Consider the following 51,070-nt stretch of genomic DNA (forward strand, 5'->3'; position numbering starts at 1 on the left):
GCGATTTTACAATCTGGGAGACAAGTATAAAAATAAAGTTGATCATGTGGGTGCCAAAAGTTCTTACGATATGAGCGGACCCCTTATTTTGTAGGTGCGAATATCTAGTGCACATGAAATCTCTGGCCGATTCGCACCTCGGATTTTGTCGGAAAACTACGATAGGAACAAGGCTAATGAAGTGAAAGTAGAGATTTCACGAAAAATGTGCGAAAACAAATGAAGAAAGTATGAAAAAGTAAATGTAAAATTGGATAAATATAGTTGATTTTGCAGTCGCACTCCGTGTGGAGTGCGTGGATTGAAATAAAGGCGGGATGAACGAAATGATCATCAGGCGTCGTCGCACTCCGTGTGGAGTGCGTGGATTGAAATTGTTCGTAGAATTTGCGCTCGAGCACGTTGTCATAGTCGCACTCCGTGTGGAGTGCGTGGATTGAAATACGCCCGAACCCTCCATCTTCGGTGGCTGTCTTGGTCGCACTCCGTGTGGAGTGCGTGGATTGAAATAAGGAAAAGAAAAAAGGAACCAAAAAACGTCGCCGTCGCACTCCGTGTGGAGTGCGTGGATTGAAATAAAAGGACATTACTGATGATGTTAATCGTAGCCTGTCGCACTCCGTGTGGAGTGCGTGGATTGAAATATACATAAATTAGGGTCGCTCACTGTTGGGCGGCGTCGCACTCCGTGTGGAGTGCGTGGATTGAAATAGCAGCGTGGCCAGGTCTCTGTGATCTTGCTCTGTCGCACTCCGTGTGGAGTGCGTGGATTGAAATCAACGTCGGTATGCATGCTCTTTGCCTTTTCGACGTCGCACTCCGTGTGGAGTGCGTGGATTGAAATAGACGATCCGTCTTTAGAAGTAGCAAAAACGCTGGTCGCACTCCGTGTGGAGTGCGTGGATTGAAATACATCCATAAACGTATCGGCAACCCGGCGTCAGAGTCGCACTCCGTGTGGAGTGCGTGGATTGAAATGGGGAAGTCACGTGGAAGGTGGCCAAATGGTGCGTCGCACTCCGTGTGGAGTGCGTGGATTGAAATAATTCAAACGCCCAGCCTTGCATTGACGGCGCTCGTCGCACTCCGTGTGGAGTGCGTGGATTGAAATATGATGTACATTTTCGCGAAGGTATGCCGGAACGTGTCGCACTCCGTGTGGAGTGCGTGGATTGAAATCGCAGTAGATACTGATTTACATCGCTGTATGCCCGCGTCGCACTCCGTGTGGAGTGCGTGGATTGAAATCATGTCAAAGGGGACGACGAGAAGAAGCCGGAGGTCGCACTCCGTGTGGAGTGCGTGGATTGAAATCAGAGAGGCGGCGGGGTCGGTGCAGTAATCTGGGGTCGCACTCTGTGTGGAGTGCGTGGATTGAAATATTCCCGGGGAGAGATTGTTAAACCCATCCACCGTCGCACTCCGTATGGAGTGCGTGGATTGAAATCTATGACCGACGGAAGCACTCGGTCAGTTGTGGGTCGCGCTACGTATGGAATGCGTGCATTGAAATGCCTCCCAGTAACTTCTCCCAACTGTTTAATGCCGCACTCCACACAACCCCTAATCATACCAGCGAGTCACCCGCACCCATTTACGCCAACCGCCCCTCACCCTACACAGTACATAAATTGAAAAATCCCCCACAACCCTACCATTGCCGATTGTCGGTTTTTTAGGTAATCTGTAATAACGTAAGCGCATTCGGCGTTTTGTGTCAGGGCGTCGTGTATGCGCTTGCTTAGGGGAGTGAGAGTATCGGGGGCGATAGACAACGTGTTGAAACCATGGATTCGGGCGTTGAACAATATTAAGATCCGCAAAAAGCTGCTGCTGGCGTATTTTCTGGTGACGCTGCTGCCGGTGCTGCTGGTGGGCGGGTATTTGACGGAGCAGATGCGGAGCATGGCGTTTGATAATGCCATCGAGCAAGCGTCCATCAACGTCGACCGGGTGAAAAAACGGACCGAAGAGGTGATTGGCGTCTCCCAGGATATTGCGTACCGGCTGGCGAACGACGCCCGGCTGAAGCGGCTGGCGGTCGATTACTATGAGCGCGTATACGATGTGGTGGAAGCGTACCGGGACTATCCTGTCATGAGCGAATACGTGCAGCTCTATAAGGAAATATCCAACATTCGCATGTACACCGACAACGACACGCTGCTGAACAACTGGGAGCTGATTAACGTCTCCGACCAGATCAAGCAGAAGGACTGGTATCAGGAGGCGCTGCGCTACAATTATATGTCCAGCTGGTCTTATATTCAGGATGAGCGGGATCACCGGTATTATTTGAGTCTTACACGCAAAATCGAGCTGGAAGGCCGCGAAAAATTCGGCGTGCTGGTGATCAACGTCAACTCCGCCATGCTGCAGGCCATCCTGAATCAGGAGACGTTCGAGACGATGCTGGTCGACGACCAGCATCATATTGTCGCGGCGAACCGGAGCGACCGGATCGGACGCACGCTGGAAGAGATTGAATTCGACACGGCGCTGTTGAACCGGGGCAGCGGAAACTTTGAGGCGGTGATGGACGGGCAGGAGTCGAGGGTGCTGATCGATGAGCTAACGCCGGCATCCAGCCGGAACGGGCTGCGGATTATTTCCGTTTTTTCGGTCGACAGCATTGTTAAGGAACCCAACCGGGTTATCCGGCTTGCGTTGACGGTCATCGCGGTCAGCCTGGTGCTGGCGTTTTTGCTGATTTACAGTTTTTCATCGCTGTTCTCGCGCAGGCTGATGCGGCTCAGCCGCCACTTCAACCGGGTCGGCACCGGCGATTTCGATGCTACACTGCAGATCGACGGCAAAGACGAAATCGGACTGCTCGCCAAGCAGTTCAACTCGATGGTGCGCAGTATCCACGAGCTGATGCTGGAGGTACAGCTGTCGAACGAACAGAACCGGCAGCTGGAGCTTAAGCAAAGCGACATCCGGTTCAAAATGCTGGCGAGCCAGATCAACCCGCATTTTTTGTTCAATTCGCTGGAGGCCATTCGCATGGAAGCCCATATGAAAGGGCAGACCGAAATCGCAAAGGTCGTTCATCTGCTCGGCAAAATGATGCGCGGCAGCCTGGAGGTAGGCCACCACAACATCCCGCTCCGCCAGGAGTTAGAGATGGTCCGCTGCTACCTGGAGATCCAGCAGTTCCGGTACGAGGACCGGCTGCGTTACCGCTTCACGGTGGACCCCGAACTGGAACAGTTCCTGATTCCGCCGCTGATTATTCAGCCGCTGGTGGAAAATGCGGTGGTGCATGGGCTGGACAACAAGGCGGAGGGCGCTTTTGTCACCGTGGACGTTCATCAAGAAGGGGATGCAGCCGTGTTTACGATTACGGATAACGGGGTCGGCATCACGACGGAACGTCTGGAACAGGTGCGGAGCAAGCTGGAATCCGGCGAAGAGCGTCCAGGTGACCGGATTGGCCTGCGGAATGTGCACGACCGCTTGAAGCTGTCATACGGGGAAGACCGCGGTCTGGTGCTGCGGAGCGAACCCGGCGGGGGAACGACAGTCCAGTTCCGGATTCCCCGGGAAGGAGGAGCCTGATGATTCGAGTGTTGATTGTGGATGACGAGCCGAAGCTGCGTGAAGGGCTTCGGTCGCTGATTGACTGGGAGAGCCAGGGCTATACGGTTGTTGCTACGGCGGCTAACGGCTTTGATGCGTTGGAAAAATTTGCGGTACACCAACCGGAGCTAGTGGTCGCGGACATCCGGATGCCGGGTATGGACGGGCTGGAGCTGATCGGCGAGCTGCGCGGCCGCGGTTCGGAGTGTCATGTGCTGATTTTGAGCGGGTACGCCGACTTTGAATACGCCAAGCAGGCAATCCAGTACCGGATCGACGGTTATCTGCTGAAGCCGGTGGATGAAGACGAGATGAATAACCATCTGGTGCAGATTCGCGATAAAATCGAGCAGGAAGGCCGCTTCAGCCAGTGGAGCGAAGAAGAGCCGGCCCGCCGGCGCGAAGCGCTGCTGCGGGACCTGCTGGCTGTGCCCGAGGATCAGCGGGAAGCAGGCCAGTCCCGGCGTGCCGCGGAAGCGCTCGGGCTGAAACAGAGCTGCGAAGTGGTGCTGATCGAGCCGTACCATGCAGGCAGCGGCCGGGAGGGCAGCGCCGAGGCGGGACTAATGGACGCCATGAGTCTTTTGGAACGGCGGTTCACGCAGCTGGACGGATTCGTGTTCGCCCAGGCCCCGTATCTGGGCGTGGTGCTGGAGCGGCCGCTGGCGAGTGAATCCGACTGCGGCCAGCTGTACCGCGAGCTGTCCGGGGCGCTGCACGAAGCCGGAATCGCGTTCAGCGCCGCGGCCGGAGGCGAAGCTCCGGCGGATGAGGCGTACCGGTCGCTGAGCGGTGCCCGGGAGCTGCTGCGCGAGCGGTTTTTCTGGCAGCGGGACAAGCTGCTCAGCCGGGCATTTCCAGCGATGGAACGGCCGGCTGCCCCCGGATCGGAGATGGAGCTGAATGAAGGGGAGGAGCGGCTGCTGCTTGCAGTCGAAGCTGGCAGCGTGGACGCCGTCCGCCCGATGATCTCCCGGATCTCCGGCCTGCTTGTAGCGGAGGGGGCGGACGAGACGCGGGTCCGGGAGGCTTTTGTCCGGATCGTGAGCAGCGTGCTACTCCGGCTGGAGCCGGCCTATCCGGAAGCAAGAAGCTACACAGCGGAGTATGCCGCGCCGATCGGGGAGCTGTACCGCAGCCGCTATTTGTCCGAGCTGGAAGAGCAGGCCGCCGGGTTCTTGGCGGGACTCGCGTCGCGGCTGTATGCCGGCCGGGGCAACGAGGTGCGGAAAATCATCGGCCTGATGCAGCTGCGCTACAACGAGAATTTGAAGCTGGAGACGCTGGCGGAGCTGCTGAATTACAACAGCGCATATCTCGGCAAGCTGTTTAAGACGACGACCGGGGAGTATTTTAACACATATCTCGACAAGGTCCGCATCGAAAAGGCCAAGGAACTGCTGGCCGAAGGGATGAAGGTGTACGAAGTGGCCGAAAAAGTAGGGTATATGAATCCCGATTACTTTAACGCCAAGTTCCGGAAATATGTTGGGGTGTCTCCGACTTCCTTCCGAAAAAACAAATAGAAAACAGTGCGCCGTTATGTGCTTGCGATCGCCCGGGCGCTGATGCATAGCCGCCTAAGCCAAATTGGCATGAAGCGGCAAGTTCAAGCCGCACCAAAACGATAACTAAAGTTTAACGAAACCCCGTTGCAGTAACCGGTAAAGGTTGCCTGTGGCGGGGCTTTTTTTGTCGAAAAAGGGGGGAGGAAATGTCTAATTTTCACCGGATTTTAGATCAAATTTATAGGGTACTGCAATCGCTTACAGCCATTTAGAATTAGGATACAGAAAGGGGGAACGGTTATGAAAGCGGCAACAGCACTAAAGAAACCGGATTCAACCGCACCACACTCCGGAAACAAGCCGGCACGCGGCAGACGTTTTTGGAAGACCTTCAAAAACCAAAAGTACTTATACCTGATGTCGATCCCCTTTGTCATCTGGGCGTTCGTATTCAGTTACCTCCCGCTTTGGGGATGGACGATGGCCTTTCAAAAATACAAACCGGCCCGCGGATTTTTTGAGCAGAAGTGGGTAGGGTTCGAGCATTTCAAAGCTTTGTTCCAGGACGATCAGTTCCTGCTCGCGCTCCGCAACACCCTGGCGATGAGCGGTATGGGCCTGGTAGCGGGGTTCATTTTCCCGATTACGTTTGCCATCCTGCTGAATGAGGTGCGTCTTGGCGTATTTAAACGCTTTGCGCAGACGATCTCGTATCTGCCTCACTTCGTGTCCTGGGTCGTGGCGGCGGGCATTGTAACAAAAATGCTTTCGACCGACAACGGATTAGTTAACGATATCCTGCTGGGCCTCGGTTTTATCGACACGCCCATCCAGTTTATGGCCCAAGGCCATTTGTTCTGGGGAATCGTTACCTTATCGGATGTGTGGAAAGAGACCGGCTGGAACGCCATCATCTATCTGGCCGCGATCGCGGGTATTGGACCCGAGCTGTATGAAGCGGCGCGCGTTGACGGTGCAAGCAGGCTGCGCCAGGTATGGCATATTACGCTGCCCGGTATCCGGCCAACCATCATCGTGCTTTTGATCATGTCGATCGGCAACCTGATGAACATCGGCTTCGAGAAGCAGTTCCTGCTCGGCAATAACCTCGTTACCGATTACTCGCAGGTGCTTGATCTGTACTCGCTGAATTACGGTCTCGGCATGGCACGTTATTCCTTTGGTACCGCGATCAATATTTTTAACTCGATCATCAGTGTAACGCTGTTGTTCACGATCAACGGTATTTTCAAGCGGACCACCAAAGAAAGCCTTCTGTAGGCCGAATCGCCGGCGAACACAGACTGATCTTAAGAGAGGAGGGCGCGATTCATGGGACTCGCCCAAATGTCCAGCCGCAAATCCTGGTCGGACCGGATTTTCGATATCGTGGTACACGTCGTGGTTATCCTTGTTGTACTGATTACGCTGTACCCGTTCCTGAACGTGCTGGCCATATCGTTTAATGATTCCATTGATACCGTACGCGGTGGCCTGACGATTTTCCCGCGTGAGTTTACCTGGGACAACTATGCCAAAATCTTTTCCTTCCCGGGACTGATCACCGGCTTCAAAATTTCGCTGCTGCGGACGATATGCGGAACCCTGCTGGGACTGCTCAGCGCTTCGATGCTGGCTTTTGTAGTCAGCCGCGAGGATTTCCAAGGCCGCAAATTCGTCTCCACTTTCTTAGCTCTGACCATGTATGTATCCGGAGGTATGATTCCTACTTACATGCTGATGAGAGACCTCGGACTAATGAACACCTTTGCCGTGTATGTTCTTCCCGGCATTGTAAGCGCCTTTAACGTGTTTGTTATCCGTTCCTTTATTGACGGCCTGCCGTATGCGCTGCAGGAATCGGCTAAGCTGGACGGAGCAAATGACTTCACAATTTGGTGGCGTGTTATTCTCCCGCTGACCAAGCCGGCTATGGCGACCATCGCCTTGTTCCTGGCCGTCGGACAGTGGAACGCCTGGTTCGATACGTATTTGTACAACGGTTCGGCCGAACACCTGACTACGCTGCAGTTCGAGCTGATGAAGGTTATCCAGAGCACCACTTCGGGCAACAGCGGCGGCGACTACCGCAGCAGTGTTATCGCTTCGGCGACCAATCAGGTGTCACCGGAATCCATCAAAATGGCGATCACCATTGTCGTTACGCTGCCCATCCTGATTGTGTATCCGTTCCTGCAAAAGTATTTCGTAAAAGGCATGACGCTTGGTGCGGTGAAAAGCTAAGGCTGCCGCCGGACGGTCCGCATGAGCCAAGCAGTCCGTCCGGCCAGTGCCTTCCGCGGCCGCACCGCACGAAACAGAGCCGGTAAAAATGCAGTTATTCGCAGTTCGCTGTCTCCAGCGAGACGGCAGTCCCCCGGCGGAGGCCGGGCCCCTTTTTTCGACGATGCTGAGCCTTATGCTGCTGATGATTTTGCAAACGCTTTTAATGTAATTTCTGAAAACAAGCGCAGATACGGCAGCAGTGCGGAGGAAGGTTTATACAGTCGGTATTAACAGGGATTCCTGTGATACGATAGATATTCATGATAACCGAGGAGGGTTTACTACGATGGGGAGCCAAAGAAACATAAAAGCAAAAGCTTCGTCCTGGCTGCTGGCATCCACGATGCTGGTAGGTCTGCTGGCAGGCTGTTCCGGCAACAATAACGGAGGCAATACCGCAAACGGCGGCAACGCCGCCAAGCCGGAAGGCACCAACGCAGCGCAAAAAGGCAGCAATGCCGCATCGGAAGACAACAGCCCAATTACGTTCAGCTTCTTCAGCGCTGACCCGAGCCCGAACTGGACGGGCATGCAGGATGAAGTAGGCAAGGCCCTTACAGAGAAAACAGGCGTAACACTCGACGCGGAATTTGCTGTAGGCGACCCGGTACAAAAGGTAGCCCTGATCGCAGCAAGCGGCGATTACCCCGATCTGATCAGCGCCAAAGCGGACGTATCCAAGCTCGTTGACGTCGGCGCTATGCTTGACCTGACTGATTTGATTGAAGAACATGCCCCGAACATCAAGAAGGTGCTGGGCGAAGACGGGCTGAAGCGTTCCCGCTACAGCGTTGACGATCCGGCGATCTATACCATCCCGACCTATGCGGGTGTGGATAACCAATATTTTGACGCAGGCGGCGGATTTGAGCTTCAGCACCGTGCGGTAAAAGAAGCCGGCTACCCGGAGATCAAGACGGTAAAGGATTTTGAGAACGTCATCAAATCGTATCTTGAAAAACACCCGACAGATGAAAACGGCAACAAAAACATCGGTCTGACGCTGAACGCAGACGACTGGTATATGTATATCACGGTAACGAACCCTGCGTTCCTGACCACCGGTTCGCCTGACGACGGCGAATACGCCGTTGACATCGACACACAGGAAGTAACGTACCACTTCCGCCGCCCGGCGGAAAAAGAATACTTCCGCTGGCTGAACCACATGAACGACATCGGCCTGCTGGATCCGGAAAGCTTCGTGCAAAAGTATGACCAATACAAAGCTAAAATCGCCACCGGCCGCGTCATCGGTCTGATCGACCAAAACTGGGCTTACGGCGACGGCGAAAAAGCGCTGAAATCCGCCGGTAAATACGACCAGGGTTACGGCCACTATCCGGTAACTTTGAGCGAAGAATATAAAGAAACGTCCTTCTGGCCGACAGGCTTCATGGGCGGCTACGGCATCGGCATCAGCGTAGACTGCGAAGATCCGGTCCGCGCCATCAAGTTCCTGGACTTCCTGGCGTCCGATGAAGGCCAAATCCTGACCAACTGGGGTATTGAAGGCAAGCACTACAACGTCGTTGATGGCAAACGCGTTATTCCTGAAGATGTTAACAAACGCAAATGGAACGATTCGACCAACTTCCAAAAAGAAACCGGTCTGAACAACGTAGGCGGTCTGTACACGCTGCTGAGCGCACGTTATGGCGACGGCGTAAAAGATTCCACCGGCAACTACTACACGACGAACTTCCCTGAGCTGATTACTTCGGGCTACAATGACGTCGAAAAAGAAACGCTGGCTGCATACAAGGCAACCACCTGGAAAGACCTGTTCCCGAAAGAAGAGGAGTTCAAGGTTAGACCGTGGGGTACAGCTTCCAACATCCAAATTCCTGGCGACAGCGAAATTGTGGTACTCGACAAAAAGCTGAGAGACATCACCTGGAAACGGATTCCGGAAGCCATCCTGGCAAAACCGGCTGACTTCGATAAAATCTGGGATAACTACATGAAAGAAATCGAAGGCGCAGGTGTGGATAAAGCCGAAGATCTTCGCGAAGAACTGATTAAAGAACGCGTGAAGCTCTGGAACGAATAATCGTTTCCGGCAGGCGGCATGGGTTAACGTACTGGCTGAAAGCATGGGTTAACGTATGACAGTATGAGTTAACGTACTGAATGACAGGATGAGTTAACGTACCAGCTGATAGCATTGGTAACATATCCGGCTGGACAGTATGGGTTAACGCATCCGGCAGACAGCAGGAGTAAAATCATAGGTTAAATGGTTGGAACAGGCGGCGGGAAGCCCGAACGATAAGTGCGGGTTTTCCGCCCGTTTGTTTATAGCGCCCTGTTATTTCGGTTGAGGCAGTGCAGGTTCGTGCGATTATTTTGTCAGGATTGAAGGAAGACGCAACGGAATATTGCAAGCTGCACGCGGCTGGATCGTGATATGATCAGAGCGAATGGCCCTTTCCGAGGCGCGCGGCTGAATGGTCTTCCGGCCGTATGCTGTCGGGCAGACGTGATCATGAACAAGCTCCGGCCAGCGTCCGGAGGCAGAAAGGGGAATAACGGATGACATCAGAGGCAAATGATCGGGAGAGCAGACCAGGGGCAGGGGAGCCACGGCGTCTGTGGTACCGGAAACCCGCGCAGGTTTGGGAGGAAGCGCTTCCGATCGGGAATGGCCGGCTCGGCGGCATGGTGTACGGCGGAGCGGTAGAGGAGCTAATCCAGCTTAACGAGGACACGCTGTGGTCGGGATTTCCCCGCGACACGGCGAACTATGAGGCGCTGCGCCACTTGGGACCGGCCAGGCAGCTTGCGGCCGAAGGACGTTACGCGGAAGCCGAGCGGAAAATTGAAGCGCATCTGCTCGGACGCCGGACTGAATCCTACCAGCCGCTGGGCGACCTGCGCCTGACGCTGGGATTGGACGGCGAGGTACTCGAGTACCGGCGGGAGCTGGATCTGGATACGGCGGTTGCTGGCGTATCCTTCGTATACGGCGGAGTCCGGATTGTGCGCGAGACGTTTGCGAGCGCACCGGATAACGTGATTGTCGTACATATGCGGGCGGAAACGCTGGACTTTGCCGCTGCAGGAGAGGCTGTTTTGCCAGAGCTTGCGATCCGCCTGTCCACACCGCATCCCAGCAAGCTGGAGGGTGCGGATAACAGCGGACTTCTGCTGACAGGGCGGGCGCCGTCGCATGTCGCCGACAATTATGTCGGCGACCATCCGCGTCCGGTGCTGTATGAGCCGGACCGGGGCCTCCGTTTTGCCGTCCGGGTGACGGCGGAGGCGGAAGGCGGCACGCTGGATGCGGCCGGCGAGGCGCTGTTGGTCCGGGGAGCATCGGCTGTGACGCTGCGCCTCTCTGCGGCGACCGACTACGCCGGTTACGGCGTCATGCCGGGCGCTGCCGGAGACGATCCGGCGGACAGCGCCGCGCGTATGCTGGCGGCGTCCGCCCGGCCGTATGCCGAGCTGCGCAGACGGCATACGGAAGACCATGCCGCACTGTTCGGCCGGGTCGAGCTGGCGGTTGATGGCGCTGCGGCGCAAGAACTTCCAACCGATGAGCGGATGGACCGCTACCGGGAAGGTACCGATGATCCCGGGCTTGAAACGCTGCTGTTTCACTACGGGCGGTATCTGATGATTGCCGGTTCCCGGCCGGGGACCCAGGCTCTGAATCTTCAAGGCATCTGGAATCCCCATCTGCAGCCGCCGTGGAACAGCAATTATACGACGAACATCAATACCGAGATGAACTATTGGCCGGCCGAAAGCTGCGGGCTGGGCGAATGCCATGAACCGCTTTTTCAGCTGATTGGCGAACTTGCGGAGTCGGGGGCCCGGACTGCCAAAATTCACTACGGTGCCAGGGGCTGGACAACCCATCATAATACCGATTTGTGGCGGATGACCTCTCCGTCTGACGGGCGCGCCATGTGGGCGTTCTGGCCGATGGGGGGCGTCTGGCTGACACGGCATTTGTGGGAACGCTACGCTTACCGGCCTGACGATGCGTTTCTGAGAGATGAGGCGTATCCGCTGCTGAAGGGAGCGGCTTTGTTCTGCATGGATTGGTTGACCGAACGCCCGGATGGACGTCTAGTTACTGGCTTATCCACTTCACCGGAGAACGTCTTTTTGACAGCGGACGGGACGCCTTGCAGCACGGCTCCAGGATCAACGATGGACATGGAGCTGATCGCGGAGCTGTTTTCGCATTGCATTGAGGCGGCGTCCATTTTGGGGACGGACGAAGGATTTCAGGAGGAGCTGAAGGACCGGCTTGCGCGGCTGGAGCATCCGGGCATTGCGCCGGACGGACGGCTGCGGGAATGGCCGGAGGATTTTGCCGAGCAGGAGCCGGGGCACCGGCATGTCTCGCATTTGTACGGCGTGTATCCGGGCAGCGCCATTACCCGCGAACGCGCGCCTGAGCGGTACGAAGCAGCGGTGCGGTCTTTGCGGGCCCGGCTGGAGCAGGGCGGAGGACATACGGGCTGGAGCGCCGCCTGGCTGCTTAACCTGTTCGCCCGGATGGAAGACAGGGAGGGGGCGCATGGCATCCTACGCCGGATCTTGTCCAAGGCGTCGCTGCCGAACCTGTTCGGCAATCACCCGCCGTTTCAGATCGATGGGAACTTTGGGGCGGCAGCGGGCATCGCGGAAATGCTGCTGCAGAGCCACGAAGGCGGACTGCGGCTGCTGCCTGCCCTGCCTGCGGCTTGGAGCGAGGGAAGGGTGAAAGGGCTGCGGGCGCGCGGAGGCTTTATTGTGGATATGGAGTGGAGCCACGGCAAACTGACGGAGGCGGTCATTACCTCGACGCATGGACGGCCGCTGCGCCTGCTGAATGCAGGCGGCTGGACGCTTGCCGGTCCGGACGGGTCCGCTGTTTCGGCGGCGGACGGGATGGAGACGGCTGCGGGGGCGGTGTATCGGTTGGCCGCGGTGTAGCAACCGCCCCCGGATGGGGTGTGTAATTGATGGCTGTTATGTGCTGTCAACATCGTAGGGTATACACTTGACTGCTGCGTAGAGGCTTCCTGTGGAGTGAACAGTTTTTGTGTGATATGAAAGAGGGTGTCCCAAGGTCGTAAAAATGACCGGGACACCCTCAGTTCCTTGGTTTCTTCTGAAATAGGCTTCTTTTATTACGAGGTTGTCCACAAATTCACTTCCAGGACTTTTTAAAAATTCAAATCCGTACTAGTACGCACACCAAGTAGTCCATTCATAGGTCCACTTCCCGATGTTAAACTAACGTAAAAGTCACCTGTTGACCATGCGCCATTTTTATTCAAAATCTCATTGAATACTTCTCCGGGCTGCACTGAACCGGAGTGTTTTAAAGTGCCAGAAGCACTTCCTTGGTTAATGGATACATATATCGTTGTTGTTCCTGTGTTCTTCAAATAAAATCTTACATAACCATAGTGTGGCTTAATATTAAATACAATTTCCTCATCAGTTCCGGATACTGGGCGATTCACAATTTGTGCATCAGTCGAAAGTGGAGTCTTCATTCCATCTCCAACCCCATTTTGGTTTCCCATACGAATAGTTGTCGAAATGGAGGGGGAAGGATCTGAAATGGTGGCTGCGGTATTATCATAAGCAAATGCTGAGGATGACCAAAAAATAATATTTGGTGCAAACAATGTAGCTATCAGCATACACTCAATAGCAAATTTCATGTTGGAGTTTCCTCCCATTGTTAAATTGTTGCACTATATGGTAGTTGTGCATAGGGAAGTATAACATTTCTTAATAACATTGAATACCTTTTTATTCCAAATAGAGATATATTTTAGCAGCCGAAAATTCGCATATAACGCCCTTCGCAGGCCGTGAGTAACTTTTTGATCAGACGAACTGTTAATGGAAAAGAAAAAAAAGGCGGTCCCGTCATTAATGACTTTGGGACCGCCTCTTTTGCATGCGCTCAATACGTTTTTTGATAGAACAGCTATATAACATCTAACTGCGGCGAATGGGTTGTCCCGGCGGGCGGCGTCATGCACACCCGCCAGGAGAGGAACAGGGAGGGCACTGCACAGAGGCGAGAGTGCGATTAGAAGTGCGATTAGAAATCAGATTAGAAGTCCGAAGTTGCCACTTGAATCGTACCGAAGACAGCGCCGGCCGGGCTAGCCTGCAGTGCGGCATACAGCAGAGCTGTGACGCTCAATGTCAGGCTGTTGAGCGCCGGGATCGTATACGTGATCACCGGAGCATTCACACGCGCGATGACAAGATCGACTGGAAATGCCGAGTTGTTTTGCACCGTAACCGCTGCGTTAATACCGCCCGACAGATTTTCGTAAAACGATTTGCCGACGCCCGGCTGAAGATTAAAGAATTGCTCGGGGAGAAGAATCGCCATAATTACACCCCCTTTGCCGTTTGATAGTACAGGGTATGCTGCAAATCTATGATCCGGCACGCCAAGTGTCATAGGGACGTACACGCAATTTTTACGGCGGTGTATAGGGAGAACTGCAAGCGGGATCATGGCTGATAGACTAAAGTTTAAAGTAGAATTACTAGATTTCTAGGGAACTGCGGAGCGGCAAATAAATACCTGAGACAAGGACTGCAAGGCGGCGGAGTATGAACACATTAACAAGGTTAACGCCGCCTTAACAAATGCGGGAATATTGCGGCAAGGCAGCGATTATAGCTTATAAGACGGGGGTTTACAGCCGATAATTCAGGTAAGAGCAGGCGGCCTGAAAAGGACGCTCCGCTTTTACTTTTACATTCAAGGATGACAGGAACGGCAGATGGAGGACAGCGGATGGGAAGCAAACGGAGGTCATTCTTAAAGGTTATACTCGGAGGGATGCTTGTATTCGCCGCAGTGCCGCCCGCAATATATTGGACGATTGATCATGCTTATGCCGCCTCGGGCGCAGCGGTCAGTTCCGTGGCCGACATACGGGGAAAGCTGGCTCCGGCTATGATGAAACGCAGCACCAAGGTGGTGTTCACCTTTTCCGGCCGGGTTAGCACGCTCAAAAGCAAAATGCGGGACGCGCTGAAGCAGGCGATTGAAAGCGATCCTTACCTGAACTATACCGTCGAAAATTACACTTACACATACCGGGGAACGGCCAACTCCGCCACGGTTACGGTGATGATCAAATACCGGGAAACCGCGCAGCAGACCGAGTGGGTTACCCGGAAGAGCAAGGAGATTTTGGGGAAGATTATCCGGCCCGGCATGACCTCCCATGAAAAAGTAAAGGTGATCCACGACTGGGTTGTGCTCAATTTGAAATACGACCGGACCTTAAGCAGATATACCGCTTATGAGGGGTTGACCACGGGTAGCGCGGTTTGCCAAGGATACTCTTTGCTGACCTACAGGCTGCTGGAAGGCGCGGGAATTAAAAACCTGATCGTGGAAGGAACGGCCCGGTCCGGCGGTGTCTCGCAGTCCCATGCCTGGAATTTGATCCAGCTGGACGGCCGCTGGTATCATCTTGACACCACTTGGGATGACCCGACTCCCGACCGGGCAGGAGAAGTCTCCATTGATTACTACATGCGGACCGATGCGCAGATGCGGCGTGATCACAGCTGGGTCAAATCGTACCCCGGCGCGACGGTATCCTACCAAAAGACGCTTGCTGCGCTGGCCGCCTCAGGCGGCGCAAAAGCGGAAGCCTACAGTTCCCTGTATAAGGCGCTTCGTTACAACCTGCTGGATGAAACGAATATTGTCTCCGATGGCCCGGGCATCCGTTTGGCTGTTGAGCAGGCCATGGGTGCGGGGAAATCGTCGGCCACGATCCGGTACCGCGGCGGAAAAGCAAAGCTGAACCGCGACCTGGACGTGTTGTCCGAACTCGGCATTTCATCGCTGGATTATACGATGGCTCCGTTTGAGAATACAACGGATTTGACGGTTGTACTGAACTGGGGCTAAAGCGGTCCAAAGGGGAGGCGCACGGAAACCGCCGAAACCGCCGAAACCGCCGAAACCGCCGAAGTCGCGGGGTCCCTAACCATACCGAAAAAAACCTCCCGTTTGTCCGGAAGCCTGAGCTTCTGTCGTCAAACGGGAGGTTTTTGTTACAGCTAACTCCTTTCCTTATAGAAGGAAAAGGTAATGGCTACTCCTCATGCGGCGTCAGGTCGCACTCTTTCAGCGGAATCACCCGGCTCTTGCGGAACAGTCCGTAACCGAACCAGATCAGCAGGAACAGCGGCAGGCTGACGTAGGAAACAAGAACGCCGTACCAGTCGACGGAATCGCCGGTAAAGGCACCGAAATTTTGCCCCAGAACAGCGATCAGACAGAGGGCAAACGCAAAAAGCGGTCCAAACGGGAACCATCTGGCACGGTAAGGCAGCTCATCCAGCGAACGGCCTTGAGCTTTAAACGCCCGGCGGAACCGGAAGTGGCAGATGGCGATGCCAAGCCAGTTGATGAAGCCGCACATGCCCGAGGCGTTCAGCAGCCAGTTGTATACCGCGCCGTCGCCGAAAAAGGAAGCCAGGAACGCCAGCATGCCGACGGCGGTGGTGACAAGCAGCGCACCGACCGGAACGCCGCGGCGGTTCAGCTTGCCGAGCGCGCGCGGCGCCATGCCTTCTTTTGCCATCGCAAACAGCACGCGGGTTGAGGCATACATGCCCGAGTTGCCGGCGGACAGCACCGACGTCAGAATAACGGCGTTCATAACGGATGCGGCGATAGCCAGCCCCGCTTTGTTGAAGATGATCGTGAACGGGCTGACGCCGATTTCATCGACGCCGCTGCGCAGCAGATCCGGATTCGTGTAAGGAATCAGCATGCCGATAACGAAAATCGCCAGGATGTAAAAAATCAGAATGCGCCAGAACACCTGTCGGATTGCCCGCGGCACATTGCGGCGCGGGTCCTGGCTTTCGCCTGCGGCAACGCCGATCAGCTCGGTGCCCTGGAACGAAAAGCCTGCGGCCATAAAGACGCCGAGGAAGGCGAAGAACCCGCCATGGAACGAAGAACCGCCAAGCGTAAAGTTCTCAAAACCCGTATTGTGCCCGCCCAGGATGCCGAAGATCATTAGCACGCCGACGACAAGAAAGATAATAACGGTGACGATTTTGATAATGGCGAACCAGTATTCCGACTCGCCGTAGCCGCGTGAAGACAAAACGTTAAGTCCAAACATCAGCAGCAGGAACAGCAAACTCCAAAGCATAGAGGAGCTTTCCGGGAACCAGTACTTGATAATGACGGTGGCCGCTGACAGCTCGGCCGCAATGGTAACCGCCCAGTTGTACCAGAAATTCCAGCCGATGGCGAAGCCGAAGGCGGGGCTGACGAACCGCGTGCCGTAGGTGCTGAAAGAACCGGACACCGGCATGTAGGTGGCAAGTTCCCCCAGACTGGTCATCAAAAAATAAACCATGATGCCTACCGCCGCATACGCAAGCAGCGCTCCGCCCGGACCCGCGCCCGCAATGGCGCCTCCGCTGGCAAGGAAAAGGCCGGTGCCGATGGAACCGCCGAGGGCGATCATCGTCATGTGGCGAGCTTTGAACGTTTTTTTGAGGGCTCCGGAGTCCGGAGCGCCTGGTGCTGCTGGATTATGGCTGTTGCCTGACATTGCTCATGACACTCCTTCAAAAAAAGTTTTGGTTCACAAAACGGGGAGCGCGGAATGCAAAAAAGCCGCGGGATGATCCCGCAGCTTCGCTAAAGCGTGCACAGACCGCCTCATTCTCCCAGAAAAAGATAGCGCAACACATGCTGTAATGACCCTTGCGAGCAGTAAGCCCGGGCAGCATGTGACAGTTCCGTTCCTTATCGGACACGGCCCCAGCGTACGCCGCCCGGTTGGGGCTTCGCGGCGTACACTTCGGCGAACAGGCCTTTCGGCAGGGGATCATCGACGGCTCTCCCAACGTCTACTCCCTGCTTACTCTTCCGGTTCGCGACCTCTACCTCACCTTAGTGGAATGATGAGGCTATCTTGTCTTTTTTCGTTTCTAAACACAACAGAGTTCAGTATAGCGTATGGACACCGGGAAAGGCAATGACAAATAACGGCATGCCTGTGTCAGTTTCTCCGGCGTTCAGACATTTGCTGCCAGACCGTTCCGGCCGCTTCTTCGCCCGATTCGATCCGCTCCAGCGCCATCCGCGCCTGCAGGCCCACTTCGAACTCGGGGTCGTCCACGGCCTTAAGCAGCGCGTCCCGCGCTTCGGCCGTGCCGACCTCGTACAGGAAGCGGGCCGCACGCCAGCGGACGAGCTTGCTGCGGTCGTCCAGCGCCGCCATCATGACGCTTGTTGCTGCAGGGTCGCCGATGTCGGAGAGGGTGTCTCCCGCCGTCCGCCGGACGGCAGGGGCGCTGTCCGACATCGCCTCCATCAGCAGCTCCATCGCTTCCGGCGTCCGGATGTCGCCGAGGTAGACGACGGCCAGCCTGCGGATCTGCAGCTTCGGATCGCGGAGCGCTTCCTTTAAATAAGGAAGCAGCTCGGGCTCCGGCTGCAGGCTCTCCAGCGCGGCGTACCGGATACGCCAGTCGTCGTGGCTCAGCTCGCCCAGCAGCTCCTCGCGGCTGCGGCCGGCGCGCTGCTCGACGAATTCGCCTTCCGCGCCGTGCGCGATCGCCTGCTGCACGAGGGAGGCGAGCCGCTCCGGCGGATAAGCCGCCTCCAGCTCCTGCTCGACCTCGCGCGCGATTTCCGGGGGCTCGCCGTAACGGACGCCATAGTCGGTGAGCTTGCGCTCTTTGATCAAGACGGCGCTGGCGACCTCCGTCACCGCCCGGGTAAAGCGGTCGGACAGCGCGATGCGCTCCTCGCCGCCGCCCGGTGTTTTGACGCGGATCTGCATCGGGATGCCGCGGAACATCTGGACGAACACCTGGGCTTCGCCGTAGTTCGTCCCGGCGTTTTCGTCCGGCAGCGTCCAGTCCGCGCCGGTGCCTTCCCCGCCGAAGCGCGTTTTGACCTCGGCGAGAATATTCGCCCAGTCTGCGCCGCCCCGGCGTTCCAATGCGGCGAAATCAGCGGCGTGGAACACCGCGGTAACGCCGGGAATCGAGAGCATATCCCGCGCCCAGGAAGGGGCGGAGCGCAAATTGTCGGCAGTATAAGTCCGGCGGATACCCGGCTCCAGCGTTTCGTCCAGGTGCAGCTTCATGGTGTTGGGGCTGGGCGTCGGTTCAATAAAGGTAATTTTCATAACGGTATCGTCTCCCCGTATATTGTGATCAAAGTCCTTGCCTTTAATGGCATTTTACCTCATGAATACTGAAAAACACAAAGCGGAGCAGGTGGAGGATAGAAGTCTGGAGCAAGCCGCAGCTGCTCAAGCAAGTGTGATTCGTCAGCAAGCCGCAGCTGCTCAAGCAAGTATGATTCGTCAGTAAGCCGCAGTTGCTGAAGCAAGCGTGATTCGTCAGCAAGCCGCATCGAATCTGCCGCTAGTGAAGCGACTGGGATTACGTATGCGGGCGTCCGTAGACGGCTACGGCCATGCAATACTGAGGCGTGCATCCGCGGACGGATGTAGACATGCTGCACTGCGGTGTGTATCCGCAGACGGCTACGAACACGCCTACCCGTTGCGGCTCGCTCCCTGGCTTGCCCGCAGTCAGTCCACAGAAGGTGTATAATTGGGGACACGCCGGCAGTTTCTTTTTTCGTTTGGCTGGTGTTTGTTTTGGTACTTTCAGGTGAAATATAGGTAAAGAAAAGCTTGGCTCATACCGGCAGGCTTGGCACATCAAGCCTCGGCCCTCAATGCAGCAGCATACGGACAATCCTTGCCGGGCGAAGGAACCTGGATTCGAATAAAGCGGGGGGTTAGATAAAGCCGTTCCGTATAAAACGGTATTCGCATAAAACGGTACTCGAATAAAGCCAAGTTCGAATAAAGCCCGGTTCGATCGATAAAACCCAGTTCAAATAAAGCCTGCCCGTTCTGCGGAACGGTACGCCATGTTCGGCCTTCCGTATTTTTTAGCCTCCAAAAGGAGTGTGATCCAGCATGCCCAAAATCCGATACAACAATATGGACAATGTCAGCACGGACAAAACGCTCAAGGAATTCCGCCAGTGGCGGGAGGAACGGCGCAAGAAACGCAAGGATTACTCCTTCACTGTGCCAAGCGTGCCCCCGAGGCTGTCCTATTTAAAAGAAAACCGGCTTGATACTACTATCACCTGGATCGGCCATGCTACGTTTTTTATCCAATATGAAGGAATGAACATCGTCACCGACCCGGTGTGGGCCCGGCGGATGGGGTTTGAACGCCGTCTTGGCGAGCCCGGCATCCCGCTCCAGGATCTGCCGCCAGTTGATCTTGTACTCGTCTCTCATTCCCACTATGATCACCTGCATTTTGGTTCGCTGCGCAAGCTGTGGCGGGGAGATACCCAACTAATAGTGCCTGCCGGACTGAAGCGAAAAATGCTGCGCAAAGGCTTCCGCAATTGTGTGGAAATGCAGTGGTGGGAGACCATTACGGCGGGGAACATTCAGCTGACCTTCGTTCCGACCCAGCACTGGACGCGCCGGACGCCGTTTGACACAAACACCTCGCATTGGGGAGGGTTCGTGCTGCAGCCGGCCACGCCGGAGGCGCATCCCGGTCCGTCAGAGCATCGTGGCCCAGCGGCGCATCGTGGCCCAACGGCGTATCCCGGTCCGTCAGAGCATCCTGGCCCAGCGGCGTATCCCGCTTCGTCGGAGCAACCCGGTCCGTCAGAGCAACCCGGCCCGCCGGGGCAGCCAATTCCGCCGGGGGAAAGCACGGCGCACAAGCTGCCGCCGAACCTGTATTTTGCCGGCGACAGCGGATATTTCCCGGGCTTCAAAGAGATCGGCGCCCGGTTTCCGATCCACGTGGCGCTGATGCCCATCGGCGCGTACGAGCCGGAATGGTTTATGACCTCCCAGCACGTCAATCCCGAGGAGGCGCTCCAGGCGTTTGTGGATGTCGGCGCCGAAACGATGATTCCGATGCATTACGGCACCTTCCGGCTGGCCGACGATACGGCGCGCGAGGCGCTGGACCGGCTGGAAGCGGACCGGGAGCGTCGGGGGATCGCGCCGGAGCGGATCCGGGTGCTTGGACTCGGCGAAACGTTGGTCATCCACCCGGAGCTGCGCAGGTCCGGACAATGAGGCGGAATAACACGAAAAAGAGAGGGGCGGTGGAATTCCCGCCGCTTTTTCGGCGCGGGCGGGCCTTTTGGGGCGGATTTATGCTATAATGAGCCGAAACCCTATGCGAAAAGGATGGTAATGCAAACATGATCAGTACAAGCGGCGTAACTCTCCGCTACGGAAAACGCGCACTTTTTGAAGATGTAAATATAAAGTTCACCCCCGGCAACTGCTATGGATTGATTGGGGCTAATGGCGCGGGCAAATCCACGTTCCTCAAGATCCTGTCCGGAGAAATCGAACCGAACACGGGCGATGTGCACATCACTCCGGGCGAACGGATGGCCGTGCTGAAGCAAAACCATTTTGAATATGACGAGTACCCGGTGCTGGAGACGGTAATTATGGGTCACACCCGGCTGTACGACATCATGAAGGAGAAGGACGCACTTTACGCTAAAGCCGACTTCAGTGAAGCGGACGGCCTGCGTGCCGGCGAGCTGGAAGGCGAGTTTGCGGAGCTGAACGGCTGGGACGCCGAGCCTGACGCCGCGGCGCTGCTGATCGGTCTGGGCATTCCGCGCGACCTGCATGACAAAAAAATGGCGGAGCTCAGCGGCAACGAAAAAGTCCGCGTCCTGCTGGCGCAGGCGCTGTTTGGACGTCCAAACAATCTGCTGCTTGACGAGCCTACCAACCACTTGGACCTGGAATCGATTCAATGGCTGGAGAATTTCCTGATGGACTATGAAGGCACCGTCATCGTGGTTTCTCACGACCGGCACTTCCTGAACAAAGTATGTACGCATATTGCGGACATCGACTTCGGCAAAATCCAGATGTACGTCGGCAACTACGATTTCTGGTACGAGTCGAGCCAGCTTGCGCTGCAGCTGCAGCGGGAGTCGAACAAAAAGAAAGAAGAGAAGATCAAGGAGCTGCAGGCGTTTATTCAGCGTTTCTCGGCCAATGCCTCGAAATCCAAACAGGCGACGTCCCGGAAGAAGCAGCTGGATAAAATTACGCTCGACGACATCCGTCCGTCCAACCGGAAATATCCATTCCTGAACTTCAAACCCGAGCGCGAAGCCGGCAAGCAATTGCTGACGGTCAGCGGTCTGACGAAGACGATTGAAGGCGAAAAAGTGCTGGATGAAGTCAGCTTTGTGGTGAACAAAGGGGACAAAATCGCTTTTGTAGGGCCAAACGGTCTGCCGAAATCGACGCTGTTTGATGTCATTATGGGCGAAAAGGAAGCGGATGCGGGCGAATATACGTGGGGCGTGACGACCAGCCAGGCGTATTTCCCCAAAGACAACTCCCAGTATTTTGACGGTGTGGAGCTAAACCTGGTGGAATGGCTGCGCCAATATTCGAAGGATCAGGACGAGACGTTCCTGCGCGGCTTCCTGGGCCGCATGCTGTTCTCCGGCGAAGAAGCGCTGAAGAAGGCAAGCGTGCTGTCCGGGGGCGAAAAGGTCCGCTGTATGCTGGCCAAAATGATGCTGAACGGCGCAAACGTGCTGGTGTTCGATGAGCCGACCAACCACTTGGATCTGGAATCGATTACCGCGCTGAACAACGGGCTGATCGACTTTGACGGCACGATTTTGTTCACTTCGCATGACCATCAGTTCATCCAGACCATTGCGAACCGGATCATCGAGATTACGCCAAATGGTGTGATTGACCGCGTAATGTCCTACGATGAGTACCTGGAGAGTGACGAAGTCAAGGAGCTCCGCCAGCGCATGTATCCGGTGGAAGTGTAATCAGGTTCGTCCTCAATAGGCGGACATATAAAAAAACAGGCTGGCCCGGGAAACCCGGCCGGCCTGTTTTTGCATGCTGCTGGCTTAGGAACCGCCTGTGCGGCGGCGCTGATTGTTTGGTTTTTTGTTGTTCTGGGTCTTCAGCGTCTTGACTCCGCCGGGCTGGAAAGCGCCGGGCTTGGAGGAAGCCTGCTGCTTCTTCTGCTCCAGCTTCTGCCGGATTGCGTCGGCGAGATTGATTTTTCCTTTTTCGCTGCTATCGCTCATTTGTGTTTAATCCTCCTTGAAGCGTGTCCTGCCCTCATTTTAATGGTTTTTAAAACCACCTACAAGGGCAAGAATGAATGAAGGCATTCTTTCTTATGGACAACACTGTTGCTCTGGACCCACTGAGTGTGCGTTTGCTAGGATAGGATGACAAAGATTAGCCCATTGCCGGGACAAAGGAGGAGACGGCCGTGACCGATATTTATGAGGATATTCGCAAAGGCGAGCGCGGCGCCTGGGTGAGCATTGCCGCATACCTGGTGCTGTCGGCGTTTAAGCTGTTCAGCGGGTACCTGTTCGGCTCAAGCGCCCTGCTTGCCGACGGATTTAACAACCTGACGGACATCGTGGCTTCGGTAGCGGTGCTGATCGGCTTGCGCATCTCGCAGAAGCCGCCGGATTCGGACCATGCCTACGGGCATTTTCGCGCGGAGACGGTGGCTGCGCTTGTGGCCTCTTTTATTATGGCGATTGTCGGCATTCAGGTCATTGTAGAGGCAGTGCGTTCCATCTTCGAAGGGCCAAAGGAAACGCCGCAGCTGTGGTCGGCCTGGGTGGCGCTGCTGTGCGCGGCGGCCATGATGGGCGTGTATGTGTACAACAAGCGGCTGGCCAAACGGATTAACAACCAGGCGCTTATGGCAGCGGCCAAAGACAATTTTTCCGACTCGCTGGTAAGTATCGGCGCATTTGTCGGCATTATCGGCGCGCAGTTTGGGCTTCCGTGGCTTGATACGGTGGCGGCCGTTGCGGTCGGCGTACTGATTGTCAGAACCGCTTGGGAAATTTTCCGCGACTCGACCTACAGGCTGACAGACGGCTTCGAAGAGAACCGGCTGATGGACCTGCGCAGCACGATTGCCCGGACGCAGGGCGTAGAGGGCATCAAGGATATGAAAGCTAGGGTGCACGGCAATCACGTGCTGGTTGATGTGGTAGTTGAGGTCAATCCCGACCTGACCGTAATGGAAGGGCACCAGATCAGCGACTCCATTGAGGAGCGGATGCGGAAGCTGCATAATATTTTGCATGTCCATGTCCATGTCGAACCTAAGAATTCGCCGGCCCGGTAAGCCGGAATGCCGCACAATTTGTTGATTCCGGGTGCCGGGATAACGAAGCAGCAGCCATAAAAATTGGTTCAATTTGTCTATAAGCTGCTTCCTGAAAAGTGCATTTTATCGAATCACGCAGCGGCTTAATCTGTAAATCAGCTGTGGAATTGACTAAAATCCAGGAGAATTCAAGACCTTAGTCCTGCATCTTTCCATAAAGTGGCACATCGAATTGTGTATTTGGGAGCATGTCCCAATATCCCTTCCAGCCTATAATTGGTAACAGAAGCCAACAAGCGGCGCGCGCTTATTGTCGCTTTCTCATCTTGCTAGGGGGAAGGAACAACATGCCAAAAACCTACATGCCTCTAACACAAAAGATTGTTACTGTATCTCTGGCCGCGGCGCTCTCCATTGGTGCAGCGCTGCCGGCGTATGCAAGCAGCACATCCGCTCAGGCAAGCACGTCTGGGCAGACCGGAGTCATTGAGTCGTCGGTTCGCCTTCGTTCGGGCGCTTCGACGGCATCGGAGACGGTCGGTTATTTGAAACAGGGTGAGCAGGTTGCCATTCTGGAGAAGACGAATGCTTATTGGTACAAAGTCCGCACGGTGTCCGGGCTTGTCGGGTACACCAGCTCTTCGAGCAAGTACATAAGCGTTGCCGCGGCGCCGCAGGGCGGAGGCAGCGTAACGGCGCCGCCGGGCGGGGGGGGCGTCACGGCTCCTCCGGCAAATACGGCAGCCGTAGGTACAGCTGTTATTGAGTCTTCCGTGCGCCTGCGCACAGGCGCTTCGACGGACAGCGAGGTAATCGCTTACCTGGAACCCGGCGATCAAGTGGATGTGCTGGAGAAGACAAATGCTTATTGGTACCAGGTTCGGACAGCCGAAGGGCTGACCGGATATACCAGTTCGTCGGACAAGTACATCCGGCTGACCACGGGCCAGAATCCTGCTCCATCGGCTCCCGCGCCACAGCCGACACCTGCGCCGCAGCCGACGCCTGTACCTCAGCCGGCGCCAGTGCAGCCTGACGTCTCCGCAGCGGGTGTGGAGCAGGTGATTGAAGCCGGCATGAAGTATCTCGGGACGCCTTACGAATACGGTTCGGACCGTCAGACCACCGATACATTCGACTGCTCGGATTTTGTGCGGCAGATGTTCCTCGATGGAGCCGCACTGAAGCTTCCTGCCGACTCTCGCCAGCAGGGAGAATGGGTCCGCACCAACAGCACGGCTGTATATGACGTGGCTTCGCTTAAACGGGGAGACCTCATGTTTTTTATGAGCAGCATTGGAAGCTCTCCATCCGCTTACCAGTCGATCGACAAGTCCAAACAACGAATCACGCATGTGGCGATGTATCTCGGGGAAGGCAAACTGCTGCATACGTATTCGGTGAACTCGGGCGGCGTTAGGATCGATCAGCTGAGCCAGTCTTGGATCAACCGCTTTTTGTATGGCGGCCCGGTACTGCGCTAGACCAGGTTTTATTTGTTGAATTCAAAAATGTGACGGGTAGCAACAACAAGAACAGCGCCCTTATGCGGGTTGACCGCATAAGGGCGCTGTTTGCATGTACGGGATGAATAATGTCTTACGGAGTTACAACGTTGGCCGTTACAGGCACCTTGATCCAGGCTTTGCCCAGCCAAGTGTACACTTCTCTCCATTCGTTGCCGGATACGTCGGTGATGACTTGACCGGTTGTGTCAACGGTTTGCGGATCCAGCCAGCCTACAGCAGGTCCGGTTGTGGAGAAGTGGAACGGCGTGATGCGGGTCAGGATGATCATCGGTGTAGCCGGTTTAATATCTTCTGGTGTAATTACCGGAGTCGGGGAAACGTATGTAGCGGTCGTAGCTGTCGTTGGAGCTGCAGTACCGGTTACCACGGTTTCTGCGGATGCCGTTGCGGCCATTGTAGCCATCAAACCAGCGGCTACTGCAATGCTTGCAAATTTCTTCTTCATGGACAAATTCCTCCTGTTATTGTGGTTTGGGTTCTGATTATGTGTATTCTTGGTTGCTTGCTAATATCCTAGTAACCCTGAATTGGGCAAAATGAACCAAATCGCCCAAAAATTTTTGCAAAGCCGGAACAAGCATATCAAAAAGCGAAGGTTAAGGATATGGGAGTAAACGGGCGGAAGGCGGTATAGCAGGTATTTTTTACAGTTAGAAGAAGCGAAAATCAAACCAGAGACCGGAATATAGTCGAAAACCATAAATATGGAAGGAATTATATAAATTCTGAAAAGGCTGGTGTAAAAAGGGAAGCGTTTTCCTGTTGATAGGACATGTGTAACAGAACAAAAGAAAACGGAGACCAATAAACAATTTGGGAAAAAGAGGGAGTCCATCTGCATTGGAGGTGTTGTTTCGGGGGATAAGCGACCGGGTAACTAAGCTGTAACAAAGAGCGGATCGCCGTTTTCTTGTCATGAATACCACTATAGGGAGGATGTTCGTCCATGCCGACACTCGTACAAATAAGCATCGCAATCATTGCCGTAGCCTTCGCCGTACTTGTCTTTTTCCTGATCCGAACGCTGGGTTCGGCCAAGGAGTCGCTGGATAATGTAAGCCAGACGCTGAAGGATGTTCAGAAGACCATCGACGAGCTGACCTATGAAGTGAAAACAACCGTCCGCCAGGCGAATGAAATTACAACCGATGTTCAGCACAAAATTGAAAAAATCGACCCGATTATGGATTCCGTCAAGAATCTCGGCGAAGTGCTCAGCGAGCTGACGCTCACCGTAAAGCAGGCGTCGGTAACAGTGATTGAGAAGTTCCGCAAAACCCGGGAACATAAGGAAAAAGCGGCTTCCGTCTCCATTGACAATGCTCCGATGACGCCAGCCGAAGAACGTACGGTCAAATCGTATGATGCGGTGTACAATCAGCAGGACAAAGGGAAGCTCGGAAAAATCTTGAACATGGTCGATATGGGAACAAGCCTCTGGCAAACTCTGCGCCGTTGATGTTTCCCTGACAGGAGAAGCGTCCGCGGTCCGAAAGGCGGGATGACGACATGAAATGGGTTCTGGTGCTGCTTGGTATTTTGTCCCCCTTGGTTACGTATGCCGCGGACGACGGGCTCCCGGCGCGTTCCGGCGTTCCGCATTCGACGCTTGCCTTCGCGCATCAGCCGTCTGCAGTCCGGGAATCGGGCTTTGACCGTTTGGAGTCGCTGGCGGATATCGCGCTGTATGAAACGGCCGGGCAGCTGACCGCCCGCAAAGGCCAGCCGGAACGGATCGCGCCCGATCCTTGGGCGGATTGCACGGAATACCGCTATGCTAATGCTTCGGCGGGAGTGTGCGGGGATATCGTACTGTACGTACACATGACACCCGAACAAGTCAGAACCTATGGATTGCGTCTGAACGGGGAAGAATTGCCGCTGGCCGGAGGTACGCTGCGGGATGTTTTAGGCGAACCTTATTTTATAGCTGAGGATGGCGAGGTTTACAAACGCGGCGAAACCGCGCTCAAAATCTACCGGGATGCCGCTACCGGCGAGTGGACGGGACTCGACTTGTTTGACGAATTTTCTTCTTAAATGAAGAATTTTTGAAGAATAATGTTTCAACTGTCCATTAAGCCGGGTAATAGTCTAGTGCGTCTATGCGCTAAAATTGTCTATATCCATCCGATAATTGCATTTTTAACATACAGCCGACCCTTTATCAGATCAAACTGCCAAAGGAGAGTGTGCTCATGGATTCCATCGGTGCCCAATCGTATGCCAAAGTAATGGAGAACGGTGTTCAGGCAATCGAGGAAGTGAACCGGCTCCGGGAGAACGGATATACGAAGGAAGAAATCTATGTGGTCAGCCACGATCAGGACAGGGAGAGCCGGATCGCGGAAGCGGCGGATACCAATGAGGTGAGCATGAAGGAAGAGGGACTGTTTGGCTCCATTGCCAACCTGTTCCGTTCCCGCGGCGACGAGCTGCGGGCCCACATTGCGTCACTGGGCTTCTCGGAAGCGGAGGCAGATTTCTACGAAAAGGAATTGGACCTCGGCAAAGTGCTGGTAGTTGCCAGAAAGACGGCCAAATAATTTCATAATACTAAAGATTTGCCCGTACCATGTCGAATCGCACTATAGCTTCATAGGTTAACCTCCAGAACCGCGGCGGTCTCCGCGGACACTGGAGGTTAATTTGCTGAATATGCATCATTTTCCATGGTGTGTTTTTGTAAATGGTACAGGGGAAGAACATGTCGTATGATGTAGATAGGTGTAGATTTGGCAGGGTTTTTGCTTGCCTGAGAGAGGTGGAATGGCATGAGGATTCTTATCGTAGATGACAACCCGACGAACGTCATTATCATCAGGGAAATTCTGAAAAAAGAAGATTATCGCAATATTGTCACTTCTTCTTCGGCCAAGGAAATGCTTGAAATCCTGGGCGTTGGCGTTGACGGCAGCAGCCTTCGGCCGAAATATGCAAATGTGGATTTGATTCTGCTGGACATGATGATGCCCGAAATGGACGGCATTGAAGCGTGCCGGATTGTACAGCAGCATGACCGGCTGCGGGATATTCCAATTATTATGGTTACGGCGGTGGGGGATTCCAAGAAGCTTGCGGAAGCACTTGACGCTGGAGCTGTGGATTATGTGACCAAACCGATCAATAAGGTGGAGCTGATGGCCCGTATCCGCCTGGCGCTCAGGCTGAAGGCCGAAAAAGACTGGCATAAGGAGCGGGATCAGCGTATTCAGGATGAGCTCAAGCTGGCGGCTCTTGTCCAGAACGCCGTGCTCAGCCTGCCGATTGTGGAGGAGCGGTTCCAGGTTCATGCGCTGTACCAGCCCTCTTTTGAACTCGCGGGGGATTTGTACTCCTGGTACGATCTCGGAGACGGGCGTTATGCAGTTATTTTGCTCGACATGATGGGTCACGGCATTTCGTCTTCACTGTTCTGTATGTTCCTGGCGTCCGTGCTGAAAGACACGGTGACCACTTATGTTGAGCCGGAGAAGGTCATTCAGGAGCTGAACCGGCGGTTCAACCAGCTGTATATCGAGAAACAGCTGGTGCAGTATTATTTTACGGCGATTTATCTGGTGGTCGACACGCAGAAGCGCAGAATCGATTACGTGAACGCCGGACATCCGCCGGGTTTATTTTTTGAAGGAGAGAACGGCCCGGTTATGCTGGAGAGCAATTGCCACCCGGTCGGCCTGTTTGGACGGATCGAGGCGCAGCCGCAGTCGCTGACCTATTCGGAGGACAGCCACTTGGCGCTGTATACTGACGGCATTCTGGAGGCGTTCGATGGCGACCAGGAAGGGCAGCTTGAGTTCCTTACTTCGCATTTGGACGGCGGTCATGAATGGCGCGAGGATGAATTGTTTAACGTCTTTCTGAATACGGAAACCCCGGGCAAGCGCGACGATGACAAATGTCTGGTGTGGATCTCACTCAAGAAGGGACAGAATCAGGGATGAAGATAAAAGCCAAGCTGATCATTGGCTTCAGCGCGATGCTGGCTATTTTGCTGGCGCTGACGATGATCGGACTAGACCGGCTGAACTACATGAACAATCAGCTGAACGGGATCTACCAGGACAGATATCAGAAGGTGCGCTACACATCGGGGATGCGGGCCCAGGTTAACGATATGGCCCGGATTCTTACCACCGTCATGCTGAATTCGGACACCCAGTCGGTCGATTCCCAGCGGAGTGAGATCGATTCCAGAAAAGTACGGGCGGACCGGTTCCTGGAGCAAATCCGCAGCTCCATGACCAGCGCCGAAGAACAGCAAATGGTCGCCCGGATTGAGAAGGCGTATTCCTCATATTTAGACTATCAGGAGCGGACGACCGGGCTGCTTGCGGATGGAGATTCACAATCCGCCAACGCCTACCGGAACGCGGCCGGCCAGTCGATACAAAACGAGGTGCTGGACAGCCTGAACAGTCTGGCCGATTTTGAGGACTATAAAATCGCTGAGGACATCAGCTCAGCCCAAAGTGCTTACGATATGTCGTTTCAAATTGTCACGCTCATTACCATTGTTGGACTGCTGCTTGGATTGGGTGTAATTTTGTGGATTATTCCGAGCATTAACCGCGGACTAAATGTTGTCTCCATGATGATGCGAAGCTTCGGAAGCGGCAAAATCCGGGCTATTCGCCGGCTGAAGGTCACTTCCAAAGACGAAATCGGCGATGTGGCCCGCGTGTTTAAAGAAATGGCTGAGGAAATTGAGGAGCGGCAGCAGGAGACCCTGGCTTATACGAAGGCTCAGCAGGATCAGTCCTGGCTGAACGGGAATGCGGCCCGCGTGACCGAGCTGCTGCGCGGCATCAACTCGCTGGATCAGATCGCCCAGATGTTTATCAGCGAATTTGCACCGGTGCTTGACGCCCAGTACGGTGCCGTTTACCTGACGGATGAAAACAACCCGAATCTGCTGCGGGTGAGCGGCAGTTACGCGGCCGATGAATCGCTTAAGGCGCAGGAGAGCTTCCAGCTCGGGCAAGGGTTGGTCGGCCAAGCCGCTCTGGATCATAAACCGATTAGGCTTACCCAAGTTCCCGAGGGATACACCAAGGTGTCTTCCTCTTTTGGCGGGGCGCAGCCGCAGCACATCGCCATCTATCCGCTGTTGTTTGAAGAGGAACTGCTTGGCGTAGTTGAATTCGCATCGTTTACTCCGTTTACAGAGCTGCAAACACAGCTGCTTGAGAACTTATCCAAGAATCTGGCGGTCATTCTAAACAATATCAGCCGCCGCTTGAAGGTGGAGGAGCTGCTCAGAGAATCACAGGCACTCACTGAAGAGCTGCAGTGCCAGTCCGAGGAGCTGCAGACCCAGCAGGAAGAGCTGCGGCGCTCCAACGAGAATCTGGAAGAACAGACGGAAGCGCTGAAGCGCTCCGAGGAACTGCTGCAGCGTCAACAGGAAGAACTCGAGCATTACAACACCGAGCTTGTCGCCAAGACGCGGGCGCTGGAAGAACAGGTGCAGGAAGTCGAAGAGAAGAGTCAGGAGATCGAGGAAGCCCGGGGGCAGCTGGAGAAGCAGGCGAAGCAGCTTGCCGTAACCAGTAAATACAAATCCGAATTCCTGGCCAATATGTCGCATGAGCTGCGGACGCCGCTGAACAGCCTGCTGATTTTGTCCCAGCTCCTGTCCGAGAACAAAGACGGCAACCTTACGAGCAAGCAGGTGGAGTTCGCCCATACGATTTACATGTCCGGCGCCGATCTGCTTAAGATGATCGATGAAATTCTCGACTTGTCCAAGGTGGATGCCGGCAAAATGGAAATCAACCGCGAGCCGGTGCGGCTAACGGAGCTGGAAAGCTTTGTGAACCAGAATTTCATGCCGCAATCGCTCAAAAAACAGCTCAAACTGAATATTGATGTTGCGGAGGATGTTCCGGACACCATCGTTACCGACGGACACCGTCTAAAGCAGATTGTTCGGAATCTCCTGTCCAACGCGTTCAAATTTACAACCGAAGGGTTTGTCGATTTCTCCGTCAAGCGGGCTGAACCATCCCGGCTGCCCGACCAGCTGCCGAAGGAGCTGGACTACATCGCCATTGCGGTCCGGGACAGCGGCATCGGCATTCCGGCGGACAAAATGGACTTGATCTTCGAGGCGTTCCAGCAGGTCGATGGCACAACCAGCCGCAAATACGGCGGTACGGGCCTTGGGCTGTCCATCAGCCGGGAACTGTCCCGTCTGCTTGGCGGCGCCATCACGCTCGATTCGCGGGAAGGCCAGGGCAGCACGTTTACCCTGTATTTGCCGGTTGAAGGAAACAGCGATCTGCTCGAGGCGGCGGCCGAAGCTGCCGCGGGACAGGCCTTCCTCCCGAACGAGCTGCAGCAAGACAACCGCGTCTTGAAGCCGCAGCGGGAGTCCGTGAAGCTTCCGACTCCGTCCAGCGCCCAGCGCCCTGTTCCTGCAGTTACCCTGCCGCAAGTACCGGAGCAGGAACTCGAAGACGACCGGGACACGATCCAGCCCGGGAACAAAGTGCTGCTGATTATCGAAGACGATATCAGCTTTGCCAAAATTCTGCTCGGTATGGCTCGCGGACGGGGATTCAAATCTCTTGTCGCTCTGCAGGGTGATACAGGTATGCAGATGGCGAAGAAGTATCTGCCGGATGCAATTATTCTGGATATCCAGCTGCCTGTAATGGACGGCTGGTCGATTCTTAGAGAGCTTAAGGGTGACGCCGCCACCCGTCATATTCCGGTGCATGTTATTTCCGTCAACGACGAAGTGAAGCAGGGATTGATGATGGGGGCGATGGCCTACCTCAGAAAGCCATCTACCAAAGAAGCGCTTGAGCGGGCGTTTACGCAGCTTGAGGCCTACACAGAGAACAAGCTGAAGCATCTGCTGATCGTGGAGGACGACGATATCCAGCGCCGGTCCATTACAGAGCTGATTGGACATGACGATGTGGTCATTACCGCCGTGTCGACCGGACAGGAAGCGCTGGCCGAGCTGCGGAAGCAGAAATACGACTGCATGGTGCTCGATTTGATGCTGGGCGACATGAACGGCTTCGATCTGCTGGATCAGATCCGCGACGCGGAGGACCTGAACGATCTGCCGATCATCATTTATACCGGAAAAGATCTCGACAGCAAGGAAGAAACGAAGCTGCGCAAATATGCGGAGTCCATTATCATCAAGGATGTACGTTCCCCTGAGCGGCTGCTTGACGAAACGACGCTGTTCCTGCACCGGGTCGAAGCCGACCTGCCGGAAGACAAACGGCAAATTTTGCAGAAGCTGCACAACAAAGAAGAATTGTTTGACGGCAGAAAAATTCTGCTCGTAGACGACGATATCCGCAATGTCTTCGCATTGTCCAGCGTGCTTGAAGGGTACAATATGGAGGTTAAATTTGCGGAGAACGGCCGGGAAGCCATTGAAATGCTTACGGCGCCGGATCAAGATTTTGACCTGGTGCTGATGGATATGATGATGCCGGAAATGGACGGCTATGAAGCCATGCGCCGGATCCGCGAAATGCCGCAGTTCCACAAACTGCCGATTATTGCGCTTACAGCGAAGGCAATGAAGGAAGACCGGGCGAAGTGTATTGAAGCCGGCGCCTCGGATTATATGAAAAAACCGATCCAAACCGACCAGCTTCTTTCGTTAATGCGGGTTTGGCTGTATTCGTAAGCCGGCATTTGGGGTAATAGACTTAAAGATGTACAATCAAGGCGCCGTTTGGATGGAAGCGCGGAGGACAAGGAGCCGGTGGATGATGACTTCAATGGGACACGGATTTGACGACAAACCGGATGCGGTATCAGGAAAAAACGAGCGGGAAGCAATCGAAATCGAGCTGCTTCTGGATGGAGTGCACCGGTTTTACGGTTATGATTTCCGTAACTACGCGCTTCCGTCGCTCAAACGCCGCATTTGGCATCACGTCCATGCCGAAAATGTTCCGACAATCTCCGCCCTGCAGGAGAAAGTGCTGCATGACCGCTCCTGCTTCGAGCGTTTTGTTCACAGCCTGTCGATCCCGGTAACGGAAATGTTCCGTGACCCGGGGCTGTTCCTCACCTTTCGCCAGAAGGTTGTTCCGCTGCTGCGGACGTATCCGTACATCCGGATCTGGCATGCGGGCTGCTCCACGGGAGAAGAAGTCTATTCCATGGCCATCCTGCTGCATGAAGAAGGGCTGTACGACAAGGCGAGGATTTACGCGACCGACATGAATGTACGGTCGCTTCAGCAGGCGAAAGAAGGCGTATTTGAGCTTAGCAAGATGAAGCTGTACACAAAGAATTATATGGAGGCCGGAGGCACACACGCGTTCTCCGAGTATTATACCGCTAAATATAATTCCGTTATTTTTCAACCTTTTCTGAAGAAAAACATGATCTTCGCCGAGCACAATTTGGCTACAGACACGTCGTTTAACGAATTTAATGTGATATTATGCCGTAACGTGATGATTTATTTTAACGATGAACTCCGGGACCATGTGCACGGACTGTTTCACGAAAGTCTGAGCCGCTTCGGTATTCTAGTGCTTGGAGCCAAGGAATCCATCCACTTCACCAGTCACAGCGAATGCTACGAACCGCTTGACCGGGTGGAGAAAATATACCGGAAGATCAAATAGCGTATGGGAGGGGCCTATGGGGGTTCACGAACCGATTCACATCCTGCTGGTAGATGACAGACCCGAGAACTTGCTTGCGCTGGAAGCGGTCCTCGAAAGCCAACAATATACGCTTGTCAAGGCGACCTCCGGTGAAGAAGCTTTGCGCTGTCTGTTAAAGCATGAGTTTGCGGTCATCGTGCTTGATGTACAGATGCCGGGGATGGACGGGATCGAAACCGCCAGATTGATCAAAGCCAGAGACAAGACCAAGGACATTCCGATCATTTTCATCTCCGCCAACAGCAAAGAGGCCGAGCATCTTTTTGCCGGTTATTCCGCCGGAGCGATCGATTATATGGTTAAGCCATTTATCCCGCAGATTCTGAAGTCCAAAATCGAAGGTTTTGTCGATATGTACTTGACCAGCAAAAAACATCAGACCCAGTCCAAGCTGCTGCAGCAGAAGACGCAGGAGCTGGAGCGGATCAACAAGGAACTGGTTAAGGCAAAAGAAGAGGCGGAGAGTGCCGCTAAAGCCAAAACGGAGTTTTTGGCCATGATGAGCCATGAAATCCGGACGCCGATGAACGGTGTAGTAGGCATGATCGATCTGCTGATGGAAACCGAGCTGAAAGACGAACAGCAGGAGTATGCGGAGATTATCCGCAAGAGCGCCGATGCGCTGGTGACCGTTATCAACGATATTCTGGACTTCACCAAAATGGAATCTGGTAAAATGGAGATGGAAGAGCATCTGTTTAACGTGGAGACCTGTATCCAGGAGGTGCTCAGTTTATTCTCTGTGGAGGCGGGCAAAAAAGGACTGGAGCTCGCCTATTTCCTAAGCGACAAGCTGCCGACGCTGGTATACGGCGACATGGCGCGGCTGCGCCAGGTGCTGGTTAACCTTGTGTCCAATGCGGTGAAATTCACGAATCAGGGCGGCGTCTACCTGGTCGTGTCCGGATCGGAAGCGCCGGGCGGCAAAATGACGCTGGAGTTTACGGTGAAAGATACGGGGATCGGCATATCGCCGGATAAATGCCACCGTCTCTTTAAGCCTTTTTCACAGCTGGACTCTTCCATGACACGCAAGTATGGTGGGACCGGTCTAGGGCTTGCGATTTGCAAGTCCCTCGTTCAGATGATGGGCGGGGAAATCCGTGTCGAGTCGATGGAAGAGAAAGGCGCCACGTTTGTGTTTACGATCGAGGTTTCTCTGCCGGAAAAGGATGACGGGGGGGAGGACGAAGACGAATTTTCGATGAATCCCGCGATGGAGCGAAGCCGCCGGACACGCGTACTGGTGGCGGATGATCATCCGATCAACCAGCGGCTGATGGTGAGCATGCTGCAGAAGCTGGGCTGCGAGGCTGCGGTGGCGGAGGACGGCGAGTCCGCTGTGGAACGGGTGCTGAAGGAAGAATTTGATTTTGTATTTATGGACCTGCAGATGCCGGAGCTGGACGGTCTGGAGGCAACGCAGCGGATTCGCCGAGCCGGCGGGCCGTTTGCGAACCAACCGGTCATTATCGCCATGACGGCCAATGTCATGGAAGGCATCCGCGAACGCTGCATGGCGTCGGGGATGAACGGTTATATCAGTAAGCCGCTGAAGCTGAGCAGCGTTAAGCAGGTGCTGACCGATTACGTCCACGGCAGCCGTCCGGTCCCGGAAGACCGGTCGATCAACCATGCCTAACATTTATTACCAGGCGCCGAAATGGGCAGGGCTTGTTTCAATAAGGCATAGATAGGGTTATTGGTAAAGAAAACACGAATCAGGAGAGATTGTCTATGAACACACATAAGAGTGAGAAGTTCAATGCCACGACCCAGATAGAAGGAAATATCTGTACTGTGAGCCTAAGCGGAGAGCTGGACTTGTCGGTAGCTCCCGATTTTCGGCTTGTGATGGAACCGCTGGTGGGGGATGCAGGGCTGGATTTGGTGATTAACCTGAAAGAGCTGCGTTATATCGACAGTACGGGGATCGGCATCCTGTTGTCTATTTTGAAAGCAAGACATGGGATGGAGGCGAAATTTGTCGTTGAAGACGTTCCGCCGCAAATCCAGAAGCTGTTTGATATGACGGGCATCGCCAAGTTTTTTGCCCCCCAAGAGAACTCCCACTAGGAAAGGACCGAACGTAGAATGAGTGATGTGCAAAAAGTAATATTACAACTGCCGGCAAGTGCTGAATATGTCGATATAGTTCGTCTGAATCTGTACGGGATTGCTTCCAAGATGGGATTTTCTTATGAAGAAATTGAGGATATGAAGGTTGCTGTGTCGGAAGCCTGTAATAACTCCGTGCTGTATGCTTACGGTCAGGATGACGGCTTAGTGGAAGTAACCTTTGAAGTAGGATCTTCTGCGCTGTCCATTACAGTCAAGGACGAGGGGGAGAGCTTTGACGGAATGGAACAGTCTGCGGACCGCGCGGCGCTTCACGACAAAGAGCTGGGCGACGTTCAAATCGGCGGACTCGGGTTTTATCTGATGCAGGCGCTGATGGACGATGTGAATGTCGTGAACGAAGCGGGCAAAGGAACGGTGGTCACTTTAATCAAGCGCCTTAACCTCAGCGAGGAGAAGGTATGAATGAAAAAGTGACTCCCCCAGAGTCCGTGAACGAATCGGTAGGCTTGATTTGGGAATACCAGCAGACCAAAGACAACGAGATTGCCACCGTACTCATTCAGAAATACGAACCGATGGTCAAAATGGCCGCCGGCAAAATCGCCCGCAACCGGCCCGATCTATACGAGGATTTGTATCAGGTTGGGCAAATGGCATTAATCCGGCTGCTGCAGCAGTACGATATCAGCCTCGGGATTCCATTTGAGCCGTATGCGATGAAAAGCATGATCGGCCATATGAAGAATTTTCTCCGCGACAAGTCCTGGTACATACAGGTTCCGCGCCGCATTAAGGAGAAGGGAGCGCTCGTTCAGCAGGCGATAGATGAACTCACCGTCAAGCTGGAGCGTTCGCCCGATGTCAAAGAGATCGCTCAGTACCTGGATCTATCCGTCGAAGAAACGGTAGAGGTGCTGGCGGGTAGAGAATGTTATCACTATGTGTCGCTTGATTCGCCGCTGTCTCAGGAAGAGACGGGGGCTACGCTCGGTGAGCTGATCAGCTCCGACGCCAACGATTACGACACGGTGGAACGCCGGATGGACCTGCAGCAGGCGCTGAGCCAGCTGAAAGAACAGGAACAGAAGGTGCTGCTGCTCGCTTTCCAGGAAGGGCAATCCCAGCGTGCGATCGCACAGAAGCTCGGTGTCTCGCAGATGAGCGTCTCGCGTATACAGAAGCGGGCCACAGAGAAGCTGAAGCAGATTATGTCCAACTCGTCCTATTAAGAACGGCAGGATAGAAGGATTGTACTGGAATCATGGATTAAATACGACAAGCTACGCAGACAATCTGCGTAGCTTTTTTGCGTCTTGGGCGCGGGGCGCGACCTGGCTATAACTCCGGTTAGCAGCGTGATTTCATCAGGACAGCTAGTCCAGTTGCCCCTGGTCCATCAGGGATAACTATACCTTCCTGTCGGCGGCCTGGTTTCGTCGGGGATAACTATACCTTCCTGTCAGCGGCCCTGATTTGATCAGGGATAACTATACTTCCGGACTCCCGCCAGATCTCCTCAGAATGAACGATATTAGGGAGAGGATAAAAAAGCTGAGGTACAACGCGGCGAAACCGCCATGAATCCGATAGGCGAGGACAAGAGAGAAGACCAATCCGCAGGCATGAAAAAGAATGAAGCTGATCTGCTGCCGTTTTACCCACCGGCTGATTCCCCATTGGACAAGAGAAACTGCAAGATGAAAAGGATACAGCGCCAGCAGCAAAATAAAGAACAACGGGAAAGTAGTAAGGGAGCCTGAACCGGGTTCTGGACTGGAAAAGAGAAGCGGCGATAAAAGCGCCGATCCCACAACAGCCATAACTGGCGAGACAACAAACAGATTCACAAGCAGTGTTTTGTTTGTATGTTCCATAAGCCTTCCTATTCACGTTATTTTGTTTTTTTAACTGCTGCTTAAAGTGTAATGCAATAAGCTGGATGACGCAAAAGGTTGCATAAAAGCGGGGTGTCCGCGAAGGGGAGAACAGCCGCTGTGAGAGGCCGGTCTATCTCCTGTTGGCTTTATGCTTTGAACGAAGCGTCCGCTCGAAGGCTCTTACAATTTGACGCCGGTTCACTCACTCAAAGAGGCCGGATTCCGCCAACAAAGCGGAATCCGGCCCTGGTAGTTAACAACTTCTGCAGCGTAAGCCCTTTAACAACGGAAGCTTAGCTGTTTGCATCGATGTATTTTTTGATCTCGGCCAAATAATCGCCGATTACCGGCACATCCAGGAACAGGCTGATGATATAGCCAAGAAGACCGAGAATGATGAAGGTGCCCAAGGAAAGTCCAAGGCCCCGGGAGATGCCGGCCATCAGGTTGGTCAATATCCGTTTTTTCGGATTTGTATAATTCTCCAGAATGTCTTTGAACTCGGACTTCTCAAGCGATTCCGCGATTTTATCCAGCCGGGCGTTCAGCCGCTTGACCTCGTGCCTCAACTCAAACGGATGATCTTCGACTTCATAGGTTTTGGCCTGGTTTGTCGGATTTCCCATCATGTTCACCTGCTTTCCAGCCGAATCGGCTCTAGTTAATGAAACGGTTCCCTTTGGTAGCTGACAATGCGGACGGTAAGCCGGATGCCGGGGGTGCGGAAAAATGTGAACTGGAACCGGCGGCTAAAGGGACGGCATACGCCTCTACACAGCAATAGCCAGCTGCGGTCAGCTGGCTATTGCATAGGGCGGAGCGGATGAGCCCCTCGCAACCGCACGATTAGTACGTCGATTTATAGGTTGTCGATACTTCGTCGGATGCGTCTTTTACGTCTTTTCCCGCTTCCTTTGAAGCGGATTTTGCTTGTTCCGCTACTTCTGTCGAAGCTTTTTTAGCCTCGTCGGCTACTTCGGCGGAAGCTTCGCTTACCGTATCGCCGATTTTTTTGCCGGATTCCTCCAGGGTAGCCGCAATCTGCTTTTTGCTGTCGGCAACGGTGGTGAACAGATCGGAGGCTTTGGCTGTAACCGTTGTGGCGATATCCGATGCCTTGGTGCCTACTGTGGAAGCGATCGACTTGGTTTTGTCCGTTACGACGCCTGCGACTTCTTTCGTTTTGTCGGATGCTGTAGACAGCTTGTCAGACAGATCACTGCGCATTTCACGTCCCGTCTTGGGAGCGAACAACAGCGCTGCTGCCGCGCCAACCAGGCTTCCGATAAATATCCCTTTAAGGAAGGTGCCTCCGCTTTGTGCCGGATACTGCGTTTCCGCTTTATTCATGACCAATCACTCCTTCAATAGAATATGGATGTGTCGTTCTCAGACCGCACGTCTAAGCAGTCTGGATACCAGGCCGAGCAGCGATATGAAGATTACCGTCCCCAGCAGCGCCGGTACGACGGCAAAGCCGCCGATCACGGGTCCAAAGCCGCCGAACAGCAAAGCGCCCAACCAGGCGCCGGCAAATCCCGCCACGATGGAACCGAGGACACCGCCGGGCATATCGTCGCCGACCAGGGCGTCGCCGATAATGCCGAGAATGGCTGCCATAACAGCGCTGATGAGAAGTCCCCACATCGGACCGGCCTCCTTCATTCCGTTGTCGATAACCTGATGTCTTATCTTACTTCGTATATAAACTTGGGGATTTGGGCTGAAACAGTTTTAGCGAAAGGCAAAGAATGGAGCAGGAAAAACAGAAAAGAAGAAACAAGCAGCCGATATATAGAAGAAAACCGCCGAAAACAAGGCTTTACAAAACGTGACTAAGTTCAAGAAGCATCGCAAAACAACGGAAACGGATGGCGGCAGACCGTGATTGACTATCAAAGGATGAGGGTAAGAAATACATAATCAAGCGCCTAATTACCTAATTATTACAGAGTCGCTTCTGCAGGCGGCCGCTGCGGAGAGACTAGACACCATGGAGGTGCATTATTATGATTAAAATTGTAACTGCCGCACAGAGGCATACCTCCAATCGAGACTGGATCCACAGTGAATTCAGCTTCTCTTTTGGCGATTACGACGATCCGAGCAATGCGCATTTCGGCTGCCTTCTTGCCCATAACGATAATGAACTGCAGCCGATGACAGGGATGAAGGACCATCCGCATCAGAATCTGGAGATTGTGAGCTATGTGGTATCCGGTATTCTGCATCATGAAGATGATTTGGGAAACGAAGCCGAGCTGCAGCCTGGCACCGTTCAGGTGATGAGCGCCGGCACGGGAATCCGCCATTCGGAGAGCAACCGCTCGGAGCTGGGGCCTGTCCGGTTCCTGCAGCTGTGGCTGCTGCCCGCGAGGCCGGGGGCCGAGCCGCGCTGGGACGCAAAGCATTTTCCGCCGGAATTCAGGCAAGATACGCTGCTGCCGGTGGTATCCGGCTCCGGACAAGAAGGGACCTTGTCGGTTAATGAGGATGTAACGATCTATTTGTCGCTGCTTGGGCCGGAGAAAGAGCTTAAGCATCCATTAAAAGAAAACCGAAGAGCCCATTTGTTCGTGATTTCAGGGAACCTGGAGCTGGACTGCCGGGATGGCTCATTCAATTTAGGAGCCGGTGACGCCGCCCGCATCCGCAACAGCTGCGATCTGAAGATCAAAGGGCAGGGTGAAGAAGGATCAGAGTTTATTCTGATCGATCTGCCCTGACACACGCCAAGCCCTGCTGTGTCTTCCTTCAATTAAGAGGGGAGGCCGGCAGGGCTTGGCTGTTTTTGCGTATTTTTTTGTGCCGAAAATCAGGATAAGCAGCCGGGGTCTGAGTCCCGCAGCAGCCGTAAGCCTCAGCTGTACTTCATCTGTTCAGCGAATTTAGCCGCGGCGCAATCTGCCCAGTTCGGACACCAGATCTTCGACTTCGGCGATACTAAGTCTGGCGTTGCCCATAACCACCTCATACACCTCGCGAATATCCTCATAACGCTCAAGCGGGAAGGCGGAGGCCTGCATTGCGGCGGCGCTGGCCATACGCAGTTTGGTTTTGATTGCTTCAATCATATATTCCACATTTTCTTTGCTGGGTACTGTCAAATCCATGAAGGAACCTTCCTTTCCAATCTGATTGTCCATGTATTTTATCATGTTTCCTGGGAAATCCCGAACATTTTTTGTCCGGCGGCGGCAAAGTGTTGTAAAATTGAAGCACGATTTGAACGGAAAGGAAGACAAGCGATGAGCAGTCGGGAACAAAATGCGCAGCGGCTCGTACGGAGCAAGCTGGATGCCATAGGGCTGGCGGCGTTTTTTCAAAAAATCAGCGGGCTGCATCCCACGGAGCATATTACCTTTTTATGCATTGGCACGGATCGCTCCACAGGCGACTCTCTTGGTCCGCTTACCGGCAGCAAGCTGGTCGAATACGGGTTTCCCAACGTGGTGGGTACACTGCCGCTCCCCTGCGATGCGCACACCCTGGCGGAACGTTCGGCGGCGATCCCTTCCGATCATATCGTTATCGCCATTGATGCTTGTCTTGGCCCGGCCGGGGCTGTAGGCGGTTTCTTTGTGTATGAGGAACCGCTTTTGCCCGCGCGCTCCGTCGGCTTAAGTCTGCCCGCGGTCGGAAATTACAGCATAGCCGGTGTGGTTGACGCGAACGGGCCCAAGCCTTACCGGACGCTGCAAACTACACCGTTGTACCGCGTGATGTGCATGGCGGACAGCATCGCGGCGGCCGCAGCGGAAGCATTCGGCCGATAACATCGGCGTTTCAACGGGGGAACGTCTGCTTAATAATACTTATCGCGGCTTCGCCCACAGGCTGCTACACTCTTACGATCATACGGTCAAGTCAAACGGAAGAGGAGAGATAGCCATGCCTTGGATTCACCACATTAATTACAAAACAGAAAATAATCAGGTATACTGCTGCATGCGCAACAAGATCGTAACCTTAACGGAAGATCAGCTTGCCGGATTCTGTGTCGGCTGCAAAATGTTTGGGGGAACTGCGCTTGGACAAGGCGTCGAGTGCTTCTGGAACGACTCGGAGGATGTGCCGAATCCGCACCATGTGCACGAGCCTGAACGGGAGTTCCGCAGACTGCAGACCCGGACAGCCGGGGTCCGGTAAAGCATCCGGTAAGGTGGCAGATTAATGCCTCTGAAGGCGCGCTTCGTTTGAGGGCGTCCACCATACATAGAAAGAAGGATTAGAGCATGGAAAAAATCCGTTGTGAAGACAGCCGGCTGTGCTACTTTGACGAGGGTCAAGGCGAGCCGCTGGTTCTGCTGCACGGTTTCTGCGGGAGTTCGGAGTATTGGGAGCGGGTCATTCCTTTGCTCAGCGGGAGTTACCGCCTGATTGTGCCGGATTTGAGAGGCCACGGAGCTTCACCCGCACCAATGGGAGCCTACACGATTGAACAGATGGCCGACGATGTGGCCGTGCTGCTGGATGCGCTGGAGCTTCCCCAGGTAACGCTGCTGGGACATTCGCTTGGCGGTTATATCACGTTGTCTTTTGCCCAGCGGCATCCTTCCCGGCTGAAGGCGTTTGGCCTGATTCATTCTACCGGCTACCCTGATGGAGAAGAAGCCAAGGAAAAACGGCTTGCCGCCGTATCGGCGATCCAATCGGAAGGCATTACGGCATTTGTAGACGGCCTGGTGCCGGGATTATTTGCTCCCCGCACAGCGGAACGTGCTCCGGAGCTGCTCGACAAGGCGAAGGAGATCGGCTACCGGACGCCGCCGCAAGGCGCGGTCGGCGCCGCGCTGGCTATGCGGGAGCGGCCGGACCGCCGGGATGTGATTTCGGCAGCTGGTGTACCCGTGTTGCTTGTATCCGGTGAAGAAGACGGCCTGGTGCCAGCCGAACGGACATTCACATCGGACAAGCCGCATGTGGTCCAGACAGTGATCCCGGAAGCCGGGCACATGAGCATGCTGGAGCAGCCCGAACGGTTGGCGGCCGCCGTAACCGGGTTCATGGAGCGGATTGGCTGACGGCTATCAGGGAACGAATAGGAAGTTGGATAAGAAAAGCGTCCGGGCAAAGAAGCCCGGACGCTTTTCTTGTAAGGTATTTGATGCCGCATCGCTTGATGCCGTATAGTTGTATGCCATAAGTTGTAAGCCGCATAGTTCGATGCCGATATAGCTCAAAGCCGTAAAATGCAAGCCGTATAGCTCGTGCCGTATAATTCGATGCCTATATAGTTCCAAGCCGCATAGTTGCAGTCTACGGTACAACCTCCTGCGTGGACGGTTACTGGAACTTTCGGATGGCAGGGACACACAGCACCCCCGCCACGACGGCCATGCCGATTCCCGCAAACAAGGCGATCGTCGGGATACCCCCGATCTGATCGGCAAGCCAGCCGACCGCCACATACCCCAGCGGAAGCAGCGCGAAGGAACCGAGCATATCCAGACTCGCCACCCGTCCAAACGCTTCATGCGGAACCAGCTCCTGCAGGCTGATCTCCCAGATCAGGCCAAAAATCATGAGGCCGAATCCTTCCAGCGCGTAGAGCGCGACCGCTGCCGCAGGCGAGTCGGCAAAAGGCAGCGCAAGCAGCGCAATCCCGCTCAGCAGCGCGCCCCCGTAAGCCATCATTCCCCGGTGGCGCCAGCGGGGTCTCATTCCAAACAGCAGCCCCGCAATAATCGCGCCGACGCCTGAAAAGGTTACCCCGAGACCGTAAACATAGGGCTCCCATCCATGATGAATTTTAAACAGCCAGGGAAGCAGCACGCTTGAAATTCCTGAAAAGCAAATATTGACGAAGCAAAAAGCAAGAATTGTAATCCACAGCCAAGGATGACTGCGCAGCACGGCGATGCCCTCCGTAAAATCCCGTTTCCAGTCGGCGGCGCGCTCTTCGGCAGGCGATACTGATACCGGAGTTGCAGATGCGTCTGGTGTTTCCTTCAGCAGCACGGCGGCCCGGGCTTCGCTCATTGCTTTGCGCAGATAGAGCAGGCAGACCAGCGACAAAAGATAAGTAAACGAGCTGATACCAAAGCCGATTCCGGCCGACAGATGGGTAACCAGCAGTCCGCCGAGAGAAGGGCCGATCAGCCGGACGGTGTGGGTGGTCATTTGGGTCAGCGAGTTCGCCGCCACCCGGATATCGGGAGTGAACACCCCTGCCCGTACAGCGGCATAAGCCGGCTGAAAAAGGCCGTCCAGCATTCCGTAAACCCCCATAAGAACGCAGAGCAGAGGAATACTCAGCAGCCCCATTAAGGATAAGGCGGAAATGATGCCCATGACCGCAAACCGGGCGATGTCCGACACCATCATGATTTTGACCCGGTCAAGCCGGTCGACGAGGTGGCCGGACACAGGCAGCATCAGTACGTTGGGCAGCATATAAACCGCCATTACGACCCCCATGACCGTAGTCGAGCCCGTCAGCGTTAGAACAAGCACAGGCAAAATAATCATCGTGACGGAGCTGCCGAGAAAAGAAACCAAATGTCCCAGCCACAGATAAGGAAAAGCGCGCGACCGGGCAAACGGCGCGGCAAAGCTTTTTAAAGGATGAACACGGGCTTGCGCGCTGTCATTCGCCTGCATCATGGATTGCTCCTCCTTCCGGACCCGGCCTGTCGTCTTCGGGAGCGGGCAACCGGCCAATGATGATTTCCATTCCATATTCGGTACCGCTTGTGTCGGCGGACTCCCATTTGGAGATAAAAGCGGCCAGATCTTCGCGGAAGCGGGTGAACTCATCTTCGGATAGCGATAAGCGGGTCAGCAGATGCTCGGCTTTGTCTTCCTTGCGGAAGTGGAAGCCCTGAAACTCCTGCGATTTGAACCAGGCGGAACGCGCTTTATAAAACTTCTGAATGACGCCGCCGGACGGCTCGGTCCGGACGAGCTCCAGCAGGCCGCCTTCATGCAGCTTTTGGATGTGGTAATGCACATTGCCCGGGCTGCGGTTCAGCTTTTGGGACACCTGCTTGGAAGTCAACGCTTCTTCGGCCAGGATGCTGAGAATCTTGATGCGCAGGGCACTCTGCAGCAGCTTCTCCTGATCAGTTGTAATGGCAAGCGGCGTGTTGGCCGGCGGATGTGGCGAATGAGATGGGAGCTGGTTGTCGGATGGATGCATAGGAAACCTCTCCTTTAATTTTTTTAAACTGTGTTTAACTGTCGCGCAAGGACGATAGGATCGCAATGACGATAGGATCGCAAGGACGATAGGGCCGCACAGGATAATAGAGTCGCAAGGTGGCTCGAACATCATGTCTAATTGATCTGTAAAATAGTATGATCTGTATTCCAGATTGATTGTAAAATGGAATGGAACACTTTGTCAAAGTATTTTATGCAGGAACAGAGATCCCCCGAATTGCACGGTACGGTCCAACGGCGTAGTGTGGAATTGGTGAACGGAATACGGTAAGATGAGCAAATAGATAAAGACTGATCCAGGGGAGGGACTGTACCTCATGTTTCGAAGAGATTATTTGGTCCGGATGGTTGAGGATATGACGCAGATGATCGCCAAGGTCTTTTCGCTAAAGGCAGAGCGCAAGACAACGGAGGCGCTGTGGGAAATCGACGAACTGCTGAACCGCCATTTTCGGCTGAATTCCCGGCTGCTGAACTCTTTGTCGGTTGAAGACATTTTGTCCATGTTCCGGATTGGGGGAACGGTGGAAGCGGACAAGCTGCAGGGAGTTGCGCGGATGCTGCGCGAGGAAGGCGGGATTTACGGAGCGAACGGACAACCCGAAGAGGAATTGCCGCGAAAAATGAAGGCCCTCCACCTGTACCTTGTCGCAGACCGGCATGGGGCCGATGCCCAGCTTCTCAATTTGAAAAAAGAGATTGAATCGCTGCTGGAGGAGCTGTCGCCATACCGGCTTCCCGCCAAGACGGAGCGGCTCCTTCCGGAATACTACGAGCAGACCGCCCAATATGCCAAAGCGGAGGACAGCTTATACCGTCTTCTGGAAAGCGGAGAGGAAATTGGACCGGACGGGGAAGCCCTGTATCAGCGGCTGTTGTCCAAAAGTGACGAAGAGCTTGAAGCCGGCAATCTTCCGCGGGACGAAGTGGAGCAGGGGCTCCGGGAGTGGCGACGCCTTACGGGACTCCCGCCGGAGAATGGAACGGGCATTGGGAACGAGGCGGAAAAGCTGGAGTACGCTGCGGGAAAGCCAGCCAATGAAGCGAGAACAGCGGAGAACGAGTTCGGAAAGCCCACCGATGAAGCGGGAAGACCGGAGAACGGAGCAGGGAAGCCAGCGGATGAAGCGGGAGGACCAGAGAACGGGGCAGGAAAGCAAGAGCACAGCGGTACAAGCGGACAAACCGGGGGACAGCTGGCTGGAGGCCAAGGAGAGGGCCGGCAATGAATAGGGAACATAGCGATTGCGAGAACAACGGCGGCTTCCCGATGTACATTGTCGACGCCTTTGCGGATCAAGCGTTTGCGGGCAACCCGGCCGCCGTTTGTTTCCCGGATATAGAAATGGATGACCGCTTAATGGCTAAGATTGCGGCAGAGATGAATCTGTCCGAGACGGCTTTTTTGCGCCTGGAAGCGGACGGGTACCGGCTGCGCTGGTTCACGCCGGCCGCAGAGGTGGATTTATGCGGACATGCCACCCTCGCATCGGCTAAAGTGCTGTGGGCAACCGGCCGTCTTGCCGCAGGCGAGCCGGCGCGTTTTTACACCCGCAGCGGTCTGCTGGTTGCAGAAGAAACGGAAGAGGGGATAACGCTGGATTTTCCCGCTTATACGCCGGTTTCCGCCGCTGCACCTGAAGGTCTTGCTGAAGCGCTTGGCCTGCCGCAGGAGCAAATTCTGGAGGTTATGGCCTACGGAGGGAACGGCAAAGCCCGGCCCAGCCTGCTAGTGCGGATCAACTCGGAGCAGGCAGTACGGGCTTTGTCGCCTGATCCGGCTGCTTTGCTCCGCCTCCCTTACCGGGCCTTCGCTGTTACAGCGCAGGCTAAAACGGAAGGGATCGACATCGTATCCCGTTTTTTCGCCCCCTCGGTTGGCGTGAATGAAGATCCTGTGACCGGCTCTGCGCATACGGCGCTTGCCCCCTACTGGGGGGAACGCCTGGGACGGGAGCGGTTGAACGCGTATCAGGCTTCGCCCCGCGGCGGAACACTCCGCCTGACATTGTCCTCCGGGCGGGTGTGTTTGAGCGGACAGGCCGCGATCATGCTGAACGGGCGGTTTTATCCGGAGGGTATGCCGGGTTGAGTATTTAAGCGGTTGAGATAAAAAGAATATTGCGCATAATGATGCGTGATTCACAAATGCACCACAAGCAGGATACACAAGCAGAATGCACAAGTACACGTACCGCGTGAACGCGTACTTGTACGCCTAGCTACGTGAGAACAGGAGATCAAGCGGTGTTTTTCGGAGCATGATGAGTAATCCATTACGTACCGCGTGAACGCGTACTTGTACGCCTAGCTACGTGAGAGCAAGGAGATCAAGCGGTATTTTTCGCGACATTGGGATATTAGACTACATGTACCGCGTGAACGCGTACTTGTACGCCTAGCTACGTGAGAGCAGGAGATCAAGCGGTGTTTTTCGCAGCATGATGAGCAATCCATTACGTACCGCGTGAACGCGTACTTGTACGCCTAGCTACGTGAGAGCAAGGAGATCAAGCGGTATTTTTCGCGACATTGGGATATTAGACTACATGTACCGCGTGAACGCGTACTGAAAGTGAGATGTGAATAGTGGAATCGTTGGACACTCTGATCGGCGAAGCCGTATCGGAACGCAGGCTGATCATGGCGACGTTAAGCCAGCTGCGCAAAAAAGAAGGCGTATCCTTCACCAAAGTGCAGATTAAGCCGGTGGAGCTGAAAAATAAACTTTTTTACCAATTTGCCTATACGGTCGGCCCCAAGGTTGAACATCGCAACATTCCGGCGGAGGAAGCGGCGGACGAGATTATCCGCCTGATGCAGGAGAACTTCCGTCAGGCGCTGCTGTGCACTCCCGAGGCAGATTATCAGATCCTGAGCAGCAAAAAGCACAAAGTATCCATTTTGAAAAAACCGCCAACCAAGTCGGCTGCTGCCGATTTGTCGCATAACCGCCGCAAGCGGTATGTGCTGGAGGAGGGCGAACCCGTTCCGTTTTTGGTGGAGCTGGGGATTATGAACGCCGAAGGCCGGGTGCTGGCCAAAAAATACGATAAATTCCGGCAAATCAACCGGTTCCTCGAAATGGTCGAAGATGTGCTGGAAGAGCTGCCGGGCGGCCGGCAGCTGACGATTGTTGATTTCGGATGCGGCAAGTCGTATCTGACCTTTGCGCTTTATCATTACCTGGCGGTTAAGGAAGGACGTGAGCTGAACGTTGTTGGGCTTGACTTGAAGCAGGATGTCATTGAGCACTGCGGCGCGCTGGCCGCGAAGCTGGAATACGGTAACCTGCGGTTTTTGGTCGGGGATATTGCGGACTACGACGAGTTGGATCAAGTGGACATGGTCGTTACCCTGCATGCCTGCGACACGGCAACTGATGCCGCTCTGGAAAAAGCGGTCCGCTGGGGCGCTTCCGTCATTTTGTCCGTGCCGTGCTGTCAGCACGAGCTGTTCCCGCAGTTAAAAAACGAAGCGATGGAGCCGCTGCTGTCCCACGGGATTTTGAAGGAACGGTTCTCCGCCCTGGCAACGGATGCCATCCGCGCAAAGCTGCTCGATATTATGGGCTACCGGACGCAGCTGCTGGAGTTCATCGATATGGAGCACACGCCCAAAAATATCCTGATCCGTGCTGTAAAAAGCAAAGGCGGCGACCGTAAGCGGCTGTGGCGGGAGTATACCGCTTTCCGGGATATGATTCAGGCGGATCCTTATCTGGAGCGGGCGTGCCGGGATTTGCTGCCTTAAGGATTTTTTGAGAAGTTTTTGGGGAAGATAGAGGCTAGTGAAGGTATAAAAGACAATTGTGAAAGAAGACAGCTTGGAGAGGATCCGGCTGTCTTTTTTTGCGTGGAAATTGGCGGGGGAAGTGAGACTGGCGAGTCCCTCCAGGAAATCGCCTTAGGTAATCTCACTGGCGTCCCGGTAGTCTAACGGCGGTTTTGGCAATAATGAAAGGGAAAAGACTCCGAGCGAAAAGACTGCGAGCGAAAAGACTGCGAGCGCATAAAGCGGGTTCCGAATTCCGGATGAAAGGTGAGGAAGTATGCAGAACAGAGATCGGTTAAGCCGCAGCGGGGAGCAGCAGTTCCTCACTAACTTACGATGGAACAAAAGGTGGAGACCAACGGGAAAGGTAAAGAGACCAGGCAGGCTGCAATCCGGCGGTACTAGGGAATGGGGGGCTGTTCTGTGCGCAGCAGCTGTGGCCGGGATAGCGGGCGCGGCTTGTTTGGGGACGGGTTTCTTTTTTAATGAACAGCTGTACAGGGTTCTTCCCGGCTGGTTTGCGCTGTGTGGTCTGCTCGCGGCATGCAATCTTCTTGTTCTGTTAATAGGGCGGTTAAGAGGAATAGGGCACATAGGACGTATTGGGCGCATAGGGCGAGGCCCCCACGGTTTAAGCGGAGGAATAAAGCGGATTGTCGAGGAGGAGCAGGCGGGAAAAAACTCAATTTCTTTCGCGGCTGGTCTGGCGGCCGGGCCAAGCGTGATAGCCGCCTTGTATTTGGCCGGTCTGTTTCGCGGGCCGGTGTCTGTTGAAGGAACGCTGAACGAGCTGCTCCGATGGGCGTTTTACACCTCTTTTGCGGTTATGGCAGGTACGGCGGCACTGGGGGGTGTGCGTGCGCGGCTGATCCTTCGGGCTGGCTGGCATGCGGCGGGCCAATGCCTTGCCTGGAGCGGTCTGCTTGCTTATACCGGTGTGCTGGACCTCCCGCACTCCTTGCTGTACAGCACTGACCCGGCCGTGAGCGTTTCCGGCGTCCGGGTAGGCGGGCTGCTGCAATATCCCAATACTTATGGGGCGGTGATGGCGGCGTTTTTGCTGGAACGGTTATTTTCCGCTGCCAGGAGGATGCGCCGGTATTGGGATGGAGAGGATGGCCATGTCCATGAGGCGGGCAGGTTGCGGAACAGTGCCCATGCTCGGCACGCTGCACGTTTGCAGTACAGTGCTCGTATGCGGTTAGCAGCGGGGGCGTTACTGCCGCTGTTTCCATACGCGGCCGCGCTGCGCCTCAGCGAGTCGCGCGGGGCTTGGCTCGCGGCGGCGGTCGCTGCCGCCGCCGCCCTGGCCCTCCAGCGGCGGCTCACCGCGCCGCTGCTGCTGGCCGCCGCCCCGCATGCTGCGGCGGCCTTCTGCTGCTGGCCCGCGGCAGCCGGGCCAGCGTCCCTGCCGCCCCTGGCCGGGGCGGCGCTGGGGTGGGCCGGCTCGTTCGCGGCCGGCCTGTGGATGCTCCGCCGCGCGCAGGCTAACGCGGCGGGGCGTGCCGCCGCCTGCGCAGCGGCGGCGGTGTGCTGGACGGCGGCGGGGGGCGCCGTCCTGGCGCTTTTGCGCGCGCGGCTGGCGGCACCGTCTTCGACGGCGGATGCGCGCGCGGCGATTTACCGCGACGCGCTCCGGCTCGCGCGCGAACAGCCGTGGCTGGGACAGGGGGGCGAGACATGGCGGAGCCTGTATCTCGCGGTGCAGTCCCAGCCATACGTCGGCAGCCGCACGCACAGCGGCTACCTGGATATCCTGCTGGATGTGGGCGTTGCCGGTCTGGCGGCGCTTATTCTGCTGATTATAGCGCCGGGGCTGTACCGGCTCCGCCGCCATCCGCACTTGTTCGCCGCGTATGCTGCGCTCGCGGCGCATGCTGCGGTCGACTTCGACTGGAGCTACAGTCTTGTGTGGATGCTTTTGTTCTGGCTGCCGGCTCTTGTGGAGCCGACTTGCCGACCAGCAGTTCCTGTGCCGAGTCCCGGAAGAATCTGTACAGATGCCCCCAGTGCGCAGATTTCCCCCTCCGCAGGGAGGGGGGCTGCAGCGCTTAGCGTGCAGACTCTTTCATGCAATGGAGTTTATGCTGTGGCGCCCAGTACGCAGATTTCCTCAGCCCGGGGAGGCCATCCCCCAGCAGCCTGTGATCAAACACCCAGCCCCCGATTCTTACGTGCCAGCCATACCTGGGTGCCCCAATCGGCAGTGTCGGCACTTCTTCGGCTGTCCCTAATCATCATTTGCCTGGGGCTGGCTGCTGAATCATTTCAGATGCTGGCGGCATCCAAACTGTATCAAGAAGCACGAAGAATGGGGCAGAATGCTTTTACACACTACGGTCCGGTAAAGTCGGAGCTTCAACTGCCCGCTCACGGCCGCCTTGCCCCTGCTCCCAATTGGCCTGTCCTTGCTG

At 55.0% G+C, this 51,070-nt stretch carries 44 protein-coding genes, 1 CRISPR repeat array and 1 riboswitch (1 of these 46 cut by a window edge); of the genes, 31 read left to right on the plus strand and 13 right to left on the minus strand.

The window, feature by feature from the left end; translation table 11 throughout:
• The 7 genes from cas2 to ACE6ED_RS02380 form a co-directional block, all read left to right on the plus strand.
• Nucleotides 1-94, plus strand: partial view of a CRISPR-associated endonuclease Cas2 gene (cas2, locus tag ACE6ED_RS02350; RefSeq protein WP_410825342.1) — the 3' portion only. It extends 197 nt beyond the left edge of the window; only the last 94 of its 291 coding nucleotides appear in the window; the start codon falls outside the window, past its left edge; the stop codon is at nucleotides 92-94.
• A gap of 181 nt (nucleotides 95-275) precedes the next feature.
• Nucleotides 276-1,513: a CRISPR direct-repeat array (repeat unit 33 nt; unit sequence GTCGCACTCCGTGTGGAGTGCGTGGATTGAAAT).
• 263 nt (nucleotides 1,514-1,776) lie between these two features.
• Nucleotides 1,777-3,561: a sensor histidine kinase gene (locus ACE6ED_RS02355; RefSeq protein ID WP_410825343.1), complete on the plus strand. Its 1,785-nt coding sequence runs from the start codon at nucleotides 1,777-1,779 to the stop codon at nucleotides 3,559-3,561.
• Complete coding sequence (locus tag ACE6ED_RS02360; RefSeq protein WP_410825344.1) at nucleotides 3,561-5,108, plus strand: response regulator; 1,548 nt, start codon at nucleotides 3,561-3,563, stop codon at nucleotides 5,106-5,108. Before ACE6ED_RS02355 ends, ACE6ED_RS02360 begins: the two co-directional genes overlap by 1 nt.
• Before the next feature lie 282 nt (nucleotides 5,109-5,390).
• Nucleotides 5,391-6,371: an ABC transporter permease gene (locus ACE6ED_RS02365; protein ID WP_410825345.1), complete on the plus strand. Its 981-nt coding sequence runs from the start codon at nucleotides 5,391-5,393 to the stop codon at nucleotides 6,369-6,371.
• Between the two features lie 51 nt (nucleotides 6,372-6,422).
• Nucleotides 6,423-7,334, plus strand: a complete 912-nt coding sequence (locus ACE6ED_RS02370; RefSeq protein WP_410825346.1) for a carbohydrate ABC transporter permease — start codon at nucleotides 6,423-6,425, stop codon at nucleotides 7,332-7,334.
• Between the two features lie 328 nt (nucleotides 7,335-7,662).
• Nucleotides 7,663-9,429, plus strand: a complete 1,767-nt coding sequence (locus ACE6ED_RS02375; protein WP_410825347.1) for an ABC transporter substrate-binding protein — start codon at nucleotides 7,663-7,665, stop codon at nucleotides 9,427-9,429.
• Nucleotides 9,430-9,911: 482 nt separating this feature from the next.
• Nucleotides 9,912-12,311, plus strand: a complete 2,400-nt coding sequence (locus ACE6ED_RS02380) for a glycoside hydrolase family 95 protein (RefSeq protein WP_410825348.1) — start codon at nucleotides 9,912-9,914, stop codon at nucleotides 12,309-12,311.
• Nucleotides 12,312-12,544: 233 nt separating this feature from the next.
• Here the strand turns inward: ACE6ED_RS02380 and ACE6ED_RS02385 are convergent, their stop codons facing one another.
• Together ACE6ED_RS02385 and ACE6ED_RS02390 are read right to left on the minus strand one after the other, a co-directional pair.
• Complete coding sequence (locus ACE6ED_RS02385; RefSeq protein WP_410825349.1) at nucleotides 12,545-13,051, minus strand: hypothetical protein; 507 nt, start codon at nucleotides 13,049-13,051, stop codon at nucleotides 12,545-12,547.
• Nucleotides 13,052-13,452: 401 nt separating this feature from the next.
• Nucleotides 13,453-13,740, minus strand: coding sequence for a hypothetical protein (locus tag ACE6ED_RS02390; RefSeq protein ID WP_410825350.1), 288 nt, complete (start codon nucleotides 13,738-13,740; stop codon nucleotides 13,453-13,455).
• 414 nt (nucleotides 13,741-14,154) lie between these two features.
• Between ACE6ED_RS02390 and ACE6ED_RS02395 the strand changes: the two genes are divergently transcribed.
• Complete coding sequence (locus ACE6ED_RS02395; RefSeq protein ID WP_410825351.1) at nucleotides 14,155-15,288, plus strand: transglutaminase domain-containing protein; 1,134 nt, start codon at nucleotides 14,155-14,157, stop codon at nucleotides 15,286-15,288.
• A 187-nt stretch (nucleotides 15,289-15,475) separates the two neighbouring features.
• On the opposite strand, the gene ACE6ED_RS02400 is transcribed toward ACE6ED_RS02395, so the two are convergent.
• Both ACE6ED_RS02400 and ACE6ED_RS02405 read right to left on the minus strand, forming a co-directional pair.
• Nucleotides 15,476-16,957, minus strand: a complete 1,482-nt coding sequence (locus tag ACE6ED_RS02400; RefSeq protein WP_410825352.1) for an amino acid permease — start codon at nucleotides 16,955-16,957, stop codon at nucleotides 15,476-15,478.
• A gap of 121 nt (nucleotides 16,958-17,078) precedes the next feature.
• Nucleotides 17,079-17,302: riboswitch (Lysine riboswitch) on the minus strand.
• A gap of 108 nt (nucleotides 17,303-17,410) precedes the next feature.
• Nucleotides 17,411-18,547 (minus strand): conserved virulence factor C family protein, encoded by a 1,137-nt coding sequence (locus ACE6ED_RS02405; protein ID WP_410825353.1) that lies wholly within the window; start codon nucleotides 18,545-18,547, stop codon nucleotides 17,411-17,413.
• A gap of 61 nt (nucleotides 18,548-18,608) precedes the next feature.
• Between ACE6ED_RS02405 and ACE6ED_RS02410 the strand changes: the two genes are divergently transcribed.
• The 3 genes from ACE6ED_RS02410 to ACE6ED_RS02420 all read left to right on the plus strand — a co-directional run bounded on the left by ACE6ED_RS02410 (nucleotide 18,609) and on the right by ACE6ED_RS02420 (nucleotide 22,248).
• Entirely contained in the window at nucleotides 18,609-18,734 is a 126-nt protein-coding gene (locus ACE6ED_RS02410; RefSeq protein WP_410825354.1) for a hypothetical protein, read from the plus strand.
• A 620-nt stretch (nucleotides 18,735-19,354) separates the two neighbouring features.
• Complete coding sequence (locus tag ACE6ED_RS02415; protein ID WP_410825355.1) at nucleotides 19,355-20,494, plus strand: MBL fold metallo-hydrolase; 1,140 nt, start codon at nucleotides 19,355-19,357, stop codon at nucleotides 20,492-20,494.
• Nucleotides 20,495-20,622: 128 nt separating this feature from the next.
• The gene (locus ACE6ED_RS02420) at nucleotides 20,623-22,248 is read left to right on the plus strand and encodes an ABC-F family ATP-binding cassette domain-containing protein (RefSeq protein ID WP_410825356.1); all 1,626 of its coding nucleotides are present in this window, start codon (nucleotides 20,623-20,625) and stop codon (nucleotides 22,246-22,248) included.
• An 84-nt stretch (nucleotides 22,249-22,332) separates the two neighbouring features.
• Here ACE6ED_RS02420 and ACE6ED_RS02425 read toward each other — a convergent pair whose 3' ends face one another.
• Entirely contained in the window at nucleotides 22,333-22,515 is a 183-nt protein-coding gene (locus tag ACE6ED_RS02425; protein ID WP_410825357.1) for a hypothetical protein, read from the minus strand.
• 191 nt (nucleotides 22,516-22,706) lie between these two features.
• On the opposite strand from ACE6ED_RS02425, the gene ACE6ED_RS02430 reads away from it, so the two are divergent.
• On the plus strand, nucleotides 22,707-23,588 hold the full coding sequence (locus ACE6ED_RS02430) for a cation diffusion facilitator family transporter (protein ID WP_410825358.1): 882 nt from the start codon (nucleotides 22,707-22,709) through the stop codon (nucleotides 23,586-23,588).
• Between the two features lie 329 nt (nucleotides 23,589-23,917).
• Complete coding sequence (locus ACE6ED_RS02435; protein ID WP_410825359.1) at nucleotides 23,918-25,054, plus strand: C40 family peptidase; 1,137 nt, start codon at nucleotides 23,918-23,920, stop codon at nucleotides 25,052-25,054.
• 115 nt (nucleotides 25,055-25,169) lie between these two features.
• Here the strand turns inward: ACE6ED_RS02435 and ACE6ED_RS02440 are convergent, their stop codons facing one another.
• Nucleotides 25,170-25,544, minus strand: a complete 375-nt coding sequence (locus ACE6ED_RS02440; protein ID WP_410825360.1) for a hypothetical protein — start codon at nucleotides 25,542-25,544, stop codon at nucleotides 25,170-25,172.
• Between the two features lie 501 nt (nucleotides 25,545-26,045).
• Here ACE6ED_RS02440 and ACE6ED_RS02445 point away from each other — a divergent pair.
• The 10 genes from ACE6ED_RS02445 to ACE6ED_RS02490 all read left to right on the plus strand — a co-directional run bounded on the left by ACE6ED_RS02445 (nucleotide 26,046) and on the right by ACE6ED_RS02490 (nucleotide 37,070).
• Nucleotides 26,046-26,558: a DUF948 domain-containing protein gene (locus tag ACE6ED_RS02445; RefSeq protein ID WP_410825361.1), complete on the plus strand. Its 513-nt coding sequence runs from the start codon at nucleotides 26,046-26,048 to the stop codon at nucleotides 26,556-26,558.
• Nucleotides 26,559-26,608: 50 nt separating this feature from the next.
• Nucleotides 26,609-27,139, plus strand: coding sequence for a hypothetical protein (locus ACE6ED_RS02450; protein WP_410825362.1), 531 nt, complete (start codon nucleotides 26,609-26,611; stop codon nucleotides 27,137-27,139).
• Between the two features lie 158 nt (nucleotides 27,140-27,297).
• The gene (locus ACE6ED_RS02455; RefSeq protein ID WP_410825363.1) at nucleotides 27,298-27,645 is read left to right on the plus strand and encodes a general stress protein; all 348 of its coding nucleotides are present in this window, start codon (nucleotides 27,298-27,300) and stop codon (nucleotides 27,643-27,645) included.
• Nucleotides 27,646-27,873: 228 nt separating this feature from the next.
• Nucleotides 27,874-29,043 carry a PP2C family protein-serine/threonine phosphatase gene (locus ACE6ED_RS02460; protein WP_410825364.1) on the plus strand — a complete coding sequence of 390 codons (1,170 nt, stop codon included), beginning with the start codon at nucleotides 27,874-27,876 and terminating at the stop codon, nucleotides 29,041-29,043.
• Nucleotides 29,040-32,762 (plus strand): response regulator, encoded by a 3,723-nt coding sequence (locus ACE6ED_RS02465; RefSeq protein WP_410825365.1) that lies wholly within the window; start codon nucleotides 29,040-29,042, stop codon nucleotides 32,760-32,762. The genes ACE6ED_RS02460 and ACE6ED_RS02465 overlap by 4 nt, the downstream gene beginning before the upstream one ends.
• An 85-nt stretch (nucleotides 32,763-32,847) precedes the next feature.
• Complete coding sequence (locus tag ACE6ED_RS02470; protein ID WP_410825396.1) at nucleotides 32,848-33,717, plus strand: CheR family methyltransferase; 870 nt, start codon at nucleotides 32,848-32,850, stop codon at nucleotides 33,715-33,717.
• 16 nt (nucleotides 33,718-33,733) lie between these two features.
• Nucleotides 33,734-35,401: a response regulator gene (locus ACE6ED_RS02475; protein ID WP_410825366.1), complete on the plus strand. Its 1,668-nt coding sequence runs from the start codon at nucleotides 33,734-33,736 to the stop codon at nucleotides 35,399-35,401.
• Nucleotides 35,402-35,496: 95 nt separating this feature from the next.
• Nucleotides 35,497-35,835 (plus strand): STAS domain-containing protein, encoded by a 339-nt coding sequence (locus tag ACE6ED_RS02480; protein WP_410825367.1) that lies wholly within the window; start codon nucleotides 35,497-35,499, stop codon nucleotides 35,833-35,835.
• A gap of 18 nt (nucleotides 35,836-35,853) precedes the next feature.
• Nucleotides 35,854-36,303, plus strand: a complete 450-nt coding sequence (gene rsbW / locus ACE6ED_RS02485) for an anti-sigma B factor RsbW (RefSeq protein ID WP_410825368.1) — start codon at nucleotides 35,854-35,856, stop codon at nucleotides 36,301-36,303.
• A complete protein-coding gene (locus ACE6ED_RS02490; RefSeq protein WP_410825369.1) occupies nucleotides 36,300-37,070 on the plus strand; it encodes a sigma-70 family RNA polymerase sigma factor in 771 nt (256 codons plus the stop codon). The genes rsbW and ACE6ED_RS02490 overlap by 4 nt, the downstream gene beginning before the upstream one ends.
• 258 nt (nucleotides 37,071-37,328) lie before the next feature.
• On the opposite strand, the gene ACE6ED_RS02495 is transcribed toward ACE6ED_RS02490, so the two are convergent.
• The 4 genes from ACE6ED_RS02495 to ACE6ED_RS02510 form a co-directional block, all read right to left on the minus strand.
• On the minus strand, nucleotides 37,329-37,715 hold the full coding sequence (locus ACE6ED_RS02495) for a hypothetical protein (RefSeq protein ID WP_410825370.1): 387 nt from the start codon (nucleotides 37,713-37,715) through the stop codon (nucleotides 37,329-37,331).
• A gap of 296 nt (nucleotides 37,716-38,011) precedes the next feature.
• Nucleotides 38,012-38,347: a DUF5665 domain-containing protein gene (locus tag ACE6ED_RS02500; RefSeq protein ID WP_410825371.1), complete on the minus strand. Its 336-nt coding sequence runs from the start codon at nucleotides 38,345-38,347 to the stop codon at nucleotides 38,012-38,014.
• 217 nt (nucleotides 38,348-38,564) lie between these two features.
• Nucleotides 38,565-39,068, minus strand: a complete 504-nt coding sequence (locus ACE6ED_RS02505; RefSeq protein WP_410825372.1) for a YtxH domain-containing protein — start codon at nucleotides 39,066-39,068, stop codon at nucleotides 38,565-38,567.
• Between the two features lie 39 nt (nucleotides 39,069-39,107).
• Complete coding sequence (locus ACE6ED_RS02510) at nucleotides 39,108-39,365, minus strand: GlsB/YeaQ/YmgE family stress response membrane protein (RefSeq protein ID WP_410825373.1); 258 nt, start codon at nucleotides 39,363-39,365, stop codon at nucleotides 39,108-39,110.
• Between the two features lie 362 nt (nucleotides 39,366-39,727).
• Between ACE6ED_RS02510 and ACE6ED_RS02515 the strand changes: the two genes are divergently transcribed.
• Nucleotides 39,728-40,444: a pirin family protein gene (locus ACE6ED_RS02515; RefSeq protein WP_410825374.1), complete on the plus strand. Its 717-nt coding sequence runs from the start codon at nucleotides 39,728-39,730 to the stop codon at nucleotides 40,442-40,444.
• A 162-nt stretch (nucleotides 40,445-40,606) separates the two neighbouring features.
• On the opposite strand, the gene ACE6ED_RS02520 is transcribed toward ACE6ED_RS02515, so the two are convergent.
• Nucleotides 40,607-40,831, minus strand: coding sequence for a DUF1128 family protein (locus ACE6ED_RS02520; RefSeq protein WP_410825375.1), 225 nt, complete (start codon nucleotides 40,829-40,831; stop codon nucleotides 40,607-40,609).
• 135 nt (nucleotides 40,832-40,966) lie between these two features.
• Here ACE6ED_RS02520 and yyaC point away from each other — a divergent pair, with 135 nt between their 5' ends.
• The 3 genes from yyaC to ACE6ED_RS02535 all read left to right on the plus strand — a co-directional run bounded on the left by yyaC (nucleotide 40,967) and on the right by ACE6ED_RS02535 (nucleotide 42,742).
• A complete protein-coding gene (gene yyaC, locus ACE6ED_RS02525) occupies nucleotides 40,967-41,494 on the plus strand; it encodes a spore protease YyaC (protein WP_410825376.1) in 528 nt (175 codons plus the stop codon).
• A gap of 115 nt (nucleotides 41,495-41,609) precedes the next feature.
• Nucleotides 41,610-41,867 carry a hypothetical protein gene (locus ACE6ED_RS02530; RefSeq protein WP_410825377.1) on the plus strand — a complete coding sequence of 86 codons (258 nt, stop codon included), beginning with the start codon at nucleotides 41,610-41,612 and terminating at the stop codon, nucleotides 41,865-41,867.
• 86 nt (nucleotides 41,868-41,953) lie between these two features.
• Nucleotides 41,954-42,742, plus strand: a complete 789-nt coding sequence (locus tag ACE6ED_RS02535; protein WP_410825378.1) for an alpha/beta fold hydrolase — start codon at nucleotides 41,954-41,956, stop codon at nucleotides 42,740-42,742.
• A gap of 262 nt (nucleotides 42,743-43,004) precedes the next feature.
• On the opposite strand, the gene ACE6ED_RS02540 is transcribed toward ACE6ED_RS02535, so the two are convergent.
• Both ACE6ED_RS02540 and ACE6ED_RS02545 read right to left on the minus strand, forming a co-directional pair.
• Nucleotides 43,005-44,321: an MFS transporter gene (locus ACE6ED_RS02540; protein WP_410825397.1), complete on the minus strand. Its 1,317-nt coding sequence runs from the start codon at nucleotides 44,319-44,321 to the stop codon at nucleotides 43,005-43,007.
• Nucleotides 44,308-44,859 (minus strand): ArsR/SmtB family transcription factor, encoded by a 552-nt coding sequence (locus ACE6ED_RS02545; RefSeq protein ID WP_410825379.1) that lies wholly within the window; start codon nucleotides 44,857-44,859, stop codon nucleotides 44,308-44,310. Before ACE6ED_RS02545 ends, ACE6ED_RS02540 begins: the two co-directional genes overlap by 14 nt.
• 340 nt (nucleotides 44,860-45,199) lie before the next feature.
• Here ACE6ED_RS02545 and ACE6ED_RS02550 point away from each other — a divergent pair, with 340 nt between their 5' ends.
• The 4 genes from ACE6ED_RS02550 to ACE6ED_RS02565 form a co-directional block, all read left to right on the plus strand.
• On the plus strand, nucleotides 45,200-46,111 hold the full coding sequence (locus ACE6ED_RS02550; protein WP_410825380.1) for a DUF6483 family protein: 912 nt from the start codon (nucleotides 45,200-45,202) through the stop codon (nucleotides 46,109-46,111).
• Nucleotides 46,108-46,974 carry a PhzF family phenazine biosynthesis protein gene (locus tag ACE6ED_RS02555; protein WP_410825381.1) on the plus strand — a complete coding sequence of 289 codons (867 nt, stop codon included), beginning with the start codon at nucleotides 46,108-46,110 and terminating at the stop codon, nucleotides 46,972-46,974. The genes ACE6ED_RS02550 and ACE6ED_RS02555 overlap by 4 nt, the downstream gene beginning before the upstream one ends.
• A 551-nt stretch (nucleotides 46,975-47,525) precedes the next feature.
• Nucleotides 47,526-48,635, plus strand: coding sequence for a class I SAM-dependent methyltransferase (locus ACE6ED_RS02560; protein WP_410825398.1), 1,110 nt, complete (start codon nucleotides 47,526-47,528; stop codon nucleotides 48,633-48,635).
• A 742-nt stretch (nucleotides 48,636-49,377) separates the two neighbouring features.
• The coding region (locus ACE6ED_RS02565; RefSeq protein ID WP_410825382.1) for an O-antigen ligase family protein at nucleotides 49,378-51,070 on the plus strand (1,693 nt) is incomplete at its 3' end.

Origin of the sequence: Paenibacillus nanchangensis (assembly GCF_046543445.1) — a bacterium.
Classification (GTDB): Bacteria; Bacillota; Bacilli; order Paenibacillales; family Paenibacillaceae; genus Paenibacillus_AQ; species Paenibacillus_AQ nanchangensis.

What these genes read in the sequence shown, in the direction of transcription:
- ACE6ED_RS02365 (WP_410825345.1), top strand. Translation starts at nt 5,391, where the DNA reads ATGAAAGCGGCAACAGCACTAAAGAAACCGGATTCAACCGCACCACAC.
- ACE6ED_RS02360 (WP_410825344.1), top strand. Translation starts at nt 3,561, where the DNA reads ATGATTCGAGTGTTGATTGTGGATGACGAGCCGAAGCTGCGTGAAGGG.
- ACE6ED_RS02515 (WP_410825374.1), top strand. Translation starts at nt 39,728, where the DNA reads ATGATTAAAATTGTAACTGCCGCACAGAGGCATACCTCCAATCGAGAC.
- ACE6ED_RS02490 (WP_410825369.1), top strand. Translation starts at nt 36,300, where the DNA reads ATGAATGAAAAAGTGACTCCCCCAGAGTCCGTGAACGAATCGGTAGGC.
- ACE6ED_RS02555 (WP_410825381.1), top strand. Translation starts at nt 46,108, where the DNA reads ATGAATAGGGAACATAGCGATTGCGAGAACAACGGCGGCTTCCCGATG.
- ACE6ED_RS02520 (WP_410825375.1), bottom strand. Translation starts at nt 40,831, where the DNA reads ATGGATTTGACAGTACCCAGCAAAGAAAATGTGGAATATATGATTGAA.
- ACE6ED_RS02470 (WP_410825396.1), top strand. Translation starts at nt 32,848, where the DNA reads ATGACTTCAATGGGACACGGATTTGACGACAAACCGGATGCGGTATCA.
- ACE6ED_RS02400 (WP_410825352.1), bottom strand. Translation starts at nt 16,957, where the DNA reads ATGTCAGGCAACAGCCATAATCCAGCAGCACCAGGCGCTCCGGACTCC.
- ACE6ED_RS02370 (WP_410825346.1), top strand. Translation starts at nt 6,423, where the DNA reads ATGGGACTCGCCCAAATGTCCAGCCGCAAATCCTGGTCGGACCGGATT.
- ACE6ED_RS02550 (WP_410825380.1), top strand. Translation starts at nt 45,200, where the DNA reads ATGTTTCGAAGAGATTATTTGGTCCGGATGGTTGAGGATATGACGCAG.
- ACE6ED_RS02445 (WP_410825361.1), top strand. Translation starts at nt 26,046, where the DNA reads ATGCCGACACTCGTACAAATAAGCATCGCAATCATTGCCGTAGCCTTC.
- ACE6ED_RS02475 (WP_410825366.1), top strand. Translation starts at nt 33,734, where the DNA reads ATGGGGGTTCACGAACCGATTCACATCCTGCTGGTAGATGACAGACCC.
- ACE6ED_RS02395 (WP_410825351.1), top strand. Translation starts at nt 14,155, where the DNA reads ATGGGAAGCAAACGGAGGTCATTCTTAAAGGTTATACTCGGAGGGATG.
- ACE6ED_RS02385 (WP_410825349.1), bottom strand. Translation starts at nt 13,051, where the DNA reads ATGAAATTTGCTATTGAGTGTATGCTGATAGCTACATTGTTTGCACCA.
- ACE6ED_RS02545 (WP_410825379.1), bottom strand. Translation starts at nt 44,859, where the DNA reads ATGCATCCATCCGACAACCAGCTCCCATCTCATTCGCCACATCCGCCG.
- yyaC (WP_410825376.1), top strand. Translation starts at nt 40,967, where the DNA reads ATGAGCAGTCGGGAACAAAATGCGCAGCGGCTCGTACGGAGCAAGCTG.
- ACE6ED_RS02390 (WP_410825350.1), bottom strand. Translation starts at nt 13,740, where the DNA reads ATGGCGATTCTTCTCCCCGAGCAATTCTTTAATCTTCAGCCGGGCGTC.
- ACE6ED_RS02380 (WP_410825348.1), top strand. Translation starts at nt 9,912, where the DNA reads ATGACATCAGAGGCAAATGATCGGGAGAGCAGACCAGGGGCAGGGGAG.
- ACE6ED_RS02425 (WP_410825357.1), bottom strand. Translation starts at nt 22,515, where the DNA reads ATGAGCGATAGCAGCGAAAAAGGAAAAATCAATCTCGCCGACGCAATC.
- ACE6ED_RS02420 (WP_410825356.1), top strand. Translation starts at nt 20,623, where the DNA reads ATGATCAGTACAAGCGGCGTAACTCTCCGCTACGGAAAACGCGCACTT.
- ACE6ED_RS02530 (WP_410825377.1), top strand. Translation starts at nt 41,610, where the DNA reads ATGCCTTGGATTCACCACATTAATTACAAAACAGAAAATAATCAGGTA.
- ACE6ED_RS02440 (WP_410825360.1), bottom strand. Translation starts at nt 25,544, where the DNA reads ATGAAGAAGAAATTTGCAAGCATTGCAGTAGCCGCTGGTTTGATGGCT.
- ACE6ED_RS02510 (WP_410825373.1), bottom strand. Translation starts at nt 39,365, where the DNA reads ATGTGGGGACTTCTCATCAGCGCTGTTATGGCAGCCATTCTCGGCATT.
- ACE6ED_RS02410 (WP_410825354.1), top strand. Translation starts at nt 18,609, where the DNA reads ATGAATACTGAAAAACACAAAGCGGAGCAGGTGGAGGATAGAAGTCTG.
- ACE6ED_RS02460 (WP_410825364.1), top strand. Translation starts at nt 27,874, where the DNA reads ATGAGGATTCTTATCGTAGATGACAACCCGACGAACGTCATTATCATC.
- ACE6ED_RS02455 (WP_410825363.1), top strand. Translation starts at nt 27,298, where the DNA reads ATGGATTCCATCGGTGCCCAATCGTATGCCAAAGTAATGGAGAACGGT.
- ACE6ED_RS02540 (WP_410825397.1), bottom strand. Translation starts at nt 44,321, where the DNA reads ATGCAGGCGAATGACAGCGCGCAAGCCCGTGTTCATCCTTTAAAAAGC.
- ACE6ED_RS02480 (WP_410825367.1), top strand. Translation starts at nt 35,497, where the DNA reads ATGAACACACATAAGAGTGAGAAGTTCAATGCCACGACCCAGATAGAA.
- ACE6ED_RS02435 (WP_410825359.1), top strand. Translation starts at nt 23,918, where the DNA reads ATGCCAAAAACCTACATGCCTCTAACACAAAAGATTGTTACTGTATCT.
- ACE6ED_RS02405 (WP_410825353.1), bottom strand. Translation starts at nt 18,547, where the DNA reads ATGAAAATTACCTTTATTGAACCGACGCCCAGCCCCAACACCATGAAG.
- ACE6ED_RS02375 (WP_410825347.1), top strand. Translation starts at nt 7,663, where the DNA reads ATGGGGAGCCAAAGAAACATAAAAGCAAAAGCTTCGTCCTGGCTGCTG.
- ACE6ED_RS02450 (WP_410825362.1), top strand. Translation starts at nt 26,609, where the DNA reads ATGAAATGGGTTCTGGTGCTGCTTGGTATTTTGTCCCCCTTGGTTACG.
- ACE6ED_RS02505 (WP_410825372.1), bottom strand. Translation starts at nt 39,068, where the DNA reads ATGAATAAAGCGGAAACGCAGTATCCGGCACAAAGCGGAGGCACCTTC.
- ACE6ED_RS02495 (WP_410825370.1), bottom strand. Translation starts at nt 37,715, where the DNA reads ATGGAACATACAAACAAAACACTGCTTGTGAATCTGTTTGTTGTCTCG.
- ACE6ED_RS02560 (WP_410825398.1), top strand. Translation starts at nt 47,526, where the DNA reads ATGGCGACGTTAAGCCAGCTGCGCAAAAAAGAAGGCGTATCCTTCACC.
- ACE6ED_RS02535 (WP_410825378.1), top strand. Translation starts at nt 41,954, where the DNA reads ATGGAAAAAATCCGTTGTGAAGACAGCCGGCTGTGCTACTTTGACGAG.
- ACE6ED_RS02500 (WP_410825371.1), bottom strand. Translation starts at nt 38,347, where the DNA reads ATGATGGGAAATCCGACAAACCAGGCCAAAACCTATGAAGTCGAAGAT.
- ACE6ED_RS02465 (WP_410825365.1), top strand. Translation starts at nt 29,040, where the DNA reads ATGAAGATAAAAGCCAAGCTGATCATTGGCTTCAGCGCGATGCTGGCT.
- ACE6ED_RS02415 (WP_410825355.1), top strand. Translation starts at nt 19,355, where the DNA reads ATGCCCAAAATCCGATACAACAATATGGACAATGTCAGCACGGACAAA.
- rsbW (WP_410825368.1), top strand. Translation starts at nt 35,854, where the DNA reads ATGAGTGATGTGCAAAAAGTAATATTACAACTGCCGGCAAGTGCTGAA.